The following is a 56,102-nucleotide window of genomic DNA, read 5'->3' on the forward strand; positions in this document are numbered from 1 at the left end:
GCGGGAATAGCTCAGTTGGTAGAGCACGACCTTGCCAAGGTCGGGGTCGCGAGTTCGAGTCTCGTTTCCCGCTCCAAAATTTGAAAAGTATCGCAAGATACGCCAGCACCAGAACACCCAAGCGGGAATAGCTCAGTTGGTAGAGCACGACCTTGCCAAGGTCGGGGTCGCGAGTTCGAGTCTCGTTTCCCGCTCCAAAATTTGAAAGTATCGCAAGATACGCATAGCACCAGAACACCCAAGCGGGAATAGCTCAGTTGGTAGAGCACGACCTTGCCAAGGTCGGGGTCGCGAGTTCGAGTCTCGTTTCCCGCTCCAAATTCTTCTTCATCTCCAGATTATCCACAGCGAAATGCTTCGTTGGGGACGTTTTCTATTGTCTCTGAAATACTCTTGTGAACAGAGTTATCCACAGAAACCGTGATAAAACCAGGCTGTACGAAATGTTAGCAGGGTGAATAATATCTTCGTAATTTACTGTAATTTATGAAGAAAATTTGATTTCAAAATGTTATTGAGATCACTTGACCTGTTTGCCAGAGCTGATGGCGCCTGAATTCTTATTTTTATTCACAGGCTGTGAATATATCACACATCCCGCGGCAGCCCTTTTTCAATCACCCTGACCAGACGCTGTTTCTTCGGTAACTGCACTTCAACCACGCCGGCATTTCGCTTCTCAATTTGCTGCGCAATCGCCCATTCTATGTGCTCATCAAGAAGTGGGTGCTCACCTCTACGGCTTTCGAGCGCCTGAAGATTTGCTTCATCCCACGGGGCATTCCCCAGCGCAACGGCCACATTACGCAGCCAGCGCAGGTGGCCGATACGACGTATGGCGGAACCTTCCGTCACCTTCAGGAACCAGGCTTCGCTCCAGGCGAACAGTTCGATCAACTGCGGGGCATGTAACGCCTTGCGCGGACTGAAGTCTTCTTCATCCGTCAACTGTGAATAACGGTTCCACGGACAAATCAGCTGGCAGTCATCACAGCCGTAGATGCGGTTGCCGATAAGCGGACGAAACTCCTCTGGAATGGCGCCTTCCAGCTCGATAGTGAGATAAGAGATACAGCGGCGCGCATCAACGGTATACGGTTCGACAATCGCGCCCGTTGGGCAGATGGTCATACAGGCCACACAGCGACCACAGCCTTCTTCCACCGGACCGTCTACCGGCAGGGGTAAATCAATCAGCAGTTCACCCAGGAAAAAGAATGAGCCCGCGTCGCGGCTTAAGATAAGTGAGTGCTTACCTGTCCAGCCAAGCCCGGCTTTTTCGGCGATCGGGCGCTCAAGAATAGGCGCAGAATCGACAAAGGGTCTAAAATTCAGCGAAACACAGTGCTGCTGAATGGTTTCCCCGAGCTTTTTTAGACGGTTGCGCAGAAGTTTATGGTAATCACGCCCCAGCGCGTATCGGCTGACGTAACCCAGCGAAGGATTTTTTAGCGTGCGCGCAAAGGCCGCGTTAGCAGGCAGATAGTTCATGCGTACGCTAATAACGCGCAGCGTACCCGGCAACAGCTCGTGGGGGCGGGCACGCATCATACCGTGACGCGCCATCCACTCCATCTCGCCGTGGTATTGTTTATCCAGCCATGCCTGGAGCTTAGGCTCACTGGCAGAGAGGTCGGTGTCAGTAATACCAACCTTCTGGAAGCCCAGTTCAGCACCCCACTGTTTTATTTTTTGCGCTAATTCATTGAGATCGAGGGGCTGTGACATGACGGACCATACTGTGAAGAAAAACCCCGCAAGTATACCACATTCCATCTGGCATGCGGATGACCTCCGTCGGGCCGAGAAAGAGGCCGCAGATAGCCTGGGCATTACCCTTTACGAACTGATGCAGCGCGCGGGCGAGGCGGCGTTTAACGTGGCGCGCACGGCTTATCCGGATGCCTCGCACTATCTGATCCTGTGCGGACACGGCAATAACGGTGGCGATGGCTATGTGGTGGCTCGTCTTGCGGTTGCGGCGGGGCTGCGCGTCACCCTGCTGGCGCTGGAGAGCGACAAGCCGTTACCGGAAGAAGCGGGCATGGCGAGAGAGGCCTGGCTGAATGCGGGGGGCATTATTCATGCGCCTGATATTGTCTGGCCCGAGGATGTCGACGTGATTGTTGATGGTCTGCTGGGGACGGGACTGATGCGCGCGCCTCGCGATGACGTCGCCGCGCTGATTACGCGCGCTAATGCGCACCCCGCCCCGGTGGTAGCGCTGGATATTCCCTCCGGCCTGATGGCGCAAACCGGCGCGACGCCGGGCGTGTCGATTGAGGCGGCGCATACCGTGACCTTTATCGCCCTGAAACCGGGTTTACTTACCGGGAAAGCGCGCGATGTCGTGGGCACGTTACATCACAACGCCCTGGGGCTGGAAAACTGGCTGGCCGGACAGGATTCCCACATTACCCGCTTTGATGACTCCCTGCTTGCACAGTGGCTGCCGCCGCGCCGTCCCACCTCCCATAAGGGCGACCATGGCCGACTGCTGATTATCGGCGGCGATCGCGGTACGGCAGGTGCGATTCGTATGACCGGAGAGGCCGCGTTGCGCAGCGGCGCCGGATTAATACGCGTGCTGACCCGCAGCGAAAACATTCCGCCCATTATTACCGCGCGGCCGGAGCTGATGGTCCACGAGCTTACCCCGCAGGCGATTGAAGAGGGTCTTGAGTGGGCGGACGTGGTGGTCATTGGTCCGGGCCTGGGTCAGCAGGAGTGGGGCAAACAGGCCCTGCAAAAGGCCGAGAATTTTCGTAAACCGATGCTCTGGGATGCCGACGCGCTTAACCTTCTGGCAATAAACCCGGATAAGCGTCACAATCGCATTCTGACGCCGCACCCCGGCGAAGCCGCACGGCTGCTTAACTGTAGCGTGGCAGAAATTGAAAGCGATCGCTTACTTTCAGCCCAACGTCTGGTAAAACGTTACGGAGGTGTTGCCGTTTTGAAAGGGGCGGGGACCGTTATCGCCAGCGATGATGCGATGGGCATCGTTGATGCCGGTAATGCAGGCATGGCGAGCGGCGGCATGGGCGATGTGCTCTCTGGCATCATTGGCGCATTGCTCGGACAGAAACTTCCCCTTTATGATGCAGCCTGTGCGGGCTGCGTGGCCCACGGTGCGGCGGCTGACAGGCTGGCTGCTCGTTACGGAACGCGCGGAATGCTGGCCACCGATCTTTTTTGCACGCTGCGGCGTGTTGTTAACCCGGATGTGATTGACGTAGAAAATGACTAATCGAGCGATTCCTTTACCTGATGAACAAGCCACTTTAGATCTCGGCAAGCGCGTGGCGCAGGCCTGTCAGGGGGCGACCGTCATTTATCTGTATGGTGATTTAGGCGCGGGTAAAACAACCTTCAGCCGTGGCTTTTTGCAGGCGTTAGGCCATAACGGGAACGTAAAAAGCCCGACCTACACGCTGGTAGAACCGTACACGCTTGAAAATATCATGGTGTACCACTTTGATTTATATCGTCTTGCGGATCCTGAGGAGCTGGAATTTATGGGGATCCGCGATTACTTTGCCAACGACGCCATCTGCCTGGTGGAGTGGCCGCAACAAGGTGCGGGTGTGCTGCCTGACCCGGATGTCGAAATTCACTTAGATTACCAGGCACAAGGGCGTGAGGCGCGCATCAGTGCGGTTTCCTCATCAGGCTGTTCCTTACTGGCGCGTTTAGCCGGTTGAGCGTAGGGATAACGGGATGATTAATCGCGTTAAAGGTTGGGTGCTGGCTGCCACGGTCCTGCTGTGCGCGCAGGCCGGGGCGGCCAGCCTCTCGGATATTCAGGTGTCGAATGGCGATAGCCAGGCCCGCATTACGTTCAGCTTTATGGGCGATCCTGAATATGCTTTCTCACAAATCGATAGCCGCAGCGTGGCGCTCGATATTAAACAGACCGGGGTGATCCAGGGGCTGCCGCTCCAGTTCAGCGGCAACAATCTGGTGAAAAGCATCCGTTCGGGAACGCCGAAGGATGCGCAGTCTCTGCGTCTGGTGGTCGATCTCACCGAAAAGGGCAAAACGAAGGCGGTTAAGCAGCAAAACGGCGCCAATTATACGGTGGTCTTTACCATTAATGCTGATGTTCCGCCGCCGCCACCGCCTGCACCTGTTGTAGCAAAACGCGTGGAAGCGCCGGTTTATACTCCAGGGCCGTCTGAGCCAGCCCGTAATCCGTTTAAATCACAAAATGACCGACTTACCGCCGTGACCAGCAGCAACACGGTGACGCGTCCGGCGGTCAGCGCGCGGCGTACGCCGGTCAGTGGCGACAAAGTGATTATCGCCATTGACGCCGGACACGGCGGGCAAGATCCTGGCGCGATTGGCCCGGGCGGCACGCGGGAGAAAAACGTCACTATCGCCATTGCCCGTAAGCTGCGTGCGCTTCTGAATGACGATCCGATGTTTAAAGGGGTCATGACCCGCGACGGAGATTACTTTATTTCAGTGATGGGACGCTCGGATGTGGCGCGTAAGCAAAACGCCAACTTCCTGGTGTCGATTCACGCGGATGCTGCGCCGAACCGTAACGCCACCGGCGCGTCGGTATGGGTGCTGTCGAACCGTCGCGCCAACAGTGAAATGGCGAACTGGCTTGAAGAGCACGAGAAGCAGTCTGAACTGTTAGGCGGGGCAGGCGATGTGCTGGCAAACAGCCAGGCCGATCCGTATCTCAGCCAGGCGGTGTTGGATTTACAGTTCGGTCATTCTCAGCGCGTCGGGTATGATGTCGCCACTAACGTACTGAGCCAGCTGCAAAGCATTGGATCGCTGCATAAGCGTCGCCCTGAGCATGCAAGCCTCGGTGTCCTGCGTTCGCCGGATATTCCGTCGATTCTGGTGGAGACGGGCTTTATCAGTAACCATGGTGAAGAGCGTTTACTGGGAAGCGACAGCTATCAGCAGCAAATTGCCGAAGCGATTTATAACGGCCTGCGTAAATACTTTGACGCGCATCCGCTTCAGTCTGCGCCGCAGGGCGGGGCAGCCCAGACGGCAAGCGCCGCGCTGCCGGGTGAGATGACCGCGACTAATTAAGGAGAGTTCATGCCGATTCAGGTTCTACCGCCGCAGCTCGCGAACCAAATCGCCGCCGGTGAGGTGGTGGAACGCCCTGCGTCGGTGGTGAAGGAACTGGTGGAAAACAGCCTCGATGCAGGGGCGACCCGCATCGATATCGATATCGAACGCGGGGGCGCAAAGCTTATCCGCATTCGTGATAACGGCTGTGGCATCAAAAAGGACGAGCTGGCGCTGGCGCTGGCGCGTCACGCCACCAGTAAAATTGCCTCACTTGACGATCTGGAAGCGATTATCAGCCTGGGTTTTCGCGGCGAAGCGCTGGCCAGTATCAGCTCCGTTTCCCGCTTAACGTTGACCTCCCGCACAGCCGACCAGCAGGAAGCCTGGCAGGCCTATGCCGAAGGGCGCGATATGGACGTCACGGTTAAACCTGCGGCGCACCCGGTAGGCACCACGCTTGAAGTGCTGGATCTCTTCTATAACACCCCCGCCCGGCGCAAGTTTATGCGAACCGAGAAGACCGAATTCGGACATATCGACGAGATCATCCGCCGCATTGCGCTGGCGCGCTTTGATGTCACCCTCAACCTCAGCCATAACGGTAAGGTGATGCGCCAGTACCGCGCAGTGGCGGAGGGCGGACAAAAGGAGCGTCGGTTGGGCGCCATCTGCGGCACACCGTTTCTGGAAAAGGCGCTGGCCATTGAGTGGCAGCATGGCGATCTGGCCCTGCGCGGTTGGGTTGCCGATCCGAACGCCAGCAGCGCCGCGTTCGCAGAAATCCAGTATTGCTACGTCAACGGCCGCATGATGCGCGACCGCCTGATTAACCACGCTATTCGACAGGCCTGCGAAGATAAGCTCGGCGCCGATCAACAGCCCGCCTTTGTGCTTTATCTGGAGATCGACCCGCATCAGGTTGACGTTAACGTGCACCCCGCCAAGCACGAGGTGCGTTTCCACCAGTCGCGCCTGGTGCATGATTTCATCTACCAGGGCGTTGCCGCTGTATTGCAGCAGCAGGCAGAGCCTGAGTTGCCGCTGGCAAAAGAAGAGCCCGCGCCGCGCCCACTGCCGGAAAACCGCGTGGCGGCCGGGCGTAACCATTTTGCCGAACCGGCGGTCGCGCGCGAGCCGGCTGCTCCACGTTTATCCCCGGCGGGCAACGCGCCGCGACCAACCGGCGCCAACTATCCCAACGCTCAGCCGGGCTATCACAAACAGCAGGGGGCGCTGTACCGCAAACTGCTGGATACGCCGGCGGTGGAGCATAAAGAGCACATCACGGTTTCAACCCCTTCTCTGGATGGGCATAGCCAGAGTTTTGGTCGGGTATTGACCATTATTGCCCCCGACATGGCATTGCTTGAACGCGAAGGTAAACTCCTGTTGCTGGCGCTTTCCGTGGCGGAGCGCTGGCTCAAACAGGCGCAGTTAACCCCGGGGGTGAATGCCGCCTGCGCGCAGCCGCTGTTGATCCCCGTTCGCCTGAAAATATCCCCTGAAGAAACAGGGGTTTTGCGGCGCGTGCAGACGCAACTGGCCGAAATGGGGATTGAAATCGTACTGGACGCGCAGCATGTGACAATTCGCGCAGTGCCTTTACCCTTACGCCAACAAAATTTACAAAACTTGATTCCTGAACTGATAGGCTACCTGGCGCAGCAAACGACGTTTGATGCCGCCGATACCGCGCAGTGGATCGCCCGCCATCTGGCCAGCGAGCATGCACCGTGGAGTATGGCGCAGGCGATTACCGTTCTGGCGGAGGTGGAGCGCCTCTGTCCACAGCTGGTGAAAGCGCCTCCAGGTGGTTTGTTACAACCTGTTGATTTACAAACGGCGATGACCGCCCTGAAACATGACTGATGTAAGTAAGGCGAGCCTGCCAAAGGCGATTTTTTTAATGGGGCCAACGGCCTCCGGTAAAACGGCGTTAGCCATTGAGTTACGTAAAGTTTTGCCAGTAGAGTTGATTAGCGTTGATTCAGCCCTCATCTACCGAGGGATGGACATCGGCACGGCGAAGCCCAACGCAGACGAACTGCGTGCGGCACCGCACCGTTTACTGGATATTCTCGACCCGGCACAGGCTTACTCCGCGGCAGATTTTCGCCGCGACGCCTTAGCCGAGATGGCCGAGATTACCGCCGCGGGACGCATACCGCTGTTAGTTGGCGGCACGATGCTCTACTTTAAGGCGCTGCTGGAGGGGTTATCGCCTCTGCCATCGGCCGATCCGGAAGTGAGAGCGAAGATTGAGCGGCAGGCGGCAGAGCAGGGGTGGGACGCTTTGCACAGGCAACTGGAAGAGATTGACCCGGTTGCCGCAGCGCGGATCCACCCAAACGATCCGCAAAGGCTTTCCCGGGCACTGGAAGTTTTTTTCATTTCGGGTAAAACTTTAACGGAACTGACGCAAACGTCAGGAGACGCTCTGCCGTATCAGGTGCATCAGTTCGCCATCGCCCCGGCGAGCCGTGAACTGCTCCATCAACGAATTGAGCAGCGTTTTCATCAGATGTTGGCTTCAGATTTTGAAGCAGAAGTGCGGGCGCTTTTTGCCCGTGGAGATTTGCATACGGACATGCCTTCCATTCGTTGTGTGGGATACCGCCAGATGTGGTCGTATCTTGAAGGTGAGATTTCATACGATGAAATGGTTTATCGAGGTGTTTGCGCCACGAGACAGTTAGCGAAGCGCCAGATCACCTGGTTACGCGGTTGGGAGGGTGTTCACTGGTTAGACAGTGAAAAACCACAACAGGCGTTAAACGAAGTGATTGAGGTTATTGGTGATATCGCTGACTGAATGTGTACAATTAAGCCGTATCGTGCGCAATTTTTCAGAATCGCAAGGTTCTAAGTACAAAACAAGCATATAAGGAAAAGATAGAATGGCTAAGGGGCAATCTTTACAAGATCCGTTCCTGAACGCATTGCGTCGGGAGCGTGTTCCAGTTTCTATTTATTTGGTGAATGGTATTAAGCTGCAAGGTCAGATTGAGTCTTTCGATCAGTTCGTGATCCTGTTGAAAAACACGGTCAGCCAGATGGTCTATAAGCACGCGATTTCTACTGTTGTTCCGTCCCGTCCGGTATCTCATCACAGCAATAACGCTGGCGGCGGCACTGGCAGTAACTACCATCACGGCAGCAACGCGCAGGGTTCTTCAACACCAGCGCAGGACAGCGAAGAAACCGAATAAGGTTTTGGGCTGTTATCCACACGGGGAGCCAGGGATCCTGCGTTCCCCGCTGATCTTTTTAGAGAGGTTTACGCTTGTTTGACCGTTATGACGCCGGTGAGCAGGCGGTGCTGGTACACATCTATTTTTCGCAAGACAAAGATATGGAAGACCTCCAGGAGTTTGAATCTCTGGTCTCTTCCGCCGGTGTCGAAGCAATGCAGGTGATTACCGGTAGCCGTAAAGCGCCGCACCCGAAGTACTTTGTTGGTGAAGGTAAAGCAGTTGAAATTGCGGATGCCGTAAAAGCAACCGGCGCATCCGTTGTGCTGTTTGATCATGCGCTGTCTCCGGCTCAGGAACGTAACCTGGAAGCTCTCTGCGAATGCCGTGTAATCGATCGCACGGGGTTGATCTTAGATATTTTTGCTCAGCGTGCGCGTACCCACGAGGGTAAGTTGCAGGTTGAGCTGGCGCAGTTGCGCCATCTGGCGACGCGTCTGGTGCGTGGCTGGACACACCTTGAAAGACAAAAAGGCGGGATTGGTTTGCGCGGCCCGGGTGAAACCCAGCTCGAAACCGACCGCCGTTTGCTGCGTGGGCGTATAACCCAGATCCTTTCACGTCTGGAACGTGTAGAGAAACAGCGCGAACAGGGGCGTCGGGCGCGAACGAAAGCTGATATCCCAACGGTGTCGCTGGTGGGTTATACCAACGCCGGTAAATCCACCCTGTTTAACCAGATAACCGAGGCCCAGGTGTATGCCGCAGACCAGCTGTTTGCGACCCTGGACCCAACCCTGCGCCGTATTGACGTCGCAGACGTGGGTGAAACGGTGCTGGCGGATACCGTAGGGTTTATCCGCCATCTGCCGCACGATCTGGTCGCGGCGTTTAAAGCGACGTTGCAGGAGACGCGTCAGGCGACCCTGCTGCTGCATGTGATTGATGCGGCTGACGTACGCGTGCAGGAGAACATCGACGCGGTGAACGTGGTGCTCGAAGAGATCGACGCCCACGAAATTCCCACCCTGTTGGTGATGAACAAGATCGATATGCTGGACGATTTCGAACCGCGTATCGACCGAGACGAAGAGAACAAACCGATTCGGGTCTGGCTGTCTGCTCAGGCCGGGATTGGTGTGCCACTGCTTTTCCAGGCTTTGACAGAACGTCTTTCCGGTGAGGTAGCTCAGCACACGCTGCGACTGCCGCCACAGGAAGGCAGGCTGCGCAGCCGGTTTTATCAGCTTCAGGCGATAGAAAAAGAGTGGATGGAGGATGACGGCAGCGTGGGGATGCAGGTGCGTATGCCGATCGTTGACTGGCGTCGCCTCTGTAAACAAGAACCTGCGCTGGCGGACTATATCGTCTGATCAGAAAGGGGAAGCCTGAAAAATTCGCCCTTGCATAACAAATATGGAGCATATACATGGCGTGGAATCAGCCCGGTAATAACGGACAAGACCGCGACCCGTGGGGAAGCAGCAATAATCAAGGCGGCAACTCTGGGGGAAATGGCAACAAAGGTGGTCGCGAGCAGGGGCCGCCGGATCTGGATGATATCTTCCGCAAACTGAGCAAAAAACTTGGTGGCCTTGGCGGAGGAAAAGGTTCTGGCTCGGGTGGCAATTCCACTCAGAGTCCGCGCCCGCCAATGGGTGGCCGCGTGGTGGGCATTGTCGCCGCTGCGGTGGTAATCATCTGGGCAGCCAGCGGGTTCTACACCATTAAAGAAGCAGAACGCGGCGTGGTCACCCGTTTCGGTAAGTTCAGCCATCTGGTTGAACCGGGCCTGAACTGGAAGCCGACCTTCATTGATGACGTGACCGCGGTTAACGTGGAGTCCGTCCGTGAACTGGCCGCCTCTGGCGTGATGTTGACCTCTGACGAGAACGTGGTGCGCGTTGAGATGAACGTACAGTACCGCGTGACCGATCCGGAACGTTATCTGTTTAGCGTGACCAGCGCCGATGACAGCCTGCGTCAGGCGACCGACAGCGCCCTGCGTGGCGTGATCGGTAAATACACCATGGACCGTATTCTGACCGAAGGTCGTACCGTTATTCGTAGCGATACCCAGCGTGAGCTGGAAGAGACCATCCGTCCGTACAACATGGGTATCACCCTGCTGGACGTCAACTTCCAGGCTGCACGTCCGCCGGAAGAGGTGAAAGCCGCGTTTGACGATGCGATTGCCGCGCGTGAAAACGAACAGCAGTACATCCGTGAAGCGGAAGCGTACACCAACGAAGTTCAGCCGCGTGCAAACGGTCAGGCGCAGCGTATTCTGGAAGAAGCGCGTGCGTATAAGACCCAGACCATCCTGGAAGCACAGGGTGAAGTGGCTCGCTTCGCGAAGATCCTGCCGGAATATAAAGCCGCGCCGGAAATTACCCGTGAGCGTCTCTATATCGAGACCATGGAAAAAGTGCTGAGCCATACGCGTAAAGTGCTGGTTAACGACAACAAAGGCGGAAACCTGATGGTCCTGCCGCTGGATCAGATGCTGAAAGGCGGTTCTGCACCGGCAGCAAAAGACAACAGCGGTGCGAACAACCTGCTGCGTCTGCCACCGGCCTCGTCTGGCAGCGCCAGCGCGAACACAACGCCTTCTTCGAACGATGGTGACATTATGGACCAACGCCGTGCTAACGCGCAGCGTAACGACTACCAGCGTCAGGGGGAATAAGGATGCGTAAGTCAGTTATTGCGATCATCATCATCGTACTGGTCGTGCTCTACACCTCCATCTTTGTGGTGAAAGAGGGCGAACGTGGGATCAAGTTCCAGTTCAGCAGCGTCGTGCGTGACGGCGACAAGCGTCCGGTGATTTATGAGCCGGGTCTGCACTTTAAGATCCCGTTCATTCAGTCAGTGAAAACGCTCGATGCGCGTATCCAGACCATGGATAACCAGGCCGATCGTTTCGTGACCAAAGAGAAGAAAGACCTGATCGTTGATTCCTATATCAAATGGCGCATCAGCGATTTCAGCCGCTACTTCCTGGCAACCGGGGGTGGCGACGTTTCTCAGGCAGAAGTGCTGCTGAAACGTAAGTTCTCTGACCGTCTGCGTTCCGAAATTGGTCGTCTGGATGTGAAAGACATCGTGACCGACTCCCGTGGTCGTCTGACGCTGGAAGTGCGTGATGCGCTGAACTCCGGCTCTGCGGGCACCGAAGATGAAGTTGAAACCCCGGCGGCAGACGATGCGATTGCCAAAGCGGCTGAACGTGTTCAGGCTGAAACCAACGGTAAAGTGCCGGTGATCAACCCGAACAGTATGGCGGCACTGGGCATCGAAGTGGTTGACGTGCGCATCAAGCAGATCAACCTGCCAGCGGAAGTGTCCGAGGCGATCTACAACCGTATGCGCGCCGAGCGTGAAGCGGTAGCCCGTCGTCACCGTTCACAGGGTCAGGAAGAAGCGGAAAAACTGCGCGCGGCAGCGGACTATGAAGTCACCAAGACGCTGGCGGAATCTGAGCGCCAGGGTCGTATCCTGCGCGGTGAAGGTGATGCCGAAGCGGCGAAACTGTTTGCTGATGCATTCAGCCAGGATCCAGACTTCTATGCCTTCATCCGTAGCCTTCGCGCTTACGAGAATAGCTTCAAGAGCAACCAGGATGTGATGGTGCTCAGCCCGGACAGCGATTTCTTCCGTTATATGAAGACGCCGACCAACGCAACGCGATAAACTCAGGCTCGTTTGAGTATTCAAACCACCGCTCTTCACGGAGCGGTGGTTTTCTTTTATAAGGATGAAAAATGAACTCCACGATCTGGCTCGCACTGGCCCTTGTTTTGGTGCTGGAAGGCCTCGGCCCGATGCTCTATCCGCGCGCATGGCGCCGGATGATCGCGACAATGAGCCAACTCCCGGACAATATTTTGCGTCGTTTTGGCGGTGGTCTTGTGGTTGCCGGTATCGTTATCTACTACATGTTGAGGAAAACGATTGGCTGATCAAAAACTAACCGCAATTGGCATATTTTAGGGTCAAAAAGTGCTGTATATCTGAAAAAGCGATGGTAGAATCCATTTTTAAGCAAACGGTGATTTTGAAAAAATGGGTAACAACGTCGTCGTACTGGGCACCCAATGGGGTGACGAAGGTAAAGGGAAGATTGTTGATCTTCTGACTGAACGGGCCAAATATGTTGTACGCTACCAGGGCGGTCACAACGCGGGCCATACTCTCGTAATCAACGGTGAAAAAACCGTCCTCCATCTTATTCCATCAGGCATTCTTCGCGAAAACGTCACCAGCATCATCGGTAACGGCGTTGTGCTGTCTCCCGCTGCGCTGATGAAAGAGATGAAAGGTCTGGAAGACCGTGGTATCCCTGTTCGTGAGCGTCTGCTGCTCTCCGAAGCCTGCCCGCTGATCCTGGATTATCATGTGGCGCTGGACGTGGCGCGTGAAAAAGCGCGTGGCGCGAAAGCGATCGGCACCACCGGTCGTGGTATCGGCCCCGCTTACGAAGATAAAGTGGCTCGTCGCGGTCTGCGCGTGGGTGACCTCTTCGACAAAGCGACCTTCGCTGAAAAACTGAAAGAAGTGATGGAATATCACAACTTCCAGCTGGTGAACTTCTACAAAGCCGAAGCCGTTGACTACCAGAAAGTGCTGGATGACGTCATGGCGATTGCTGATATTCTGACCGGTATGGTTGTTGATGTGTCCGATCTGCTGGACCAGGCGCGCAAGCGTGGCGATTTCGTCATGTTTGAAGGTGCGCAGGGTACGCTGCTGGACATCGACCACGGTACCTATCCGTACGTAACGTCCTCTAACACCACCGCGGGTGGCGTGGCAACCGGCTCCGGTCTGGGCCCGCGTTATGTGGATTACGTTCTGGGTATCATCAAAGCGTACTCCACTCGCGTGGGTGCGGGTCCGTTCCCGACCGAACTGTTTGATGAAACTGGCGAGTTCCTGTGCAAGCAGGGTAACGAGTTTGGCGCGACCACCGGTCGTCGTCGTCGTACCGGCTGGCTGGATGCGGTCGCAGTGCGTCGTGCAGTGCAGATCAACTCCCTGTCTGGCTTCTGCCTGACCAAGCTGGACGTACTGGACGGCCTGAAAGAAGTAAAAATCTGCGTAGGCTACCGTATGCCTGATGGCCGCGAGGTGACCACCACTCCGCTGGCTGCTGACGACTGGGAAGGCATTGAGCCAATCTACGAAACTATGCCGGGCTGGTCTGAGACCACATTTGGTGTGAAAGAGCGTAGTGGCCTGCCAAAAGCCGCGCTGGACTACATCAAGCGCATTGAAGAACTGACCGAAGTGCCGATCGATATTATTTCTACCGGCCCGGATCGTACTGAAACGATGATCCTGCGCGACCCGTTCGACGCATAATCTTCGTGACTGCTGGCCTGCGGGGAAACCCGTAGGCCGGATAAGCGCAGCGCCATCCGGCGACCGCTCCTGGATCTCCGCTTTTTCGCCCCGTCTGTCAAATAAATTAGCCGCTAACTATCTGGCTGGTTTATCATCATTAATGAATATCTCTGCGGTTTGACCGCGTTTTCCCTTTTTCCTGAGGTTGATGTGCAGTTAACAAGTTTCACCGATTACGGCTTACGCGCGCTGATTTACATGGCGTCGTTACCCGATGGGAAGATGACCAGCATCTCTGAAGTCACAGAGGTGTACGGTGTGTCCCGTAATCATATGGTCAAAATAATCAATCAACTTAGTCGTGCCGGATACGTTGCTGCCGTCCGCGGGAAGAATGGAGGGATCCGTCTCGGTAAACCGGCGCAGAGTATCCGTATTGGCGATGTGGTACGTGAACTGGAGCCGCTCTCTCTGGTGAACTGTAGCAGCGCGTTCTGCCACATTACGCCCGCTTGCCGCCTGAAACAGGCGCTTTCAAAGGCCGTGCAAAGTTTTCTCAAGGAACTGGATAACTACACGCTGGCCGATTTGGTTGAAGAGAATCAACCGCTTTATAAATTATTGCTGGTGGAATGAAGAAAATTTCCACCGGAGCTGACAACGGAGGAACCGACATGTCACAAGATCCTTTCCAGGAACGCGAAGCCGAAAAATACGCGAATCCTATCCCCAGCCGCGAGTTCATCATTGAACACTTAACAAAACGCGAAAAACCCGCCAATCGTGAAGAACTTGCCGTTGAACTGAACATTGAAGGTGAAGAGCAAATTGAAGCCCTTCGCCGCCGCCTGCGCGCCATGGAACGTGACGGGCAACTTGTCTTTACTCGTCGCCAGTGCTACGCGCTGCCAGAACGCCTCGACCTGCTGAAAGGCACCGTTATTGGTCATCGCGATGGCTTCGGCTTCCTGCGCGTGGAAGGCCGTAAAGACGACCTGTACCTCTCATCCGAACAGATGAAGATGTGTATTCACGGCGACCAGATCCTGGCGCAGCCGCTGGGTGCAGACCGTAAAGGCCGCCGCGAAGCGCGCGTGGTCCGCGTGCTGGTGCCGAAAACCAGCCAGATTGTGGGCCGTTACTTTACCGATGCGGGCGTAGGCTTTGTGGTGCCGGATGACAGCCGTCTGAGCTTCGACATTCTCATCCCGCCTGAAGAGGTGATGGGCGCACGCATGGGCTTTGTGGTGGTGGTGGAACTCACCCAGCGCCCAACCCGTCGCACCAAAGCGGTGGGTAAAATCGTCGAAGTGCTGGGCGATAACATGGGCACCGGCATGGCCGTCGATATGGCGCTGCGTACCCATGAAATTCCGTATGTCTGGCCGAAAGCGGTTGAAGATCAGATTGAAAACCTGCGTGAAGAAGTGCCGGAAGAGTCCAAAGCAGGCCGCGTGGATCTGCGCGATCTGCCGCTGGTCACCATTGATGGTGAAGACGCCCGTGACTTCGATGATGCCGTATATTGCGAGAAAAAACGCGGTGGCGGCTGGCGTCTGTGGGTGGCTATCGCGGATGTGAGCTATTACGTGCGTCCGCACACGCCGCTGGATAACGAAGCGCGCAGCCGCGGTACGTCGGTCTACTTCCCGTCGCAGGTTGTACCGATGCTGCCAGAAGTGCTCTCCAACGGCCTGTGTTCCCTCAACCCGCAGGTGGACCGCCTGTGTATGGTCTGCGAAATGACCATCTCCAGCAAGGGACGTCTGACGGGCTATAAGTTCTACGAAGCGGTGATGAGTTCTCATGCGCGCCTGACCTATACCAAGGTCTGGCATATGTTGCAGGGCGATCAGGATCTTCGCGAACAGTACGCGCCGCTGGTCAAACACATCGAAGAGCTGCACAACCTCTACAAAACGCTGGATCAGGCGCGCGAAGAGCGCGGTGGGATCTCGTTTGAGAGTGAAGAGGCGAAGTTTATCTTTAACGCTGAGCGTCGTATCGAGCGTATCGAACAGACTCAGCGTAACGATGCGCACAAGCTGATTGAAGAGTGTATGATCCTGGCGAACATCTCGGCGGCACGTTTCGTTGAGAAAGCCAAAGAGCCTGCGCTGTTCCGTATTCACGACAAGCCAACCACGGAGGCCGTAACCTCGTTCCGCTCCGTGCTGGCTGAACTCGGCCTGGAGCTGCCTGGCGGTAATAAGCCTGAGCCACGCGATTACGCCGAGCTGCTGGAATCCATCAGCGATCGTCCTGACGCGGAAATGCTGCAAACCATGCTGCTGCGCTCCATGAAGCAGGCGATTTACGATCCTGAAAACCGGGGCCACTTTGGTCTGGCGTTACAGTCGTACGCGCACTTTACCTCGCCGATCCGCCGTTATCCGGATCTGTCCCTGCACCGTGCGATCAAGTATCTACTGGCGCACGAGCAGGGTCATAAAGGCAACACGACCGAAACCGGAGGGTATCACTACTCCATGGACGAGATGTTGCAACTGGGCCAGCATTGTTCCATGACCGAGCGTCGTGCGGATGAAGCGACGCGCGACGTGGCGGACTGGCTGAAGTGTGACTTTATGCTGGATCAGGTGGGTAACGTCTTTAAAGGCGTGATTGCCAGCGTCACCGGCTTTGGCTTCTTCGTGCGTCTGGATGAGCTGTTTATCGACGGTCTGGTGCACGTTTCCAGCCTCGATAACGATTACTACCGCTTCGACCAGGTCGGACAACGTCTGATCGGCGAATCCGGCGGCCAGACCTACCGTCTGGGCGATCGGGTGGAAGTGAAGGTTGAAGCCGTGAATATGGACGACCGTAAAATCGACTTCAGCCTCATCTCCAGCGAGCGTGCTCCGCGTAACGTCGGCAAAACCGAGCGTGAGAAAGCGAAAAAAGGCGGTAACGGTAAAGCGGGCGGTAAGCGACGTCAGGCAGGTAAAAGAGTAAACTTTGAGCCAGACAGTGCTTTCCGTGGCGAGAAGAAACAGAAGCCCAAGGCGGCGAAAAAAGACGCTCGTAAAGCGAAAAAACCGTCGACCAAGACCCAAAAAATAGCGGCCGCGACCAAAGCGAAGCGCGCGGCGAAGAAACAGCAGGCGGAGTAATTTCCCCTCACCCTGACCCTCTCCCCAACGGGAGAGGGAAAATATTTATTACGAGAACCATCAATGAGTGAAATGATTTACGGCATCCACGCGGTGCAGGCCCTGCTGGAGCGCGCGCCGGAGCGTTTTCAGGAAGTTTTTATTCTGAAAGGGCGTGAAGATAAACGTCTGATGCCGCTGATCCACGCGCTGGAAGCGCAGGGCGTAGTGATCCAGCTGGCGAACCGCCAGTATCTGGATGAAAAAAGCGAAGGTGCTGTACACCAGGGTATTATCGCGCGCGTGAAGCCAGGCCGTCAGTATCAGGAGAACGATCTGCCGGATCTGATCGCCGGGCTGGAGAACCCGTTCTTCCTGATCCTCGATGGCGTAACCGACCCACATAACCTGGGCGCGTGCCTGCGTAGCGCCGATGCAGCAGGCGTGCATGCGGTGATTGTGCCAAAAGATCGCTCCGCGCAGCTTAACGCTACCGCTAAAAAAGTCGCCTGCGGCGCGGCGGAAAACGTCCCGTTAATCCGCGTGACTAACCTGGCGCGCACCATGCGTCTGTTGCAGGAAGAAAATATCTGGATCGTAGGAACAGCCGGTGAAGCGGATCACACCCTGTACCAGAGCAAAATGACCGGCCGTATGGCGCTGGTGATGGGAGCGGAAGGCGAAGGTATGCGTCGTCTGACGCGCGAGCACTGCGATGAGCTGATCAGCATCCCAATGGCGGGCAGCGTATCGTCCCTGAACGTTTCCGTTGCGACGGGTATCTGCCTGTTTGAAGCGGTGCGTCAGCGCGGGTAGCCTGTTGTGCCGGGTGGCGGCTTCGCCTTACCCGGCCTACAAAAGCATGGTACCGTAGGCCCGGTAAGCGTAGCGCCACCGGGCAACAATCTCACTCCTCTAACGACCGTAAATGGTCATCCTTTCTCAGCGTCATCAGCGCGAAAATACTCACCACCGCCGTTGCCATCACGTAGTACGCCGGAATATCCAGATTGCCCGTCTCTTTAATCAGCCCGGTAATGATCAGCCCCGCACAGCCCGAGAAGATCGCATTCGACAGAGAATAGGCCAGCCCCAGCCCGGTATAACGCACGCGCGTCGGGAACATCTCAGACAGCATTGCCGGCCCCGGCCCTGCCAGCATCCCAACCAGACCCCCCGCAATCAGCACCACAATCGCTTTGACTGCCAGCGTACTGGATTCCGCCTGCAAAATTTTCAGCAGCGGCAGGGCGAGGATCAGCAGGAGCACGGTGGCGATAATCATCACCGTGCGCCGCCCGATCCTGTCGCTCAGCATGCCCGACGGAATGATCGTGAGCGCAAACCCAATGTTAGAAATCACCGCAATCAGTAACGCCTGGTTAAAACCGGTGTGCAGCGCAGATTGCAGATAGGTCGGCATAATCACCAGATAGGTATAACCCGCCGCAGACCAGACCATCACGCGGCCAATGCCCATCAGGATGGTTTTGAACGTGGCGGCGGTGCTGGCCTGAGTAACAACCGGTTTTTCCCGTTGCTGCACAAAGCTCGGCGTCTCTTCCATGCTCACCCGCAGCCATAGCGCGACCGCACCCATCGGCAGCGCCAGGAAGAACGGAATGCGCCAGCCCCAGTCGTGCAAGGCTTCAGGGGAGAGCAGGGCAGAGAGCAACGCGACAATGCCTGCGCCCGCTAACAGCCCGAGCGCCACGGTAAAGGACTGCCATGCCCCGTAAAGACCGCGCTTGCCGCGCGGGGCGAACTCCGTCATCAATGAGACCGCACCGCCATACTCACCGCCCGCGAACAGTCCTTGCAGAATACGCAGGAGCGTAACGATCAGCGGCGCGGCAATCCCGATACTGGCGTAGACCGGCACAATACCGATGGCAGCGGTGGCGAGCGTCATCAATACCAGCACTATAATCAGCGTCGGTTTGCGGCCAATCCTGTCGCCAATGCGGCCAAAGACCACCGCACCCAGCGGACGGAAGAAGAAAGCGATGGCGAACGAGGCCCAGGTGAGGATCAGGCTGGTGAGCTCCGCTTCCCCCTCAAGCTGGAAGAAGTTTCTGGCAATCACCGTTGCCAGAAAACCGTAGACCGCAAATTCATACCACTCGATGAAATTACCGATGGAGCCTGCAATTAATGCACGCTTGTGCGCATCCTGTTGCATAACGATCCTCACATAAACGGGGTAAGAATAAATTATTCAGCATTGGTGAAGTAATGAAATAGTTTATTCTTATGTTCTGTGAGCTATTTCACGAATGATATCAACACGATCGTCATCGTGTGACCCCCCTCCCATGCAGCGTGCATGCCCTCTGTCCATACTTACCTTTATTGCCAATGAAAGGAGGGAGACAGCATGCACTGGCAGACACATACCGTTTTTAATCAACCTGCACCGCTATCGAACAGCAACCTTTTTCTCTCTGATTGCGCCCTGCGCGATGCGGTAGCGCGCGAAGGGGCTGAGTGGGATGTGGATCTTCTTGCCAGCATCGGACAGCAGTTGGGTACGGCGGAGTCGCTGGAGCTGGGCAGGCTGGCGAACGTTAATCCGCCGGAACTGCTGCGTTATGACGCCACGGGAGCGAGGCTGGATGACGTCCGCTTTCATCCGGCATGGCATCTTCTGATGCAGGGGCTTTGCGCCAACCGGGTGCACAACCTGGCGTGGGAGGAGGAGGCGCGGAAAGGATCGTTCGTCGCCCGGGCCGCGCGTTTTGTGCTTCATGCACAGGTGGAGGCGGGAACGCTATGCCCGGTGACCATGACCTTCGCCGCCACGCCGCTGTTGCTACAGTCGCTGCCCAAACCGTTTCACGACTGGTTAACGCCGCTGATGAGCGATCGCTACGATCCCCATCTCGCACCGGGGGCGCAAAAGCGCGGCCTGCTGATCGGCATGGGGATGACGGAAAAGCAGGGCGGTTCGGACGTACTCAGTAATACCACCAAAGCAGAGAAATTCAGTGATGGCAGTTACCGGCTGGTGGGGCACAAATGGTTTTTCTCCGTGCCGCAGAGCGATGCGCATCTGGTGCTGGCGCAGGCGAAGGGCGGGCTTTCCTGCTTTTTTGTCCCGCGTTTCTTACCCGACGGGCAACGCAATGCCGTGCGCCTTGAGCGTCTGAAGGACAAGCTCGGCAACCGATCAAATGCCAGCAGTGAGGCTGAGTTCCTTGATGCTTCCGGCTGGCTGCTGGGCGAAGAGGGGGAAGGCGTCCGGCAAATTCTGAAGATGGGCGGGCTGACGCGCTTTGACTGCGCGCTTGGCAGTCACGGACTGATGCGCCGTGCGCTCTCGGTGGCGCTTTATCATGCCCATCAGCGGCAGACCTTCGGCAAAAATCTGATCGACCAGCCGTTAATGCGCGACGTGCTAAGCCGTATGGCGCTGGTGCTGGAGGGACACACGGCACTGCTGTTCCGCCTCGCCCGGGCGTGGGATAACCGCACCGACCCGCAGGAGGCCGCATGGGCGCGGCTATTCACTCCGGCGGCAAAATACAGCGTCTGCAAAGCGGGCATACCGTTTGTGGCAGAGGCAATGGAGGTGCTGGGCGGCGCAGGCTATTGCGAAGAGAGTGAGCTTCCACGGTTGTACCGTGAAATGCCCGTCAACAGCATCTGGGAAGGCTCTGGCAATATTATGTGCCTGGATGTACTGCGCGTGCTGGCGAAGCAGTCGGGCATTCTCGACCTGCTCGCCGATGATTTCGCGCAGGTCAAAGGTCAGGACAGGCACTTCGATCGCAGCTGGCGACAGCTACAGCAGAAGCTGCGTAAACCGCAGGAAGCGCAGGGCAGGGAGATCGCGCGGCAGCTCTTTTTACTCGGGGCCGGAAGTCAGATGCTGCGGCACGCATCGCCGCCCGTGGCGCAGGCGTGGTGCCGCATGATGCTGGATACCCGGGGCGGCACGCTGATGAGCGAACAGGTGCAAACCGACCTGCTGCTGCGCGCCACGGGCCGGGTCGGTTAAGCCTTCAGCTGGAACAGGCTCACCAGCCGGGTGAGATGGGAACCCTTCTCGCGCAGCGTCTGTGCCGTCTGCTCGCTGCGTGAGATGCGATCGGCATTGATATGCGATGCCTCACCGATGTGCGTCATCGCCAGATTCACCTGACCAATCCCCGCGGACTGCTCGCGGGAGGCGTGGTTGATCTCGGTGACAAGCTGGCTGATGTTATCGATATGAACAATGATGGCATCCATCGCCAGACGCGTTTGCTCAGAAAGCGCATGGCCTTCGCTCACCTTGTTCAGCGTGTCGCCAATCAACTGCTCAATCTCTTTCACCGCGTTGGCGCTGCGTGCGGCCAGGGCGCGTACCTCTTGCGCCACCACTGCGAAACCTTTCCCGTGCTCGCCCGCCCGCGCCGCTTCAACCGCCGCATTGAGCGCCAGGATATTGGTCTGGAAAGCGATGGACTCAATCACGCGGGTGATGTCTTCAATGCGTTTCGATGCATCACGAATATCATCCATGGTAGAAACTGCGTGGGTCACCGTCTCTCCACCCTGATGCACCGCGCGTGAGGTTTCCCCCACCAGCTGCTGCGTTTGCTCCATGTTAGCGGCATTTTGCTGCACGGTGGCGGCTAATTGCTCCATGCTGGCGGAGGTCTCCTCAACGCTGCTGGCCTGTTTGTTGATCTGTTCAGAGATCTCGCCGGTGTCTGAAGCCAGCGCGTTAGTCCCCAGATGGATTTCGCTTGCGGCCTCGCGGACCTGCAACACAATTTTTTGCAGGCCGCCCCCGATCCCGTTGATCGCATCAATCAGCTGGCCGACTTCATCCTGGCGGGTTACCGGCAGGCTGGCGCGCAGATCGCCTGCGGCATACTGCCGGGCAAGCGCGATCACTGCGCGCAGTGGGCGGGTTAGCATCCGGCGAATGAGGATAACGAACAGGCCCGCGAAGAGCACGGATAGCACCACGCCCGCCATCAGGAAGCGATCGCGCAGCGTGGTGACGCTTGAAAGCAGTACGGCTTTATCCACTTCACCCACGATGGTCCAGTTCCAGCCCGGCAGCGGCGTGTAGGCGACTTTGAGCGTACGGCCATCCGCGCTCACGCGCTCCAGCGTGCCGGCTTTATCACTCAGAAGCTGCTGCTGTGTCGCCGTGTCCCAGTTGGGCAGTTTGCCCTCTTCGCTGGCATGGAACAGATACTGTCCGCGCGTTTTGCCGCTGCTGCGATCCAGCACAAAGAAGTGACCGCTCTCGCCCAGACGACGGTTAAGGATTTTCTCGCGCATGACGTTCCACGAATGGGTGATGTCCACGCCGACAAAGATAATCCCGATAACCTGGCCTTCCGCATTCTTAACAGGCTGGTACTGCGTGATATAGCGCTTGCCGAACAGCAGCGCGAGGCCGCGATAGACCTCCCCTTTGGTGACAGCCGCAAATGCCGGGCTGGTGGTATCAAGAACGGTTCCGATGGCGCGGTCGCCATTCTCTTTACGCAGCGACGTGGCCACGCGGATAAAATCGTTACCGCTGCGGACAAACAGCGTCGAGATGGCGCCCGTTCGGCTCAGGAAGTCATCAGAAAGCGTATTGTTTTCATGCAACTCCGTTTCGCCGCCTTTCAGCAGAGGAACGGTAAGCCCGTTTATGGTCCGGCTTTGGCTGCTGTCGCTGTTCAGCGGCTGTGGCAAAAAGGTCGTGAACAGACGGGTATAGCTTTCAACCTCTTCGCTCAGGCTGGTGTTGAACATCTCAACCATATCCACCATGCCGGTGGACTGGTTGTGCAGGTCTTCAACCGCAAGCTCTTCAAGCTGCTGGCTGGCGTTGTGGCTCAACAGAAAAGTGAACAGCAAAAAAAGCGTGGCGACACTTGCACCTGTAAGCAGCGATAGCTTCGTGCCCAGGCCTGCCCGGCGGAAAAAGGTGATCATAAATTGCTCATTATTGAAAAGTGATGGCTGTTCAACGGCAGAGCGGAGAGAACGTTTATCTGTTTAATGTAACTGAATGTTACATATTTGTTTTTATTGGGTTTCGGTAGAGATAAAAAATTTGCAAAAGTGAAAAGCCACTAAAATTAAGTGGCTTTTATCGGAAGGGATTATGCATAAAGAATGGCCTGCACGCGCCAGTGATTAACATGGTGATCTTCCTGCATCTGGACGATGCGATACCAGGATGCGCCCTGTTCATCGGCCTTCAGGGCGACGACACGTTCAACGTCTTGCGGACTCCCCGTGATATTATTGACGGAGATCTGACCAATCTCGTTCAGGCCCGTGACGCAATCCGCGCTGGCAAATTCGGCCGACTGCGCCGTGGTGCTCAGCAGGCCCGCTGAAAGCAATAGCGTCGTTAAAGCAAGGGTTCGTTTCATCGTCAGCTCCTTTTCACGTGTCTCCGGTATCCGCCGGGCAATCCTTCGCGAATAAACTCATTTCCATTGTTGCTGGCATGGAGTTTATTGTGGACAGGAAAATGTTTACGGACGCAAAGCAGTGTAAAAGTCGTTCAAATGATGATGCTTACTTACGGTACAAAATTCCCTGGGCGTACCACTGTCCCGTAATAATGGTTTCATCAATCATCGTGATGACGTAATAATCTGCTTTTGCGGCAACTGCCTGTGCTTCAATTGCGTCTTCTGCATCATCCGGGGAACCACGAACCATCGCGGATACGGTACCCAGGCGTTGTAATCCTTCCGTCTGATTACGACGAATTTCCTGAGGATGATCGGTAACCGGCGGCGCCGGTTCTGGCGTACCCTGCAATATGGAACATCCGCTGAGCAGTGAGACCAGCAATAAAGCCATAAGCCTGCGCATAAACCTGTCTCTTTTCCTGATAGCCATAGTGTAGTTGTCTGCGAATTTAGTTTTGGGGGAATGTTCCCGAAGTGTTATCTGGGACGAAGATTTCGAATGAAAATATCGTGAAACCGTAATCCAGCTCTCAACATTATGAATCATTCATCAGCACAGGATCGACAATGATTGAAATTGAAACTCGCCAGCTGAGTGGGCATGAAATCATCCATGCTTTTCCGGCTGGTAAAGATGAACAGCCGCTGCCGACGGTAGTTTTCTATCATGGCTTTCTCTCCTCGAAGCTGGTCTACAGCTATTTTGCCGTCGCGCTGGCGCAGGCCGGTTTCCGGGTGGTCATGCCTGATGCGCCGAATCATGGGGCACGCTTTACGGGCGATGAGCAGGCGCGGCTGGGGCTGTTCTGGCAAACGCTGCACGGCAATCTGACCGAGTTCGCCGGGCTGCGTGACGCGCTCTTGCAGGCCGGGCTGGTGGAGGGGAAACGGCTGGCGGTCGCAGGCGCATCAATGGGCGGAATGACGGCGCTGGGAATCATGGCCAGGCATCCGGAGGTGACGTCTGTCGCTTGCCTGATGGGATCGGGCTACTTTACGTCACTGGCAAAGACGCTGTTCCCGCCGCAGGCCCCTCAGGAGATTGAGGCCCTGTTGTCTGAATGGGACGTCAGCCATGCGCTTTCGCAGCTGGCCGATCGTCCGCTGCTTCTGTGGCATGGGGACGCCGATGACGTCGTACCGCCCGGTGAAACGTTCCGCCTGCAACAGGCTCTACAGCGTGAAGGGCTGGACAGCAATCTGACCTGCCTGTGGGGAGCAGGTGTCCGGCACCGTATTACCCCGGCCGCGCTGGAGTCAACCGTGGAATTCTTCCGTCAGCACCTTTAAACGCGCAGCACTGTGACACCCTGATCCTCCAGCTTGCTGAGGATCTCGGGGTTGGCGTTTTTGCCGGTGATCACCATGCTGATTTGCTCGGCGCGGCTGAAAAGCATGCCGGCGCGTTCACCGACCTTGCTGCTGTCGACCAGCACCACCAGTTTGCCCACTACGTTAAGCATGTTCTGCTCTGCCATTGCGGTGAGCATATCGGTTTTATACAGGCCATCCGCCGTCAGACCTTTGCCGCTGGTAAACATCCAGTGCCCGGCGTAGAGGCTGTTTTCACTGTCCTGCGGGCTCAGGGTGATGGACTGGCTCTTGTTATACTGGCCGCCCATGATCACCACGCTTTCATGTTCCTGGTCAATGAGATAGTTGGCCAGCGGCAAATAGTTGGTGATGATCTGCACCGGCTTGCCGCACATCTCACGGCCCAGCAGAAACGCCGTCGAACCGCAGTTGATCACCACGCTTTCTCCAGGATTTACCAGCTGTGATGCCGCTCTGGCAATCCGCACCTTTTCATCGTGATTCTGCGCCTGGTGGATGTTCATCGGCGTCCAGCGTGGACGCTGCTGGCTGATGGCCTCTGCACCGTTGCGGACTTTTTTCAGCTTGCCGCTCTCATCCAGCTTGTTAATGTCCCGCCGCGCGGTAGCGGGGGAGATCCCTAAACGTTCGATCACTTTCTCGACGGTGATAAACCCTGTTTGCGCCAGGAGTTCCAGTAAAATTTGATGCCGTTGCGCTTCCGTCATGAGCTATTCCGATAAGAATTGATTTGAAAAGATGATATTTGAAATAGCGTGAAATTACTAAGATAAATATGACATCGCCAGACGCAAGGTCTGGCGATTGGGCCTCAGAATCAGAGGAAGGATTTGAACGGCAGATCGGGTTCAATCGTAAAGCAATCATCGAAACCACGCGGGTAGTGGTACTCAAGATTGTCTTTATCCAGCGGCCAGGTGAACTTGCCGCCAACCTGCCAGATGAACGGCTTGAAGCCATACTTGAGGCGGTCTTTTTTCATCTCCCACAGGACGCGGATCTCTTGCGGATCGGCCTGGAAGTTTGACCAGATATCGTGGTGGAACGGGATCACCACTTTGGTGTTCAGCGCTTCGGCCATACGCAGCATGTCTGCGCTGGTCATTTTGTCGGTGATCCCGCGCGGGTTTTCACCGTAAGAGCCAAGCGCCACGTCAATCTGATGCTCGTTACCGTGCTTCGCGTAATAGTTGGAGTAGTGGGAGTCACCGCTGTGATACAGGGAACCGCCAGGCGTTTTGAACAGGTAGTTCACCGCGCGCTCATCCATCCCGTCTGGCAGTACGCCTGCGGCTTTCTGGTCGGCAGGCAGGGTGATCAGCGCGGTACGGTCAAAGGCATCCAGCGCGTGAATTTCAATGTCTTTGATTTTCACTACGTCGCCCGGCTTCATCACGATGCAGCGCTCTTTTGGCACGCCCCAGCCAATCCACAAATCCACGCAGGTCTGCGGCCCAATAAACGGTACGTCGTCCGCGCAGTTTTGCATTACCGCTGCCGCCACGTTCACGTCGATATGATCGTTGTGATCGTGGGTAGAGAGTACGGCGTCGATCTGACGAATGGCAAAAGGATCCAGCACGAAAGGCGTGGTGCGCAGGTTCGGCTGGAGCTTTTCAACGCCGGCCATACGCTGCATCTGGTGGCCTTTTTTCATCAGTGGATTGCCGTGGCTCTGTTTGCCGGTGCCGCACCAGAAATCAACACAAATGTTGGCGCCGCCTTCTGATTTCAGCCAGATCCCGGTGCAGCCCAGCCACCACATCGCAAATGTGCCAGGAGCAACCTGTTCCTGCTCGATCTCTTCGTTCAGCCAGCTACCCCACTCCGGAAAGGTACTCAGAATCCATGATTCACGGGTGATGGTTTTCACTTTACTCATCGTTTGACTCCTGGTTTTAATCAAAAGTAATCACTATATGACTTGTTGTGATTAATGCTGGCACTGTTTTAATCGATTTGCAATGGTTGATTTGCGGAAAATTCCCCTCGCCACCTCACAGAAAAAACTTCATGACGTTGTTAAGATAACCGTTATAAATGATTAATGCATTGAAATTTAAGAATTTATTTATTTGTTTGGATTGGTAGTGAAAATCATTACTAATACCATGGAAATAAATTGCGTGATCCGTCACAAATAATCAAATGCAATCTTGTGATGATTATTTGTGATTAATAGAGTGATGACACCAACCACACAGGGATTGCCCCTCGTGTTCTCATTTTCTGGAGAGAGTTATGGAGATCCTCTACAACGTCTTTACCGTGTTCTTTAATCAGGTAATGACCAACGCCCCGCTGTTGCTGGGTATCGTGACGTGCCTGGGGTACATCCTGCTGCGCAAAAGCGTCAGCGTGATTATCAAAGGCACCATCAAAACCATCATTGGTTTTATGCTGTTGCAGGCGGGGTCTGGCATTCTGACCAGCACGTTTAAGCCGGTTGTTGCCAAAATGTCAGAGGTGTACGGCATTAACGGCGCCATCTCTGACACTTACGCGTCCATGATGGCCACCATCGATCGTATGGGGGATGCGTACAGCTGGGTTGGGTATGCGGTACTGCTCGCGCTGGCGCTGAACATCATTTACGTGCTCCTGCGCCGCATCACCGGTATTCGCACCATCATGCTCACCGGGCACATCATGTTCCAGCAGGCGGGGCTGATTGCGGTTTCTCTCTATATCTTCGGCTACCCAATGTGGACCACCGTCATCTGCACGGCAATACTGGTCTCGCTTTACTGGGGCATCACCTCCAACATGATGTATAAGCCAACGCAGGACGTTACGGACGGCTGCGGCTTCTCCATCGGTCACCAGCAGCAGTTCGCCTCCTGGATTGCTTACAAAGTTGCGCCGTACCTGGGCAAAAAAGAGGAGAGTGTTGAAGACCTCAAATTGCCTGGCTGGCTGAATATCTTCCACGACAACATCGTCTCCACGGCAATTGTGATGACCATCTTCTTCGGTGCCATCCTGCTCTCCTTTGGCATTGACGTGGTGCAGGCGATGGCGGGTAAAACCCACTGGACGGTCTATATCCTGCAAACCGGTTTCTCCTTCGCGGTGGCCATTTTCATCATCACCCAGGGCGTGCGTATGTTCGTCGCCGAACTGTCGGAAGCGTTTAACGGCATCTCCCAGCGCCTGATCCCTGGCGCGGTGCTGGCGATTGACTGTGCGGCTATCTATAGCTTTGCGCCAAACGCCGTCGTCTGGGGCTTTATGTGGGGCACCATCGGCCAGCTGATTGCGGTCGGCATCCTGGTGGGCTGTGGCTCCTCAATCCTGATTATTCCTGGCTTTATCCCGATGTTCTTCTCCAACGCCACTATCGGCGTGTTTGCTAACCACTTCGGCGGATGGCGCGCAGCGCTCAAGATCTGCCTGGTGATGGGCATGGTTGAAATCTTCGGGTGCGTGTGGGCGGTCAAGCTCACCGGCATGAGCGCCTGGATGGGCATGGCGGACTGGTCAATTCTGGCGCCGCCGATGATGCAGGGCTTTGCGTCCGTCGGGCTGGTCTTTATGGCCGTCATCATCCTGATTGCCCTGGCTTATATGTTCTTCGCTGGCCGTTCGCTGCGGGCTGAAGAAGATGCAGAAAAACAAACAGCAGAAGTGTCTGCTCATTAAGGAGTTTCGATTATGACCGTACGTATCCTGGCTGTGTGTGGCAATGGGCAAGGTAGCTCCATGATCATGAAGATGAAAGTGGACCAGTTTTTAACCCAGTCAAACATTGACCACACGGTGAACAGCTGCGCAGTGGGTGAATACAAAAGTGAACTGAACGGCGCGGACATCATCATCGCCTCAACGCACATTGCCGGCGAGATTAGCGTGTCGGGCAACAAATACGTGGTAGGCGTACGCAACATGCTGTCGCCTGCGGATTTCGGGCCAAAGCTGCTGGAAGTGATCAAAGAACACTTCCCACAAGACGTGAAGTAAGGATGCCACATGAAACTACGTGATTCGCTGGCAGAGAATAACTCCATCCTTTTACAGGCCGAAGCCAGCACCTGGCAGGAAGCGGTGAAGCTGGGCGTGGACCTGCTGGTTAAGGCGGACGTTGTCGAGCCGCGTTATTACCAGGCCATTCTGGATGGCGTGGCGCAGTTTGGACCCTATTTTGTGATTGCCCCGGGGCTGGCAATGCCGCATGGCCGTCCCGAAGAGGGCGTCAAGAAAACCGGTTTTGCGCTGGTGACGTTGAAAAAACCACTGGTGTTCAACCACGAAGATAACGACCCGGTCGACATTCTGATCACCATGGCGGCTGTCGATGCCAACACCCACCAGGAGGTGGGGATCATGCAGATCGTCAATCTGTTTGATGATGAAGCTAATTTTGACCGTTTACGCGCCTGTCGTACCGCGCAGGACGTGCTGGATTTAATTGATAACGCCACTGCGGCGGCCGTTTAAGAGGAATTGAAAATGTCATTACCAATGTTGCAGGTCGCGCTGGATAACCAGACTCTGTCTCACGCTTACGAAACCACCCGTCTGATTGCGGAAGAAGTGGACATCATCGAAGTCGGCACCATTCTGTGCGTGGGCGAAGGCGTTCGTGCGGTTCGTGACCTGAAGGCGCTCTATCCGCATAAAATCGTGCTTGCGGATGCCAAAATCGCCGACGCGGGCAAAATCCTCTCTCGCATGTGCTTTGAAGCCAATGCCGACTGGGTCACCGTGATCTGCTGTGCGGATATCAACACCGCGAAAGGCGCGCTGGACGTGGCGAAAGAGTTCAACGGCGACGTGCAGATTGAACTGACTGGTTTCTGGACCTGGGAGCAGGCGCAGGAGTGGCGCGAAGCGGGTATCCAGCAGGTGGTTTATCACCGTAGCCGTGATGCGCAGGCCGCAGGCGTGGCGTGGGGCGAAGCTGATATCAGCGCGATCAAACGTCTGGCCGATATGGGCTTCAAAGTGACCGTCACCGGTGGCCTGGCGCTGGAGGATCTGCCGCTGTTCCAGGGTATCCCGATTCACGTCTTTATTGCCGGTCGTAGCATTCGTGATGCTGCGTCTCCGGTGGAAGCGGCGCGTCAGTTCAAACGCTCAATCGCTCAGCTTTGGGGTTAAGGAGCGGGTATGTTGTCAAAACAGGTCCCGCTTGGCATCTATGAAAAGGCACTCCCTGCGGGGGAGTGCTGGCTGGAGCGGTTACAGCTGGCGAAGCAGTTGGGTTTCGATTTTGTCGAAATGTCGGTGGATGAGACGGACGAGCGTCTTTCTCGCCTGGACTGGCGCCGCGACCAGCGTCTGGCGCTGGTGAGCGCCATTGCCGAAACCGGCGTACGCGTGCCATCCATGTGCCTGAGCGCTCATCGTCGTTTTCCGCTTGGCAGCGAAGATGATGCCGTACGCGCCGAAGGGCTGGAGATCATGCGTAAAGCCATTCGCTTTGCACAGGATGTCGGCATCCGCGTGATCCAACTGGCGGGTTACGATGTTTACTATCAGGAAGCCAACGATGAAACGCGCCGTCGTTTCCGGGAGGGCCTGAAAGAGAGCGTTGAGATGGCAAGCCGTGCGCAGGTGACGCTGGCGATGGAGATCATGGATTATCCGTTGATGAACTCCATCAGCAAGGCGCTGGGCTATGCGCACTATCTGAACAACCCATGGTTCCAGCTTTATCCGGATATCGGAAACCTGTCGGCATGGGATAACGACGTACAGATGGAGCTTCAGGCGGGCATCGGGCATATCGTGGCGGTGCACGTTAAAGATACCCGTCCTGGCGTGTTTAAAAACGTACCGTTCGGCACCGGGGTGGTGGATTTCGAACGGTGCTTCCAGACGCTCAAACAGACAGGTTATTGCGGGCCTTACCTGATTGAGATGTGGAGCGAAACCGCGGACGACCCGGCGGCAGAAGTGGCGAAAGCCCGGGACTGGGTGCGCGAGCGCATGGCGCGGGCAGGGCTGATGGAGGCGGAACATGCTTAAGCTGAAACAGCAGGTCTTTGAAGCCAATATGGATCTCCCGCGCTATGGACTGGTGACGTTTACCTGGGGCAACGTAAGCGCCATCGATCGCGAGCAGGGGCTGGTGGTGATTAAGCCGAGCGGCGTGGCCTATGACGCCATGAAAGCGGACGATATGGTGGTGGTTGACCTGGAAGGACACGTCGTTGAAGGCAAATGGCGCCCTTCTTCAGATACGGCAACCCACCTGGCGCTGTATCAGCGTTACCCGTCTCTGGGGGGCGTTGTGCATACCCATTCCACGCACGCCACCGCCTGGGCACAGGCCGGGCTGGCGATCCCTGCTTTGGGTACGACGCACGCAGATTACTTCTTCGGCGATATTCCCTGCACGCGAGCGTTAACGCAGGCTGAGGTCGAAGGCGAGTACGAACTTAACACCGGCAGGGTCATTATCGAAACGCTGGGTGAGACGGAACCACTGCATACGCCGGGTATTGTGGTGTACCAGCATGGTCCGTTCTCCTGGGGTAAAGATGCGCATGACGCCGTGCATAACGCGGTGGTGATGGAAGAGGTGGCCAGAATGGCGTGGATTGCGCGCGGCATTAATCCACAGCTTCAGGGCATTGATGATTACCTGATGAACAAGCATTTCATGCGTAAGCACGGCCCGAATGCTTATTACGGGCAGAAGTGAATAAGTGCTCTGGAATACCGAAACAGTTGTAACCGGTGGTATTCCGGAGCCATTCATAAAAAAAGCCCCCGGGCAGGGGGCAAATTATATATGGCTTTGATTTTCGTTGGCTTTCCTGGTGCTAGCGATAAAGCGTTACTGATAAATATCTGCACTGGCGTGCATATTACCGTTGCTGCCGGGCTCACGTGTCAGCATGACGTGATAGTATTTTGCGCCCTGCGCATCGGTTTCTTCATTAAGCGCCTGATCTGCTTCACTTTCAGTGGCGAAGTTATGATTGATGTAAATAACGCCTAAGCTCTGCACATCATCCATGTTTCTGGCCTGTTGGCTGTCTATTCTGATGGCTGCCATCGCGTTTGCACTGAGCAAAAGCGCAGCCAAAATGGCGATTGCGATTCTTTTCATGATATGCGCTCCACGACTGCGTGCTGTGATACGGGGTAATGTTCTCCTTCTCTGTTCCGTGTCTCTGATTAAAGTGTAATCGCTACCCGGATTGCGATGGGTGACCATTTCTGATGGTGTTGTTCAAAAAAACAGCGCTTCTGATGAGTGCGATTTTAAATCACCCACTTAGAACAGCTTTACCCTTTGTGCGAATTATTTGTGCAATCAGCTTGAGTTTCCTGGGGGGCGCAAGTATTATGACGCGTCAATTTTTCAGCCGACCTTTAACACGTTCCTTGCCTCCCCGGGCCTCGGCTGACCCAGACAGGAGGCTGAATAATCCGTAAGGAGCAATTCGATGCGTCATTACGAAATCGTTTTTATGGTCCACCCTGACCAGAGCGAACAGGTTCCGGGCATGATCGAGCGTTACTCTGCTGCCATCACTGGTGCAGAAGGCACGATCCACCGTCTGGAAGACTGGGGCCGCCGTCAGCTGGCTTACCCGATCAACAAACTGCACAAAGCACACTACGTTCTGATGAACGTTGAAGCTCCGCAGGAAGTGATCGATGAGCTGGAAACTACCTTCCGCTTCAACGATGCCGTTATCCGCAGCATGGTTATGCGTACCAAACACGCAGTGACCGAAGCATCTCCGATGGTTAAAGCGAAAGACGAGCGCCGTGAGCGTCGCGATGATTTCGCAAACGAAACCGCAGATGATTCTGATGCTGGGGATTCTGAAGAGTAATTTCTGATGACCAACCGTCTGGTGTTGTCCGGCACCGTGTGCAGGACCCCCCTTCGAAAGGTCAGCCCATCAGGAATTCCGCATTGCCAGTTCGTGCTTGAGCATCGTTCTGTGCAAGAGGAAGCCGGGTTTCACCGGCAGGCGTGGTGCCAAATGCCCGTGATTATTAGCGGACACGAAAACCAGGCCATTACTCACAGTTTAACGGTCGGTAGCGCAGTAATCGTTCAGGGGTTCATTTCTTGCCACAAGGCAAAGAACGGCCTGAGCAAAATGGTTCTGCATGCCGAGCAGATTGATTTGATAGATTCTGGAGACTAGCCATATGGCACGTTATTTCCGTCGTCGCAAGTTCTGCCGTTTCACCGCGGAAGGCGTTCAAGAGATCGACTATAAAGATATCGCAACGCTGAAAAACTACATCACCGAAAGCGGTAAGATTGTCCCAAGCCGTATCACCGGTACTCGTGCAAAATATCAGCGTCAGCTGGCTCGCGCTATCAAACGCGCTCGCTACCTGTCTCTGCTGCCGTACACTGATCGTCATCAGTAATCGGGCACGGTCCATTAATACGACTTTAAGAGGATAAGGTAATGCAAGTTATTCTGCTTGATAAAGTAGCAAACCTGGGCAGCCTGGGTGATCAGGTAAACGTTAAAGCGGGTTACGCTCGTAACTTCCTGGTTCCACAGGGTAAAGCTGTTCCAGCTACTAAGAAAAACGTAGAGTTTTTCGAAGCACGTCGTGCTGAACTGGAAGCCAAACTGGCTGACGTTCTGGCGGCTGCTAACGCTCGCGCTGAAGCAATCAACGCACTGGGCACCGTTACTATCGCGTCTAAAGCTGGCGACGAAGGTAAACTGTTCGGTTCCATCGGTACCCGCGATATCGCTGATGCAGTTACTGCGGCAGGCGTTAAAGTGGCTAAGAGCGAAGTTCGTATGCCGAACGGCGTTCTGCGTACCACTGGTGAGCACGAAGTTGACTTCCAGGTTCACAGCGAAGTGTTCGCTAAACTGGTTGTTAACGTAGTAGCTGAGTAATTTTTTACTCTGCTCGCGTCGAAGCGCCGGCCTTGTGCCGGCGTTTTGCTTTTTAGCGTGACCCTGCGTCATCTTTTGCTCTTGTAAGGTCGCTATTCCTGACGCATTCTCTGATAATAAATTGAAACGCAATTTTATTTATGAGATTTGTCATGGATACTGCTCTGCCCACGCCCGTCTTTGCCCGTCGCAATGTGGCCTATGCCTGCGCCACGCTCTGCTGTCTGCTTTGGGGAAGCTCGTACCCGGCCATTAAAAGTGGCTACGAACTCTTTCAGATCGCGACCGATGATATCCCCTCCAAAGTCGTCTTTGCCGGATACCGTTTTCTGTTTGCCGGCGCGTTGCTGCTGCTTTTTGCCCTGGCCCAGCGAAAGCCGATTGGCAGGCTCACGCCCACGCAGTTTGGCCAGCTCACGATCCTCGGACTGACGCAGACCTCCCTCCAGTACACCTTCTTTTATATCGGCCTGGCCTACACGACCGGGGTGAACGGCTCCATCATGAATGCCACCGGGACCTTCTTCAGCGTGCTGCTGGCGCACTTTATCTACCACAACGACAAACTCAGCTATAACAAAACGCTGGGATGTGTTCTGGGCTTTGCCGGGGTGATGCTGGTGAACTTCCACAGCGGGTTAAGTGAGTTCCAGTTTGTCTGGAAAGGTGACGGATTTGTGGTGCTGGCCGCCTTTATTCTCTCTGCGGCCACGCTTTACGGTAAACGCATTTCCCAGACCGTTGACCCGACGGTGATGACTGGCTGGCAGCTGGGGATAGGCGGGGCGGCACTGGTTGCGGGAGGCTATGCCACGGGCGGGACGCTGGAGGTGCACAGCATGAAAGCCGTCGCCGTGCTGGGGTATCTGACGCTGCTCTCATCCGTGGCGTTCGCCCTGTGGAGCGCGCTGCTGAAAGTAAACCGCGTGAGTATGATTGCCCCGTTCAACTTTGTCATACCTGTAGCAGGGACGGTGCTCTCCGCCATCTTCCTCGGCGAAAACATTCTGGACATCAAATACGCGATTGCGCTGGTGCTGGTCTGCTCGGGGATCGGGTGGGTGAATAAACGGCGTGCCTGAGAACAAAAGTGCCGGGTGGCGGCATCGCCTTACCCGGCCTGGGCCATTAACGTGCTCTGATGAAACTGCCGTCCGGCTGGCGGGTAAACAGTACCTGCTGCCCGTTTCCGGTATCGATCGTTAACCCGGTCACCACCCCGCTGGCATTCTGGCGGATCTGCACCATCTGACCATTTTGCAGGTTGCTGAGCGGTTTGCCTGCCCCCTCGACTTGCGCCATGGCATACACATCCGTTGCTGGCAGATTGTGGTCGCGGAACAGCTGGGCAAGAGTTTTCCCAGGCTCTACGCGATACGAACGCCACTGCTGCTCAATGCCGGTGGGCTGTTGCGCCTGTGGCTCTGAAGGGGCGGCGGCCTGCTCCTGATCTTCCTGAACCGGTTCAGGTTCAACCGGCGCAACCTGGCCCGGATCGTTAGACGGTGTGACCAGCTGCGTCTGCATCGGCTGTGAATCAGGCTGCGGCTGGCTTTGCGACTGGATATCCAGCTCAGCATTCCGGCTGACCGGCGCGGTATCAACGTTGTCACTGCCGGAAGGAAGCAGGAAGCCGATGACGATCAGCAACGCGCCGATAATAATGCCTCTGCGGTGCAAAGGCGGCAGCGGGTCCATGATGCGAAAGTTATCCGGCGCATGCCAGATTTTCGCCAGGGTAGGTTTCAGTTCAAATCGCCCGGGCATGGCTCTCCTCCTGCTCCGCGTCTTTTTATCCTGTCCTGAGAAGTGTAGTTTGCTAACTGCCTGATGGGCGTAACAAAGCCAGCTTTCGTGACATATATTAGGGAAAATCCTGACGGCTACTATTGTTTCCGTTTCGTCGCAGTTTGTCACCTTTACTTAAGACAAAGTTTTACCCATAAGGGCATGGCTGATATGCTGCCCGCTACTTTAAATGTGATGGAAGGAAAACCCATGACCACCCCGACTTTTGACACTATCGAAGCGCAGGCAAGCTACGGCATCGGCTTGCAGGTAGGACAGCAGCTGAGCGAATCCGGCCTGGAAGGTCTGTTACCGGAAGCGCTGGTGGCGGGTATCGCTGACGCGCTGGAAGGCAAGCAGCCCGCTGTGCCGGTTGACGTTGTGCACCGTGCGCTGCGTGAAATCCACGAACGTGCTGACGCCGTACGTCGCGCGCGTTTCGAAGAGATGGCGGCAGAAGGCGTGAAATATCTGGAAGAGAACCGTGAGCGTGAAGGCGTGAACAGCACCGAGTCCGGCTTGCAGTTCCGCGTAATCAATCAGGGTGATGGCGCAATCCCGGCGCGTACCGACCACGTTCGCGTACACTACACCGGTAAGCTGATCGACGGTACCGTGTTCGACAGCTCCGTCGCACGTGGCGAACCGGCTGAGTTCCCGGTCAACGGCGTTATCGCAGGCTGGATCGAAGCCCTGACCCTGATGCCAGTAGGTTCCAAATGGGAACTCACTATCCCGCACAACCTGGCTTACGGCGAGCGTGGCGCTGGCGCGTCCATTCCGCCATTCAGCACCCTGGTGTTTGAAGTCGAGCTGCTGGAAATCCTGTAATCGGTTTTTCTTATTTTCCTCTCTCCGATCGGGGAGAGGAAAATAGCGATAAAACCCGGAGTTACGACGAAATCAACATTTTGTATTGCAAACGAAACTGTTACGTGTATTTTTGTGAGCTGTTTCGCGCTGTATGAGTGATATGACACTCACTTTCAACATATTATTAACATAATATTCAAATCATAGTATTCATCCCGCCGATTCTTACCTACTATCGATTAGTCCTTACACAGGGTCCGTCATTTATTTGGCGTATATAAAGGCCAGAAGAGCCTTAACAACACAGACAGGCATAAACAGGAAAATATCACATGGTAGATCAGGTCAAAGTCGCCGCCGCAGAAGAGGCGACGTCTGAACAGTCGCTACGGCGAAATCTCACGAACCGTCACATTCAGCTTATTGCCATTGGTGGAGCCATCGGCACCGGGCTGTTTATGGGCTCGGGCAAAACCATCAGTCTTGCCGGCCCGTCGATCATCTTCGTTTATATGATCATCGGTTTTATGCTCTTTTTCGTGATGCGTGCAATGGGTGAATTGCTGCTCTCGAATCTCGAATACAAATCCTTCAGCGACTTCGCGTCAGACCTGCTCGGCCCGTGGGCGGGCTATTTTACCGGCTGGACCTACTGGTTCTGCTGGGTGGTTACCGGCATGGCGGATGTTGTCGCTATTACGGCCTACGCCCAATTCTGGTTCCCCGGCCTGTCGGACTGGGTGGCCTCGCTGGCGGTGATTGTTCTGCTGCTGAGCCTGAACCTCGCCACCGTTAAAATGTTCGGTGAGATGGAGTTCTGGTTCGCGATGATCAAAATCGTCGCCATCATCGCGCTGATTGTCGTCGGGCTGGTGATGGTGCTGACGCACTTCCAGTCGCCAACCGGCGTACAGGCCTCGTTTGCCCATCTGTGGAATGACGGCGGCTGGTTCCCGAAAGGGATCAGCGGCTTCTTTGCCGGCTTCCAGATTGCGGTGTTTGCGTTTGTCGGGATTGAGCTGGTCGGTACCACGGCGGCGGAAACCAAAGATCCAGAGAAATCCCTGCCGCGCGCGATCAACTCCATTCCGCTGCGTATCATCATGTTCTACGTGTTCGCGCTGATCGTCATTATGTCCGTGACGCCATGGAGCTCGGTGGTGCCAACCAAGAGCCCGTTCGTCGAGCTGTTCGTGCTGGTGGGGCTGCCTGCTGCCGCGAGCCTGATTAACTTCGTGGTGCTGACCTCTGCGGCCTCTTCCGCGAACAGCGGCGTCTTCTCCACCAGCCGTATGCTGTTCGGTCTGGCGCAGGAGGGCGTTGCTCCGGGCGCCTTTGCCAAACTGTCTAAACGCGCGGTACCGGCGAAAGGGCTGACCTTCTCCTGCATCTGTCTGCTGGGTGGTGTGGTGATGCTCTACGTCAACCCGAGCGTAATCGGCGCGTTCACCATGATCACCACGGTGTCGGCGATCCTGTTTATGTTCGTCTGGACCATCATCCTCTGCTCGTACCTGGTGTACCGCAAGCAGCGTCCACACCTGCACGAGAAGTCGATCTACAAGATGCCGCTGGGCAAGCTGATGTGCTGGGTGTGCATGGCGTTCTTTGTCTTCGTGCTGGTGCTGCTGACGCTGGAAGAAGATACCCGACAGGCGCTGATGGTCACGCCGCTGTGGTTTATCGCGCTGGGGCTGGGCTGGCTATTTATCGGTAAGAAACGTATGGCGGGCATGCGCTAAGCATGTTGCCGGGTGGCGCTGACGCTTACCCGGCCTACGTTCGCGGATGTTGTAGGCCCGGTAAGCGCTAGCGCCACCGGGCTTTTTTATTTACCCGATAATGCACGCGGGAACAGAACGTTATTCTCAAGACTAATGTGTTCCATCAGATCGTCGATCATCTCGTTAATGCCATTGTACATGGCTTTCCAGGTGGTGCACGCTTCTGGTGGCGGTGTGACGTTGTCGGTGGTGTGTTTGATCACTTCCAGCAGTTCGCCGGCGTCATCATGTTCGCTTTCCATCACGCTGATGGGCCCCATGGCCTGGCTGCCCATGCCCTGTTTGATCATCGGGAAGAGGATCTGCTCCTCTTTCATCATGTGGCTGGAAAGTTCTTCGTGCAGCATGGTCAGGTATTTCGCCAGGCCGCGCGGTACGGAAGGTTTATCGGCATGAACGCGTTCAACTTTGGTCGCCTGTAAAATCAGCTCCGGTAGCTGCTCGCGGTGACGATCGTGGTAACGCACAATGATGTGGTCGATGATTTCAGCCAGCGGCGCGGTGCGCCAGTCTTTGTCGACAGGCTGTTCAGCCAGCTGAGCCAGCTCCGCTTCGATAGCCTCCACATCCAGCTCTTTACGCGACGCTGCGCGCGCCAGCGTTTGCTTACCACCGCAGCAGTAATCCATATCGTATTTACGGAACAGCGCAGAAGCGCGAGGGATGGAGAGCGCCAGCTCGCCTAAGGGTTGGTCGCGGAAGGCCATAGCAGTTACCTCATCATCAGAAATATAAGATGCATTTTAAATGCATCTTTAGGTGGATACTATAACCCTTTAGAGGCAAGGGTGAAAATGAGAAGGGGATCACAAAAAAAAGCGTGCTTTTAACTTGCTGATTGAATGCAGAAAAGGGCTTTCGAAAGTTTTTAAAGGTGGAGAAACAGTAAACAACCTGCCGCGCGTGCCGATAGATACAGGTCAGACAATACCTGTATATAAAAAAGGCAACGCATGTTTAAACGTATAAAAGTCATTACTCTTTTGATTTCGGTGCTGCTTGTGCTCGGCATCATGCAGCTGATCTCCGCCGGCATTTTCATTAACGCACTCAATAACGATAAAGAGAACTTCACCGTTTCTCAGCTTTCCAGCCAGAACGTCGCGGAGTTTACCGACGCCTGGATCAGCCTGAACCAGGCGCGCGTCACTCTCAACCGCGGCATGTTGCGCCTGCAAAGCAGCATGGCGTCGCAGATTAACGGCGGACAGCTGAACGAGCTGGTCAATACCGCGAAAAACCTGCTGGCCGATGCCCAGACCCATTACGATAAATACTACGCGCTGCCGGAAACGCCGGGTATGGACGAGCACCTGGCCGATCGCCTGGAAGAGCAGTACCGCGTCTACTCCGCCACGCTGACGCAAATGAACGTTCTGCTGGGGCAGGGCAATCTGGAAGATATGTTCAAACAAAATGCCGAACAGAAGCAGACCGCGATGCAAAAGGTTTATCGCGAGTGGCGTGAGGCGCAGGCCGCGCTGACCGCCAAAGGTATCCAGGACAATGAAAGCGACTACAAACGCATTCTGTGGATCCTTTCTGCGGTGATGCTGCTGGTGATCGCGGTGATTATTTCCAGCTGGATTGCGATGCGCCGCGTGCTGCTGCTGCCGCTGGAAGAGGTGATCAACCATATCCGCGCCATTGCCGCAGGGGATTTAACCCAGCCGATTCAGGCTGAGGGTAAAAATGAAATGGCGATCCTGGCGCGCAACGTTCAGGAGATGCAGACTGCGCTGGCCAACACGGTGGGCGTGGTGCGTGAAGGCGCAGATACCATCTACACCGGCGCGGGTGAAATCTCGGCGGGCAGCAACGATCTCTCCTCTCGTACCGAGCAACAGGCCGCTTCTCTGGAAGAGACGGCAGCCAGCATGGAACAGTTAACCGCCACCGTGAAGCAAAACGCCGATAACGCGCGTCAGGCGTCGCGTCTGGCGCTGGACGCCTCCTCCACCGCGAAGAAGGGCGGTAACGTGGTCGAGGGCGTTGTGCGCACCATGGACGAAATCGCCACCAGTTCCAGCAAAATCGCGCAAATTACTAACGTGATCGACGGCATTGCTTTCCAGACCAATATTCTGGCGCTGAACGCGGCGGTAGAAGCGGCGCGCGCGGGCGAGCAGGGACGTGGCTTCGCGGTTGTCGCGGGCGAGGTGCGTACCCTTGCCCAGCGCAGCGCACAGGCGGCGAAAGAGATCAAAGCGCTGATCGATGATTCCGGCGAACGCGTCAACGCGGGTTCTCAGCTGGTAAATGAAGCGGGCGCGACGATGGCGGAGATCGTCGATGCGGTTACGCGCGTGACGGACATCATGGGTGAGATTGCGTCGGCCTCCGACGAACAGAGCCGCGGTATCGACCAGGTGGGTCAGGCGGTGGCGGAGATGGATCGCGTCACCCAGCAGAACGCCTCGCTGGTGGAAGAGTCTGCGGCGGCAGCGGCGGCGCTGGAGGATCAGGCTGCACGCCTGAACGACGCGGTGGCGGTGTTTAAGATCACCCGTAACCAGGCGGTGAAAGCCGCGCCGGTAAAGACCTATGCACCTAAAGCGCAGCCCGTCGCGGCGGCGTCTGAAGCGAACTGGGAAACGTTCTGATACTGTGCCGGGTGGCGCTGACGCTTACCCGGCCTACGGTTTGTAGGCCCTGCAAGCGAAGCGCCGCTGGGCGAAAAGCTCACCCCTCCGACGCCGGAACGACCATCGGTTTTTCCGGCTTCGCTCTCACCGCAATCACCACCCCAACGACCAGCAGCGCGATCCCGCAGGCCGTTAGCAGCGGCGGCACGCTCTGACGCATCAGGAAGGTATAGAGCAGCCCGGCCAGTGTCTCAAAGACAATCAGCGGCCCCAGTATCACCGTCGGCAGCTTCTGGCTGGCAATGTTCCAGCACAGCGCGCCCACCCACGAACAGAGCACGGCAATGGCGACCATTAGCCCGACGAATACCCACGGGCGCGGTCCGAAGGGCAGGGTAAATGCCGGTTGCTGGCTACCCAGCCAGACACACGCGCCCACATAGCCCAGCAACGAGACAGGGAGGGTGACCAGCGCCTGCGCCGTCGCCCACATCATCGGATGTTTATCCGGGTTTTCCCGCAGCCAGCGTGCGTTGCGCAGGGCATACCAGGCCCAACAGACAACCGAGATAAACGCCAGAAAGATCCCTGAACCGTAACGCCACAAGCTGAAGTTTTCGAGGCCGTGGCGAAGCTCGGCAATATTCACGCACACCAGCCCCACGGCGATGCAGACCAGAGCGGGCGCCATTTTTGACCACGCCAGTTTGCCGTCACGCTGGCTGTAAAGCAGGTTCGCGAAAACCGGGATGACCACCGGCAGCGTGCCGATAATCATGGTGGACACCGGCGCACCGGTGCGCTGAATGGCGCTCGCCAGACAGACGTAGTAGATCAGATTACCCATCATGGTCAGCGCCAGCGCGGTGAGCCAGTCCTGGCGGCCCAGCTGACGCAGACGCGCGCGCCCCAGCCACGCCAGCGGCACGGCAATCAGCCCCAGCGCCAGGTAACGTCCGGTCGACTGCAAAATTGCCGGGTACTCCGGCACAATCAGCGGGCCGACAAAAATCAGCCCCCACATCAAACCCGCAAGCAGGGCATACAACACGCCGCTAATCATTTTTCCATCCATCTTGATTCACTTTGCGATCAGTGTAGGAGGGCAAAACGCGCGCGTATTGTATGAGGTTGCGCATTAGCGCGGCATAACCTGTTTCTGGTAGCGCACGGGCGTGATGCCGTAGCGACGGGTGAAGGCGCGGGTTAAATGCGACTGATCGGTCAGCCCGGTCGCGGCGGCCACCTCGGCGGCGGGCATGCCGTGGGTGAGGAATGCCTTTGCACGCCACAGCCGGATGGCCATCAGCATCTGGTGGGGCGTAACGTGGAAATGGGCTTTGAACTGGCGCTGAAAATGGTACGGGCTGAGCGAGACAACGTTAGCCAGCTCGTCCAGGGTCAGCGAGCGCATATAGTTGTCGTGCAGATAATCGCGAACGCGTTCGAAGCGGTGCGCGGCCTCCTGCACCACCGGCGCATGGTGGGCCAGCGGCTGAAAAGTCTGAATCAAATCCAGTAGCAGCCCCTTCTGCGCCAGCGGATCGTTGGTGTGCCACAGGCCGTAAATTAACCGGCCAATCTGCTGCGAGCGCAAAGGGTCGTGGCGCGTGACGTCATTAAACCACCAGTGACGCAGGCCGGTAACCTCTTCCAGCAGGTCGGGTTCGATGTAGACCATCCGGTAGCGCCAGCCGCCTTCGGTGGCGGATTCCCCGGTGTGGATCTCGTCCGGGTTCATGGTCACGACGGATTTTTCCGCGGCAAGATGCTGGGTACCGCGATAGCGGAAGCGTTCGGCACCGGTTTCGATGGTGCCGATACCGAAGGCTTCATGAGTGTGAGGCTCAAAGGCGTAGTCAGAGATATGGGCGTGATAAAGCTCCAGGCCCGGCAGCTGCGCCAGATGGCGAAAGCGCGCGCTGTCTCTCTCATCAGTGAACTGTTCCGGTACGCCTTGCACGGTAAGCCTCCTTGTGGGTCATCGCTTCATTATCAGAGATGACCCGAGGGGATGCCACAAAAAATAACCAATTTTTAACAACTACAGGATGGCTTTGACACTTTCCGCCAGTGATGTGGTTGGGCGGCCGATCAGTTTGCTCAGGGTACGGCTGTCGTCGAACAGGCCGCCTTTGGACGCGCCGGTGTCGGAGTCCGCCAGCATCTCCGCCAGCCCGGCAGGCAGACCAACGCCCTTCAGCGCAGCGGCGAAATCGGCTTCGCTGAGGTTCTGATACGTTACCGGCTTACCGCTCTGCTTGCTCAGTTCCGCAGCCAGTTCGCTCAGCGTCCAGGCATTATCACCCGCCAGTTCATACACCTTGCCGGCATGACCCTCTTCAGAAATCACTTTCGCTGCCGCCGCCGCGTAATCCGCACGGGTCGCAGAGGCAATTTTGCCTTCGCCTGCGGCACCCATAAATACGCCGTGTTCCAGCGCTGGCGGCGCGCTTGCCAGGTAGTTTTCGGTGTACCAGCCGTTGCGCAGCAGGGCGTAAGGCACGCCGGAGGCCGCCAGGGCATTTTCGGTTTCGACGTGCTCAACGTGCAGACCCAGCGGAGATTTGTCAGCATGCAGCAGGCTGGTATAGGCGATGAATTTCACCCCGGCGGCTTTGGCGGCGTTTATCACGTTCTGGTGCTGTACGGCACGCCGGCCCACTTCGCTGGAGGAGATGAGCAGCAGTTTATCCACGCCGTTCAGCGCGGTGGTAAATCCGGCTTCATCGGTGTAATCCGCCTGACGCACAACGACCCCTTGCTGACGCAACGCTTCGGCTTTCGCCGGGTTACGCACAATAGCCACGATCTGGCTGGCCGGAACGGTTTTCAGCAGTTCTTCAATAACGTGTTGGCCAAGCTGGCCAGTTGCGCCGGTAATCGCGATCATGATGAATCTCCTTCGTGTTTGTCTGGTGTTGTGGCACACTATCACCATAACTAACTTTTAGTAAGTACGTACAAAAAGGTAAGTATGAAAACAACAATACCAACGCTCAGCGAGCAAATGCGCGATGGCAACCTCTTTGCGGAACAGTGCCCGTCACGGGAGGTGCTCAAACACGTAACCAGCCGCTGGGGCGTGCTGATCCTGGTGGCGTTACGTCAGGGGACGCATCGCTTCAGCGATCTGCGCCGCAAGATGGGCGGCGTCAGCGAGAAGATGCTGGCTCAGTCTTTACAGGCGCTGGAGCATGACGGGTTTGTCGATCGCGTGTCGTATCCGGTCGTGCCGCCGCATGTGGAGTATAGCCTGACGCCGATGGGGCAGGAGGTAAGCGAGAAGGTGGCCGCGCTGGCCGACTGGATTGAGGTCAATACGCCGCAGGTGATGGCAAACCGGGAAGAGCGTGCGGCATAAAATGCCGGGTGGCGCTTGCGCTTACCCGGCCTACGGGATCGAGGATTGCGCGTAGGCCGGGTAAGGCGAAGCCGCCACCCGGCACAATCATCGCTACCTGCTCAAATCCACCTGATAAATCGCGAATCCAATATCATCCGTCGCGACCTTTTGCATCGGATACTGCGCCTTATCCTTGATAAACGCGGCTGCTTTATCGGACGGAGATGTCTCAAAGCGAATATCCAGCTTAGTGTCGCTGTGGATCGGCGCAAGTCGCCAGTTGTTATCCACCGCCGGATGAATTTCACCCGTCTTTTTCGACTCCGCGCTGATCCACGCCGCCAGCACCGAACGGTTCTCATCCGGCGAGGCAAAGGCGATGTGGCTGTCACCCGTACCGGCAAACTTGCCGCCATAGGCGCGGTAGTTGTTGGTCACCACCAGGAAAGTGGCATTCGGATCAATCGCTTTGCCGTTGAAGGTCAGGTTTTTGATACGTTCTGCCTGCGGATTAATGGCCTGACATTCGCCGTCATATTTCGCGGGCTGGGTAACGTCAATCTGATATTCCACGCCGTCGATCACGTCGAAGTTGTAGGTGCGGAAACCGTCCCAGTTAATCAGCGACTGCGGTTTGCTGCTGTGCGGATCGATCTGGTTGAACTGCCCGGCAGAGCACTCCAGCCACTCCTTCACCTCTTTCCCGGTAGCTTTCACCACTACGAGGGTGTTGGGATAGAGGTAGAGATCGGCGGCATTACGGAAGGTCAGCTGGCCTTTCTCCACCTCAACGTAGCTGGCCGGATCGTTCTTCCGCCCGCCCACTTTGAATGGCGCCGCGGCAGACAGTACCGGCAGATTTGCCAGATCCGGATCGCCCTGAATATAGTGCTCCGCATAGGCTTTCTGCGCCATGTTGACTACCTGCACGGTCGGGTCATCCTGTACCAGCGCGAGGAAGCTGTACATGTTATCAGCCGATTTACCGATCGGCTTGCTGACAAATTCACGCGTCGCGTCGTGGTCATGCTTCAGGATGTCGACCAGCTTTTTATCTTCCCCTGCCAGAGATTTTTTGGCCGCTGCGTCGTAGATCGGACGCGCTTCCGCTTTCGACTGCGTGACTTTCCAGCTTCCGCTGTCGTTATTCAGCACCAGATCCACCACGCCAAGGTGGTCGCCCCACATGCCCGGCATCACCGATGGCACACCGTTGAGCGTCCCTTTTTCGATGTCCGCGCCTTTGATATCAGCGAAATCTTTGCCCGGGAAGACGGCGTGGGCGTGACCAAACAGGATCGCATCCACGCCCGGCACCTGGCTGAGATAGTACACGGAGTTCTCAGCCATCACCTGATACGGGTCGGCCGAGAGGCCAGAGTGCGCCACGACGACGACCACATCCGCCCCTTTCACCCGCATCTCCGGCACGTATTTGCGCGCGGTTTCGGTAATGTCGTTGACGGTCACTTTCCCGTCGAGGTTGGCTTTATCCCACGTCATGATCTGCGGCGGCACAAAACCGATATAGCCGATTTTCAGCGTCTGTTTTTTAGCGTCCTGGTCGACAACCTCGGTCTCTTTAATCAGATAAGGGGTGAAGAGCGGCTTCTTCGTCTTAACGTCGATGATATTGGCGTTAACGTACGGGAATTTTGCGCCTGCCAGCGCGTCGTGCAGGTATTTCAGGCCGTAGTTAAATTCGTGGTTGCCCAGGTTGCCGACGGCATAGTCCAGCGTATTCATTGCCTTATAAACAGGATGGATCTCGCCTTTTTTCAGCCCCTTCGCCGCCATGTAGTCTCCGAGCGGGCTGCCCTGAATTAAGTCCCCGTTATCGACCAGCACGCTGTTTTTCACTTCACCGCGGGCGGCGTTGATCAAACTTGCCGTGCGTACCAGTCCGAATTTTTCCGTAGGGGTATCTTTGTAGTAATCGAAGTCCATCATATTGCTGTGCAAATCGGTGGTTTCCAGAATACGGAGATCCACCGTCGCTGCCTGAACGCTTGCCGCAATCAGCGTTGCCAGGAGCGTTGCGCTAAACTTAATCATCTGAGGAGTCCTTTTTTCGATCCAAGCCACAAAAGAATATGTATGTAGTATTTGTTGCTTACAGAAGTGTGAATGCTGCCAGAAAAAAGGGCGCTGAAACCAGAATTGCTTCACAGATAGCGGAATTGTTCACATTACGATATAACTAAAACAATAAGTTATGCCCACTGCGTTAACGAAGAGGTGGAGAATGTTAGATAAAATTTGTCAGCTCGCACGGGATGCGGGTGATGCCATTATGCAGGTGTACGACGGTGCGAAACCGATGGATGTTGTCAGCAAAGCGGATGACTCCCCGGTGACGGCGGCGGATATCGCGGCGCATGCGGTGATCCTGAAAGGTTTGCAGGCCCTGACGCCGGATATTCCGGTCCTTTCTGAAGAAGCGCCCCAGAGCTGGGATGAACGTCAGCACTGGCAGCGTTACTGGCTTGTCGACCCGCTGGACGGCACGAAAGAGTTTATCAAGCGTAACGGTGAATTCACCGTCAACATCGCCCTGATTGAAAAAGGAAAAGCGGTGCTTGGCGTGGTTTACGCCCCGGTGATGAAAGTAATGTACAGCGCGGCGGAAGGTAAAGCCTGGAAGGAAGAGTGCGGCGTGCGTAAGCAGATCCAGGTGCGTGATGCTCGTCCTCCGCTGGTGGTGATCAGCCGCTCGCACAGTGACAGCGAGCTGGAGGAGTATCTGCAACAGCTGGGTGAACACCAGACGACGTCGATTGGCTCGTCGCTGAAGTTCTGTCTGGTGGCGGAAGGGCAGGCGCAGCTGTACCCCCGTTTCGGGCCGACGAACGTCTGGGATACGGCGGCAGGGCATGCGGTGGCGGCGGCCGCTGGCGCGCATGTGCATGACTGGCAGGGTAAGCCACTGGACTACACCCCGCGCGAGTCATTCCTGAATCCGGGCTTCCGGGTATCACTTTACTGAGTCAGTAGCTTATGCAGCAGGGCAACCACCTGCTGCACCTCATCCTGCGTCAGCGCGCCGTCTTTAACCCACTGTACGCGACCGTTTTTGTCCAGCACGACAATCGCTGAACTCTCTTCTTCCAGCTGCCACGCCTTACGCGTCACGCCGTTGCTGTCGACAATAAACTGCGACCAGGGATAGAGCTTCTTATTGCTCTCGAGGCTTGAGCGCACAAACATCCCGGAGCCGGGAATCGCGTCGTCGGTGTTCACGATGGTGGTGGTCTGGTAGCGATCGTGCGGGAGTTTTGCGGCTTTGATCGCTTCCACGAGGGTGGCATTTTTCTCTTTAGCGGATGTACGTCCGGCAATATGTTGTACAACTCTCACTTTGCCCGCAAGCTGCGCGCTATTCCAGGCTTTATAGCTAAACTTATCATTGTCGAGAATCAATTCTCCCCGGTCAGCAATCCCGACCGGCGGGACACGTTGTCCTTTTTCAATGTTGTGTGCGGAAGCCATCAGCGGCAGCAACAGGCAAGCTGCTGCCAGGAGGTTACGTAGGGTCATGGTGTTTCCTTATTGTTAGCAGGTGATCCGACCACTTGGTCATGCGCTTTTAATCATAAGTGCGATCAATAGGCTTTTCCCGCAATCCCGATGCCAGATTGCGGGCGAACGCACATATCCATGCAAAAACGACGGCATATACTGCGCTGTATCACGCTTTGCAAAGATTATTCTGAATAATTGTAATCAAACGGTAAATAAACTTATGCACACTGGGTAAGTACGAGGTTCTGGTCTATAGTCATTGGGCATCAAAATTTGCGCTCAGGACAGTCGGGCCGATTGTGGCACCGCAAGAGCGTATGATTCGCAGGAGATACAAGAATGAAAATTTTCCAACGCTACAACCCGCTTCAGGTGGCGAAGTACGTGAAGATCCTGTTCCGTGGACGGTTGTACATCAAGGATGTTGGCGCTTTTGAGTTCGATAAGGGCAAAATCCTTATCCCAAAAGTGAAGGACAAACAGCACTTGTCTGTGATGTCCGAAGTCAACCGTCAGGTTATGCGTCTGCAAACTGAGATGGCTTAACCAACGTGCTATGCAGTAGTAGTTAAAAAGACGGCTCCCGATGGGAGCCGTTGATGTTTGTGGGACATACAAAGGATTACGCCGACACCTTCTCTTCGGCATCCGGCAGTTTCGGCACCAGCACGGTCGGTTTGCTATCAATACGCGTTACCAGCAGCTGGTCGATGCGGTAGTTATCAATATCCACCACTTCAAACTTGAAGCCGGAGAACTTCACCGAGTCGGTACGTTTCGGGATTTTACGCAGCATAAACATCATAAAGCCGCCGATGGTCTCGTAGTTGCCGGACTGCGGGAACTCGTCAATGTCGAGTACGCGCATGACGTCTTCAATCGGCGTACCGCCATCGATGAGCCATGAATTTTCGTCACGCTGAACAATCTGCTCTTCCAGCCCCTGGCCGACCAGGTCGCCCATCAGGGTCGTCATAACGTCGTTGAGGGTGATAATGCCCACCACCAGCGCGTATTCGTTCATGATCACCGCGAAGTCTTCCCCGGCGGTTTTGAAACTTTCCAGCGCTTCGGAGAGCGTCAGGGTGTCCGGCACTATCAGGGTGTTGCGGATCTGCACGCCGCTGTTCAGCGCCAGGCTCTGGTTTGCCAGCACGCGGTTCAGCAGGTCTTTGGAGTCCACATAGCCGATGATATGGTCGATATCTTCGTTACAGACCAGGAACTTGGAGTGCGGGTGCTGCGCCACTTTGGTCTTCAGGCTCTGCTCGTCTTCATGCAGATCGAACCAGATGATGTTTTCACGGCCGGTCATGGAGGACGGCACGGTACGGGATTCCAGTTCGAAAACGTTCTCAATCAGCTCGTGCTCCTGCTTACGCAGCACGCCTGCCAGCGCCCCGGCTTCCACCACCGCATAAATATCGTCGGAGGTGATGTCGTCTTTACGCACCATCGGCAGCTTGAAGATGCGGAAAATGACGTTCGCCAGGCCGTTAAAGAACCACACCAGCGGACGGAAGACATACAGGCAGAAGCGCATCGGGTTGATGATACGCAAAGCCACAGCTTCTGGCGCAATCATACCGATGCGTTTCGGGGTCAGGTCCGCGAATAAAATGAACAAGCCGGTGACCAGGGAGAAGGAGAGGATGAAGCTCAACTGCTCGGCCAGCTCTACGGACATGTACTTAACAAAGAGGCTATAAAACGCCGGAGAAAACGCTGCATCGCCCACGATACCGCCAAGGATGGCGACCGCGTTCAGGCCAATCTGCACCACGGTAAAGAACATGCCGGGGTTTTCCTGCATTTTCAGAATGCGTGATGCGTTGATGTTGCCCTCGTCGGCAAGCAGCTTCAGTTTGATTTTACGGGAGGCAGCCAGCGAGATCTCCGATATCGAGAAAAATGCACTGACGGCAATAAGACAAAGTATTACTAAAATACTGTTTAACATAGTTTATCCGGCTTCTCGCCAGATCCTCAGAAGGGGAGTTGATACCATTCGTGTGAAGACACATTGAACTCAGCTCGTAGCGTTGAGCCGATTATTTCAGCGGTAGTATAGCGTAAAGACGTGTAAACCTGCCAGAGGTCACGTTTTCGGCAAAAAAAGCCGGGCCGGCATGGGGCCGATCCGGCGAGAGGGGCTATTTCACGGTGGATAAGTTTTCGCCCACAGCCAGGCGTGTGGCATCGCCGCCCCAGACCTGATCGTACTCATAGCCTGTCAGCTGTTTGATGACCATGCGGGTGCTGGCGTCGCAGTCGCGATAGTCGCCACCGAGCTTCCGACGCGCGATCTCCTTGAGCAGCACCTTATGCGTCTCGCGGGTCAGCTTAAATTTGTAGGTCGCGAAGAAGCTCACTGCCAGCAGCGCGGCGGTGGCAAAAATCATCAGGCCAATTATTGCTCCCAGCGCGCTTTCAGGCTGTGCGCCACTGCCTTTCACAAAACCGGACTCCTGCAACACCAGGCCGATAATCATAATCGCAATGGCGACGGTGCTTTTGCGGGTCAACACCATTACGCCAGCGAAAATGCCTTCCCGGCGCTGCTGCGTGACGATCTCGTCGATATCCGGAATAAAGCTATAAATATTCCACGGAATGTAATAGAGGCCGGAACGGGCTGCACCCAGCAGGATGAAGACGGCGGAGAACAGCAGCGTTGGCACCTCTGTTTTGGTGAGATAAACCGTAAACAGGAATGCCAGCACCAGGAAAATGCAGCTATACGAAAGGCGCAGTGCGGCGGAAGGGGTCATGTTCAGCCTGTTGAGTAACAGCATAAATCCGTACGTGCCGGGCACGGAGGCAAAAGCCGCAATACTTAGCCAGCCGGACACTGCTGCCGCATCCTGACTCAGGCAATACACCACGTAATAGGTAAAGACTGAACCAAATACGTCCATCGCGGTGAAGGAGAAAATATAAATAAGAATATGCAGGCGGAAAGCGCGAATACGAAAAGAAGAGAAGAGATCCAGCACCAGATATTTGAGGTGATTAATTACTCCGCTGCTGCGCTGGGTATCAACTTTGAAGTCATACTCCTGATGCACATCTTTTGCTTCCCAGGTGCTGTACCAGGTAATAAATACCGCGATGCAAAAGACGCAGGAAAATATCAGTCCGGTTAGCGTGTAGGTAAAGGAATTATCTTTGCCGGTAAATTGCATAATCACGCCCGGAACCGACACCGCAAGAAAACCGCCCAATTGCGAGCAGATCATCCGTACGCCCGACAGGCGGCTGCGCTCTTCATAGCGGTTGGTCATCTCCGCGGCGAGGGTTTCCCACGGCACCAGCACCATCGCTGAAAGCAGTTCGATGGAAAGATAGGTGCCCAGGTAATACCAGTAACCCATGTCCGTCAGCCACAGCAGAGCATAGAGGAACATTAAGGGAGAGCTGAGTAATAAGAAGAAACGGCGACGGCCAAATTTACGCCCAAGCCAGGTGTCGCCGAAATTGTCGGTGATGTAACCCATTATCGGGCTTAATACCGCGTCAATGACGCGGGCAATAGCAAATATAGAGCCGGCTTCCACGACGGATAATCCGCAATAGGTGGTGTAAAAAAATAACAGCCAGGTGCCGATAATGGCGAAAGCGCCTCCGCCAAAGAGGTCGGTTATGCCGTAGCCAAGCGCCACGCCATAACCCACTCTGCGTTCAGTTGGTTTAACCATAATAATATCCAGTGTAGGGTAGATGTAGAGGTTGTATTTTTATTGCACTGCTGGACTACACGTGACGTTCTAATTATTAATATCTATCCATTGTCTTAACTGAGATGACCGATAAAAAGCCTCCACAATCTTGAGTGATTTTCCGGCGGTACAAATATCGGTAAAATCCGTACTCTCCGGGTGATGAATAGCGTGATAAAAACGGCGGATCGCCTGCTGGTGTCCTAATCCCCAGTAACTTTTTGCGGTGCCATCAGGAGAGGCATCGCTTTCCAGGCGAAATCGTTCGCCGGGCGTTATGCGCCAGAGCGTGTTGTCGTTGAGCAGCAGTGAGCCGCGCTCGCAGTGGATCTCCAGACAGAGGGGGGAATCCGTGGTGTGGCAGTTGCTGGCATAAAACAGACCGCGCGCACCGTTGGTAAAGTGAAGCGTGGCCATCGCGCTGTCTTCCCCTTGCGTGACGTCAGCCAGTTCCCCGCTGTCGACTACCCCCTTCAGCCGCGTGACGCCACCCGCGAACCACTGCATCAGATCGAGGGTATGGATCGCCTGGTTGATTAGCAGGCTTCCACCTTCCGTTGCCAGCTGCCCGCGCCACGGGCTTTCCGTGTAATACGCCCCCGAGCGGGACCAGGTCAGCACAGCTTTGATACTTAACATCTTTCCCAGTACGCCTTCCGCCAGCTCCTTGCAAATGCGCAGGCTGGTCGGATTGAGCCGGTTCTGGTAGCAGACGCCGAGCCTGCCGGGTGCCTGCGCGGCGGCAGAGGCAATGTCGGCAAGCTCGCTGCTGTTCATGCCCACCGGTTTTTCGCAAAAGACATGTTTCCCGGCGGCCAGCGCCGCCAGAATCATGTTTTTGTGCTCGAAGTGGGGCGTGCAGATATGCACCACGTCGATGCTGTCATCCAGCAGCATTTCCCGGTAATCCTGATAAAAGCGGCACTGATAGTTCATCGCCAGCTTCAGTCCTTTGACGCTGTCGATATCGACCAGCGCGCGCAGCGCGACATTGGGGATTTGCCTCAGGGCATTCACATGGCAACTGTGAATAGCCCCGGCACCGATAATCGCCGTGTTCAGGATGTTCATGTCGTCCCCTTAGTCAGCTGCGTTTGCGAGCATTTGTGCTTTCACGCACAGTTCGGCAGCTTTGAAAGCATGCGCCTGAGTCATGGCATTTTCGGTGCGGTGCAGGCAGTCGAGGATCAGTTCGCCAAAGTACGGGAACCCAACCTGCCCGGCCACAGGATAGCGGAACTCGCCCTCGTTATTGACGAGGTAAACGACATCCTGCTCACCCCGGGTGAGATCGACATATTTACGGATCTCGATATACCCGTCGGTACCGAGCAGCGTCAGGCGACCATCGCCCCAGGTGGAGAGCCCGTCAGGAGTGAACCAGTCACAACGGAAATAGCCGCTGGCGCCGTTTTCTCCTTTGAGCATGGCGTCGCCAAAATCTTCGAATGCGGGATACTGCGGGTGGTTAACGTTGCGCACCTGGCTGGCGACCACGGTGGCGTCGCGGTTGCCGGTATAAAACAGGAACTGCTCGATCTGGTGGCTGCCGATGTCGCACAGGATGCCGCCGAAATAGCGACGATCGTAGAACCAGTCCGGGCGGCCAGTCCCTTCCCGGTGCGGCCCCATGCCCAGGGTTTGCACCACGCGACCAATAGCGCCCTGCTGTACCAACTGCCCGGCAAAGACCGCGCTTTCCACGTGCAGACGCTCGCTGTAGTAGACCGCGTATTTTTTCCCGGTTTTCTCCACCATCGCTTTGGCGTCTGCCAGCTGTTCAAGGGTGGTGAGCGGCGCTTTGTCCGTGAAGTAGTCTTTGCCAGCCGTCATCGCCTTCAGCCCCAGCGCACAGCGTTCGGAGGGGATGGCCGCCCCGGCCACCAGGCGCACGTCGCCATCGGCGAGAATAACGTCCAGGGAATCAGCCACCTTCACCTGCGGGTACTGCTGAACAAACGTGTCCACTTTCGCCGGATCGGGATCGTAAACCCACTTCAGCGTGGCACCTGCTTCAATCAGGCCATTACACATTCCGTAGATATGGCCGTGGTCGAGCGCGGCGGCGGCAAATACAAATTCACCCGCCTGCACCACCGGCTGCGGTTTGCCCACCGGCGCGTAGTTCATTCCGTCATTCTTGTTCATGGTTACAGTCCTCGATCCAGATCTTTACCCAGAGGGATAGCGCCCACTTCGCTGAAGTTGGCGACGCTTGCGGATTTTTCATAAAAACGGGGGGCGAGAGCGTTCGTCCCGCCGGTACGGTAAAACGGATCATCGCGGCCAACAGGCAGGGAAACGACACTGCGGGTAATGGCTGATTTATACATCGCAGTAATCAGCTCCAGCGAGCGCTTACCCTGCACGCCGTCCACCAGCGGGGCCGTACCGCGCTCAATGCTCTGAAGCAGGTCGTTAATCTGCCCGGTGTGCAGAGTCCATTCGAGCCTGGGCGTCGCCTGGAAAACGGCGTCAAGCCGGGCTTCTCGCTCAATATCGTTGGTCTCCTGCGGGAAGCCGTTGTCAGCACTCACGCTGGCATAAGCCTGCCATGGGGCGGAGATGCGCGCTTTATCACCCTGGATAATGATCTTCTGATCTTCCCCGTGGTGTACTACCGAGGCGGTAAGCTGGGTGAGTGCGCCGCTGGGGTATTTGAATATCGCGGCGCTAAGGTCTTCCACTTCGGCGTTGTCATGGGCCACGTTGGTCATCATCGCCACCACCTCAGACGGGAAGCCGAGCATCCACTGAATGGCGTCAATATGGTGCACCGCGTGGTTCAGCGTGCAGCCGCCCCCTTCCTTTTCCCACGTGCCGCGCCACCACAGGTCGTAGTAGCAATGTCCGCGCCACCAGAAGGAATCCACCTGCGCATGGCATATTTTTCCGGCGAGGCCGGAATCCAGCGCCGCTTTTAAGCGCCAGAAGGCATCGGTAAAGCGGTTCTGGGCAATGATGGAGAGCGTTTTTCCGCTGGCCTGCTGGGCGGCGATCATCGCATCACACTCCTCCAGCGAGGCGGCCATCGGTTTTTCACACAGCACATGGCAGCCGGCATGAAGCGCATCAATGCTGATCTCCGCATGGACATAGGGCGGGGTGCAGACGTCAACGATATCGATGGGAAGCGCATCCTCCAGCAGCTGCCGGTGGCTGGCGTACACGCGGGCGTCCGTCAGGCCGTAACGCGCTTTTTTCTCTTCCGCTTTCTCCGGATAGATATCAACCAGCGCAACGATCCGGCAGCGCTGTCCAAACTGCAAATAACCCTGAATATGGTTATGGGAGATATTTCCTGTTCCCACAATGGCGACATTTAACATCGATTTTCTCCGGTGTTACTAGGTAGCCGCGGCATCCAGCGTGATGCTGGTGGCCTCTTTATCTACAGAGGTGCTGATGCGCTGCTGAAGCAGGCGCAGGTATTGCTTTTCGTTTAGCGGTAGCTCAACCCAGTCGTCCGTCCAGGTGGAGAGGTGCATGGCGTTAGAGAGGGTTAAACCGCGAATGCCGTCCAGACCCGGTGCAATCAACGGCTCGCCGCGCAGCACGGCGGCGCAGAAGTTGGCGGTGATGACGTGGTGCTCGCTGTATTCCGGGGCAACAGGGACAGAAACCTCCCAGCATTCCGGCTCACCGAAGCCATTCTGCCAGCGAGCGTTAAACTCGGTTTCCGATTCGCGCAGCCGCCAGTAGCGCAGTTTGCCCTCGTCGACGACCACTTTGCCGCGATCGCCGACAATCTCCAGGCGGTTGGTACCCGGTGTTTCCGCGACGGTGGTGATGAACACGCCGGTCGCGCCACTGGCATATTCGGCGTAGGCTGTCACCTCGTCTTCCACTTCGATATCGCGATGCTTACCGAACTGGCAAAACGCGCGCAGACGAACCGGCATGCCCACCAGCCACTGCCAGAGATCGAGCTGGTGCGGGTCCTGGTTGAGCAGCACGCCGCCGCCTTCCCCTTTCCAGGTGGCGCGCCAGCCGCCGGAGTTGTAGTAACTCTGCGAGCGATACCAGTTGGTGATGATCCAGTTGGAGCGGCGGATCTCGCCCAGCTCGCCGCTGTCGATCAGATCTTTCACTTTCTGATACAGCGGGTTGGGCCGCTGGTTATACATGATGCCGAACACCACGTCGCACTCCCGGGCGCAGGCGTTCATCTCCTGGACCTGCGCGGTGTAGACGCCTGCTGGCTTCTCACACAGGGTATGAATGCCGTGGCGCATCGCCAGCATCGACAGGTGCGGGTGATCGTAATGCGGCGTGGCGACAATGACCGCATCGATAAGCCCGCTCTGGAGCATCTCCTGCGCATCACTGAACAGCGGAATGCCACCAACCAGCTGCCGAATGGCCGGATGCTTTTCCGGCGCGTTATCGCACACCGCCGTAAGGCAGGCGTCGCTGACGGTTCCGGCCAGTAAATAGCGTGCGTGGACCGTACCGATATTACCTATACCAATAATGCCAAAACGTACCTTCTCCATTTCTCACCTTAATTTCAGTCAAAAAGCGTGATGACCGAAAAATAGGAAAGGCGAGACGTAGCGACAATGTGTTTTTGTGAGAATACTCGCAAGGTGAATAAGTAAACTCCAACCATTTTGAAATTTGGTTTTAAAATCAAAGCGCTGTTTCTGCAAATATTTGCAAAAACTGATTGAGAGCGAGGTCACACTATGCCGGGCAAGTTAAAAATGGAGGAGATCGCATCCCTGACGGGATATTCCGTGAGCACGGTTTCCAGGGTGTTGAGCGGCAAGTCTTATACCAGCGATAAGGCCCGGGAAGCCATTGTCCGCACCGCGCGGGAGCTTGGCGTGCTGGAGTCGATGGCGAGCGGACGGCTTTTAATTAACGGAATCGCTGTATTTGCGCCTGAAAGAACGTTTCAGGGTCGTGGGGATATTTTTTATCTGGAAGTGACCAAAGGCATTGCGGAAGCCAGCGCGCCACATAATGTCTGGATCAGTTATTGCGGATTAGAGGAACAGAATGCGGACGTGAAATTATTTATGGAAAAGGCAAGCCATAAAAATATTAACGCAATAATTATCATTGGTACGGATGATTCCACCATATTTAAGCTGGCCAGCACGCTGAATAAACCCTGTGTATTAATTAATTCTGTCGACCGGGACCGGGTGCTGGATTCGGTTTCGCCCGATCATCGCGCAATCGGCTTTACCACGATGCAATATCTTTTCGAGCAGGGGCATCGCCGGGTGCTGACCATCACCTGTTTACGCCGGGACACG

At 55.9% G+C, this 56,102-nt stretch carries 55 protein-coding genes and 3 tRNA genes (1 of these 58 only partly in view); 37 read left to right on the top strand and 21 right to left on the bottom strand.

Features of this window, described 5'->3' with window-relative positions; translation table 11 throughout:
- From LOC22_RS12875 to LOC22_RS12885, 3 genes are all read left to right on the top strand, one after another.
- Positions 1-76: transfer RNA gene (locus LOC22_RS12875), tRNA-Gly, on the top strand.
- Positions 77-121: 45 nt separating this feature from the next.
- Positions 122-197: transfer RNA gene (locus LOC22_RS12880), tRNA-Gly, on the top strand.
- A 45-nt stretch (positions 198-242) separates the two neighbouring features.
- Positions 243-318, top strand: a tRNA-Gly gene (locus LOC22_RS12885).
- 270 nt (positions 319-588) lie between these two features.
- Here the strand turns inward: LOC22_RS12885 and queG are convergent.
- Positions 589-1,728 (bottom strand): tRNA epoxyqueuosine(34) reductase QueG, encoded by a 1,140-nt coding sequence (gene queG, locus LOC22_RS12890; protein WP_015572463.1) that lies wholly within the window; start codon positions 1,726-1,728, stop codon positions 589-591.
- On the opposite strand from queG, the gene nnr reads away from it, so the two are divergent.
- From nnr to rlmB, 14 genes are all read left to right on the top strand, one after another.
- Entirely contained in the window at positions 1,727-3,250 is a 1,524-nt protein-coding gene (nnr, locus tag LOC22_RS12895) for a bifunctional ADP-dependent NAD(P)H-hydrate dehydratase/NAD(P)H-hydrate epimerase (RefSeq protein ID WP_230238948.1), read from the top strand. The two genes, queG and nnr, sit on opposite strands and share 2 nt — an antisense overlap.
- Complete coding sequence (tsaE, locus tag LOC22_RS12900; protein ID WP_003855970.1) at positions 3,243-3,704, top strand: tRNA (adenosine(37)-N6)-threonylcarbamoyltransferase complex ATPase subunit type 1 TsaE; 462 nt, start codon at positions 3,243-3,245, stop codon at positions 3,702-3,704. The genes nnr and tsaE overlap by 8 nt, the downstream gene beginning before the upstream one ends.
- Before the next feature lie 16 nt (positions 3,705-3,720).
- Complete coding sequence (gene amiB / locus LOC22_RS12905; RefSeq protein ID WP_062932483.1) at positions 3,721-5,061, top strand: N-acetylmuramoyl-L-alanine amidase AmiB; 1,341 nt, start codon at positions 3,721-3,723, stop codon at positions 5,059-5,061.
- A gap of 9 nt (positions 5,062-5,070) precedes the next feature.
- Positions 5,071-6,915: a DNA mismatch repair endonuclease MutL gene (gene mutL, locus LOC22_RS12910; protein WP_022650252.1), complete on the top strand. Its 1,845-nt coding sequence runs from the start codon at positions 5,071-5,073 to the stop codon at positions 6,913-6,915.
- Positions 6,908-7,858 (top strand): tRNA (adenosine(37)-N6)-dimethylallyltransferase MiaA, encoded by a 951-nt coding sequence (gene miaA, locus LOC22_RS12915; protein WP_017383956.1) that lies wholly within the window; start codon positions 6,908-6,910, stop codon positions 7,856-7,858. Before mutL ends, miaA begins: the two co-directional genes overlap by 8 nt.
- Before the next feature lie 85 nt (positions 7,859-7,943).
- A complete protein-coding gene (hfq, locus tag LOC22_RS12920) occupies positions 7,944-8,255 on the top strand; it encodes an RNA chaperone Hfq (protein WP_003855990.1) in 312 nt (103 codons plus the stop codon).
- Between the two features lie 74 nt (positions 8,256-8,329).
- A complete protein-coding gene (gene hflX, locus LOC22_RS12925; protein ID WP_003855991.1) occupies positions 8,330-9,610 on the top strand; it encodes a ribosome rescue GTPase HflX in 1,281 nt (426 codons plus the stop codon).
- 56 nt (positions 9,611-9,666) lie between these two features.
- Positions 9,667-10,926 (top strand): FtsH protease activity modulator HflK, encoded by a 1,260-nt coding sequence (gene hflK, locus LOC22_RS12930; protein ID WP_003855992.1) that lies wholly within the window; start codon positions 9,667-9,669, stop codon positions 10,924-10,926.
- Positions 10,927-10,928: 2 nt separating this feature from the next.
- Positions 10,929-11,933 (top strand): protease modulator HflC, encoded by a 1,005-nt coding sequence (gene hflC, locus LOC22_RS12935; RefSeq protein WP_003855994.1) that lies wholly within the window; start codon positions 10,929-10,931, stop codon positions 11,931-11,933.
- Between the two features lie 71 nt (positions 11,934-12,004).
- Positions 12,005-12,202 carry a DUF2065 domain-containing protein gene (locus LOC22_RS12940; protein WP_003855996.1) on the top strand — a complete coding sequence of 66 codons (198 nt, stop codon included), beginning with the start codon at positions 12,005-12,007 and terminating at the stop codon, positions 12,200-12,202.
- Positions 12,203-12,305: 103 nt separating this feature from the next.
- Positions 12,306-13,604: an adenylosuccinate synthase gene (locus LOC22_RS12945; RefSeq protein ID WP_003855997.1), complete on the top strand. Its 1,299-nt coding sequence runs from the start codon at positions 12,306-12,308 to the stop codon at positions 13,602-13,604.
- A 192-nt stretch (positions 13,605-13,796) separates the two neighbouring features.
- The gene (nsrR, locus tag LOC22_RS12950; RefSeq protein ID WP_003855998.1) at positions 13,797-14,222 is read left to right on the top strand and encodes a nitric oxide-sensing transcriptional repressor NsrR; all 426 of its coding nucleotides are present in this window, start codon (positions 13,797-13,799) and stop codon (positions 14,220-14,222) included.
- Positions 14,223-14,260: 38 nt separating this feature from the next.
- Positions 14,261-16,702 (top strand): ribonuclease R, encoded by a 2,442-nt coding sequence (gene rnr / locus LOC22_RS12955; RefSeq protein WP_023295804.1) that lies wholly within the window; start codon positions 14,261-14,263, stop codon positions 16,700-16,702.
- Between the two features lie 63 nt (positions 16,703-16,765).
- Complete coding sequence (gene rlmB / locus LOC22_RS12960; RefSeq protein WP_015572470.1) at positions 16,766-17,497, top strand: 23S rRNA (guanosine(2251)-2'-O)-methyltransferase RlmB; 732 nt, start codon at positions 16,766-16,768, stop codon at positions 17,495-17,497.
- 91 nt (positions 17,498-17,588) lie between these two features.
- Here the strand turns inward: rlmB and LOC22_RS12965 are convergent, their stop codons facing one another.
- Positions 17,589-18,863: an MFS transporter gene (locus LOC22_RS12965; protein ID WP_015572471.1), complete on the bottom strand. Its 1,275-nt coding sequence runs from the start codon at positions 18,861-18,863 to the stop codon at positions 17,589-17,591.
- Positions 18,864-19,058: 195 nt separating this feature from the next.
- On the opposite strand from LOC22_RS12965, the gene LOC22_RS12970 reads away from it, so the two are divergent.
- Positions 19,059-20,681: an isovaleryl-CoA dehydrogenase gene (locus tag LOC22_RS12970; RefSeq protein WP_230238949.1), complete on the top strand. Its 1,623-nt coding sequence runs from the start codon at positions 19,059-19,061 to the stop codon at positions 20,679-20,681.
- Here the strand turns inward: LOC22_RS12970 and LOC22_RS12975 are convergent.
- The 3 genes from LOC22_RS12975 to bsmA form a co-directional block, all read right to left on the bottom strand.
- Positions 20,678-22,609 carry a methyl-accepting chemotaxis protein gene (locus LOC22_RS12975; protein WP_230238950.1) on the bottom strand — a complete coding sequence of 644 codons (1,932 nt, stop codon included), beginning with the start codon at positions 22,607-22,609 and terminating at the stop codon, positions 20,678-20,680. The genes LOC22_RS12970 and LOC22_RS12975 overlap by 4 nt on opposite strands.
- Positions 22,610-22,779: 170 nt before the next feature.
- Positions 22,780-23,055: a DUF1471 family protease activator YjfN gene (gene yjfN, locus LOC22_RS12980; RefSeq protein ID WP_003856009.1), complete on the bottom strand. Its 276-nt coding sequence runs from the start codon at positions 23,053-23,055 to the stop codon at positions 22,780-22,782.
- 148 nt (positions 23,056-23,203) lie between these two features.
- On the bottom strand, positions 23,204-23,533 hold the full coding sequence (bsmA, locus tag LOC22_RS12985) for a biofilm peroxide resistance protein BsmA (RefSeq protein ID WP_163293573.1): 330 nt from the start codon (positions 23,531-23,533) through the stop codon (positions 23,204-23,206).
- Between the two features lie 137 nt (positions 23,534-23,670).
- Here bsmA and yjfP point away from each other — a divergent pair, with 137 nt between their 5' ends.
- Positions 23,671-24,393 (top strand): esterase, encoded by a 723-nt coding sequence (gene yjfP, locus LOC22_RS12990; RefSeq protein WP_015572474.1) that lies wholly within the window; start codon positions 23,671-23,673, stop codon positions 24,391-24,393.
- Here the strand turns inward: yjfP and ulaR are convergent.
- Together ulaR and ulaG are read right to left on the bottom strand one after the other, a co-directional pair.
- The gene (gene ulaR / locus LOC22_RS12995) at positions 24,390-25,145 is read right to left on the bottom strand and encodes an HTH-type transcriptional regulator UlaR (RefSeq protein ID WP_003856014.1); all 756 of its coding nucleotides are present in this window, start codon (positions 25,143-25,145) and stop codon (positions 24,390-24,392) included. The genes yjfP and ulaR overlap by 4 nt on opposite strands.
- Positions 25,146-25,255: 110 nt before the next feature.
- The gene (gene ulaG / locus LOC22_RS13000; RefSeq protein WP_006810379.1) at positions 25,256-26,320 is read right to left on the bottom strand and encodes an L-ascorbate 6-phosphate lactonase; all 1,065 of its coding nucleotides are present in this window, start codon (positions 26,318-26,320) and stop codon (positions 25,256-25,258) included.
- 359 nt (positions 26,321-26,679) lie between these two features.
- Between ulaG and ulaA the strand changes: the two genes are divergently transcribed.
- Genes ulaA through LOC22_RS13030 form a run of 6 tightly spaced genes read left to right on the top strand, consistent with a single transcriptional unit; the run spans position 26,680 to position 31,087 of the window.
- Positions 26,680-28,080, top strand: a complete 1,401-nt coding sequence (ulaA, locus tag LOC22_RS13005) for a PTS ascorbate transporter subunit IIC (protein ID WP_015572475.1) — start codon at positions 26,680-26,682, stop codon at positions 28,078-28,080.
- 12 nt (positions 28,081-28,092) lie between these two features.
- Positions 28,093-28,398, top strand: coding sequence for a PTS ascorbate transporter subunit IIB (gene ulaB / locus LOC22_RS13010; protein ID WP_003856022.1), 306 nt, complete (start codon positions 28,093-28,095; stop codon positions 28,396-28,398).
- Between the two features lie 9 nt (positions 28,399-28,407).
- On the top strand, positions 28,408-28,875 hold the full coding sequence (gene ulaC, locus LOC22_RS13015; RefSeq protein WP_023302961.1) for a PTS ascorbate transporter subunit IIA: 468 nt from the start codon (positions 28,408-28,410) through the stop codon (positions 28,873-28,875).
- Positions 28,876-28,887: 12 nt separating this feature from the next.
- Entirely contained in the window at positions 28,888-29,538 is a 651-nt protein-coding gene (gene ulaD, locus LOC22_RS13020; RefSeq protein ID WP_017694667.1) for a 3-keto-L-gulonate-6-phosphate decarboxylase UlaD, read from the top strand.
- A gap of 9 nt (positions 29,539-29,547) precedes the next feature.
- The gene (locus LOC22_RS13025) at positions 29,548-30,408 is read left to right on the top strand and encodes an L-ribulose-5-phosphate 3-epimerase (RefSeq protein ID WP_015572478.1); all 861 of its coding nucleotides are present in this window, start codon (positions 29,548-29,550) and stop codon (positions 30,406-30,408) included.
- Positions 30,401-31,087, top strand: a complete 687-nt coding sequence (locus LOC22_RS13030; RefSeq protein ID WP_017383945.1) for an L-ribulose-5-phosphate 4-epimerase — start codon at positions 30,401-30,403, stop codon at positions 31,085-31,087. Before LOC22_RS13025 ends, LOC22_RS13030 begins: the two co-directional genes overlap by 8 nt.
- A gap of 135 nt (positions 31,088-31,222) precedes the next feature.
- Here LOC22_RS13030 and yjfY read toward each other — a convergent pair whose 3' ends face one another.
- On the bottom strand, positions 31,223-31,498 hold the full coding sequence (gene yjfY / locus LOC22_RS13035; protein WP_017383944.1) for a DUF1471 family protein YjfY: 276 nt from the start codon (positions 31,496-31,498) through the stop codon (positions 31,223-31,225).
- A 340-nt stretch (positions 31,499-31,838) separates the two neighbouring features.
- On the opposite strand from yjfY, the gene rpsF reads away from it, so the two are divergent.
- The 5 genes from rpsF (at position 31,839) to LOC22_RS13060 (ending at position 34,360) form a co-directional block, all read left to right on the top strand.
- Entirely contained in the window at positions 31,839-32,234 is a 396-nt protein-coding gene (gene rpsF, locus LOC22_RS13040) for a 30S ribosomal protein S6 (RefSeq protein WP_003856034.1), read from the top strand.
- A 6-nt stretch (positions 32,235-32,240) separates the two neighbouring features.
- Positions 32,241-32,555, top strand: a complete 315-nt coding sequence (gene priB / locus LOC22_RS13045; RefSeq protein WP_003856035.1) for a primosomal replication protein N — start codon at positions 32,241-32,243, stop codon at positions 32,553-32,555.
- Positions 32,556-32,559: 4 nt separating this feature from the next.
- On the top strand, positions 32,560-32,787 hold the full coding sequence (rpsR, locus tag LOC22_RS13050) for a 30S ribosomal protein S18 (RefSeq protein WP_000135199.1): 228 nt from the start codon (positions 32,560-32,562) through the stop codon (positions 32,785-32,787).
- A 41-nt stretch (positions 32,788-32,828) separates the two neighbouring features.
- Positions 32,829-33,278 carry a 50S ribosomal protein L9 gene (gene rplI / locus LOC22_RS13055; protein ID WP_006810372.1) on the top strand — a complete coding sequence of 150 codons (450 nt, stop codon included), beginning with the start codon at positions 32,829-32,831 and terminating at the stop codon, positions 33,276-33,278.
- A gap of 152 nt (positions 33,279-33,430) precedes the next feature.
- Positions 33,431-34,360 carry a DMT family transporter gene (locus LOC22_RS13060; RefSeq protein WP_045350204.1) on the top strand — a complete coding sequence of 310 codons (930 nt, stop codon included), beginning with the start codon at positions 33,431-33,433 and terminating at the stop codon, positions 34,358-34,360.
- Between the two features lie 46 nt (positions 34,361-34,406).
- Here the strand turns inward: LOC22_RS13060 and LOC22_RS13065 are convergent, their stop codons facing one another.
- Entirely contained in the window at positions 34,407-35,045 is a 639-nt protein-coding gene (locus LOC22_RS13065; protein WP_015572481.1) for an OapA family protein, read from the bottom strand.
- Between the two features lie 231 nt (positions 35,046-35,276).
- On the opposite strand from LOC22_RS13065, the gene fklB reads away from it, so the two are divergent.
- Positions 35,277-35,897 carry an FKBP-type peptidyl-prolyl cis-trans isomerase gene (gene fklB / locus LOC22_RS13070; RefSeq protein WP_008502892.1) on the top strand — a complete coding sequence of 207 codons (621 nt, stop codon included), beginning with the start codon at positions 35,277-35,279 and terminating at the stop codon, positions 35,895-35,897.
- A 314-nt stretch (positions 35,898-36,211) separates the two neighbouring features.
- Positions 36,212-37,621 (top strand): D-serine/D-alanine/glycine transporter, encoded by a 1,410-nt coding sequence (gene cycA / locus LOC22_RS13075; protein ID WP_047364843.1) that lies wholly within the window; start codon positions 36,212-36,214, stop codon positions 37,619-37,621.
- Between the two features lie 86 nt (positions 37,622-37,707).
- Here the strand turns inward: cycA and ytfE are convergent, their stop codons facing one another.
- Positions 37,708-38,370 (bottom strand): iron-sulfur cluster repair protein YtfE, encoded by a 663-nt coding sequence (ytfE, locus tag LOC22_RS13080; protein ID WP_017383941.1) that lies wholly within the window; start codon positions 38,368-38,370, stop codon positions 37,708-37,710.
- Between the two features lie 246 nt (positions 38,371-38,616).
- Between ytfE and LOC22_RS13085 the strand changes: the two genes are divergently transcribed.
- A complete protein-coding gene (locus LOC22_RS13085; RefSeq protein WP_060460247.1) occupies positions 38,617-40,266 on the top strand; it encodes a methyl-accepting chemotaxis protein in 1,650 nt (549 codons plus the stop codon).
- Positions 40,267-40,345: 79 nt separating this feature from the next.
- Here the strand turns inward: LOC22_RS13085 and LOC22_RS13090 are convergent, their stop codons facing one another.
- The 3 genes from LOC22_RS13090 to LOC22_RS13100 all read right to left on the bottom strand — a co-directional run bounded on the left by LOC22_RS13090 (position 40,346) and on the right by LOC22_RS13100 (position 43,141).
- Positions 40,346-41,311 (bottom strand): DMT family transporter, encoded by a 966-nt coding sequence (locus tag LOC22_RS13090; RefSeq protein WP_017383939.1) that lies wholly within the window; start codon positions 41,309-41,311, stop codon positions 40,346-40,348.
- A gap of 75 nt (positions 41,312-41,386) precedes the next feature.
- Positions 41,387-42,211 carry an AraC family transcriptional regulator gene (locus tag LOC22_RS13095; RefSeq protein ID WP_017694662.1) on the bottom strand — a complete coding sequence of 275 codons (825 nt, stop codon included), beginning with the start codon at positions 42,209-42,211 and terminating at the stop codon, positions 41,387-41,389.
- A gap of 81 nt (positions 42,212-42,292) precedes the next feature.
- Complete coding sequence (locus LOC22_RS13100; protein ID WP_047364837.1) at positions 42,293-43,141, bottom strand: SDR family oxidoreductase; 849 nt, start codon at positions 43,139-43,141, stop codon at positions 42,293-42,295.
- Positions 43,142-43,225: 84 nt separating this feature from the next.
- Here LOC22_RS13100 and LOC22_RS13105 point away from each other — a divergent pair, with 84 nt between their 5' ends.
- Positions 43,226-43,612 carry a winged helix-turn-helix transcriptional regulator gene (locus LOC22_RS13105; RefSeq protein WP_017694660.1) on the top strand — a complete coding sequence of 129 codons (387 nt, stop codon included), beginning with the start codon at positions 43,226-43,228 and terminating at the stop codon, positions 43,610-43,612.
- 93 nt (positions 43,613-43,705) lie between these two features.
- On the opposite strand, the gene LOC22_RS13110 is transcribed toward LOC22_RS13105, so the two are convergent.
- The gene (locus LOC22_RS13110; RefSeq protein WP_230238951.1) at positions 43,706-45,649 is read right to left on the bottom strand and encodes a bifunctional 2',3'-cyclic-nucleotide 2'-phosphodiesterase/3'-nucleotidase; all 1,944 of its coding nucleotides are present in this window, start codon (positions 45,647-45,649) and stop codon (positions 43,706-43,708) included.
- 190 nt (positions 45,650-45,839) lie between these two features.
- On the opposite strand from LOC22_RS13110, the gene cysQ reads away from it, so the two are divergent.
- Positions 45,840-46,580, top strand: a complete 741-nt coding sequence (gene cysQ / locus LOC22_RS13115) for a 3'(2'),5'-bisphosphate nucleotidase CysQ (protein ID WP_015572488.1) — start codon at positions 45,840-45,842, stop codon at positions 46,578-46,580.
- Here cysQ and LOC22_RS13120 read toward each other — a convergent pair.
- Positions 46,574-47,131: a YtfJ family protein gene (locus tag LOC22_RS13120; protein ID WP_017383934.1), complete on the bottom strand. Its 558-nt coding sequence runs from the start codon at positions 47,129-47,131 to the stop codon at positions 46,574-46,576. The genes cysQ and LOC22_RS13120 overlap by 7 nt on opposite strands.
- A 324-nt stretch (positions 47,132-47,455) precedes the next feature.
- On the opposite strand from LOC22_RS13120, the gene LOC22_RS13125 reads away from it, so the two are divergent.
- Positions 47,456-47,662, top strand: a complete 207-nt coding sequence (locus tag LOC22_RS13125) for a DUF1107 domain-containing protein (protein WP_003856054.1) — start codon at positions 47,456-47,458, stop codon at positions 47,660-47,662.
- Between the two features lie 76 nt (positions 47,663-47,738).
- On the opposite strand, the gene LOC22_RS13130 is transcribed toward LOC22_RS13125, so the two are convergent.
- The 6 genes from LOC22_RS13130 to LOC22_RS13155 form a co-directional block, all read right to left on the bottom strand.
- Positions 47,739-49,076, bottom strand: a complete 1,338-nt coding sequence (locus tag LOC22_RS13130; RefSeq protein ID WP_006810357.1) for a hemolysin family protein — start codon at positions 49,074-49,076, stop codon at positions 47,739-47,741.
- 193 nt (positions 49,077-49,269) lie between these two features.
- Positions 49,270-50,814, bottom strand: a complete 1,545-nt coding sequence (locus tag LOC22_RS13135; RefSeq protein WP_017694657.1) for an MFS transporter — start codon at positions 50,812-50,814, stop codon at positions 49,270-49,272.
- A 69-nt stretch (positions 50,815-50,883) separates the two neighbouring features.
- Positions 50,884-51,906, bottom strand: coding sequence for a Gfo/Idh/MocA family protein (locus tag LOC22_RS13140; RefSeq protein WP_230238952.1), 1,023 nt, complete (start codon positions 51,904-51,906; stop codon positions 50,884-50,886).
- Positions 51,907-51,915: 9 nt separating this feature from the next.
- Positions 51,916-52,983 carry a Gfo/Idh/MocA family protein gene (locus LOC22_RS13145; protein WP_017383930.1) on the bottom strand — a complete coding sequence of 356 codons (1,068 nt, stop codon included), beginning with the start codon at positions 52,981-52,983 and terminating at the stop codon, positions 51,916-51,918.
- 2 nt (positions 52,984-52,985) lie between these two features.
- Entirely contained in the window at positions 52,986-54,164 is a 1,179-nt protein-coding gene (locus LOC22_RS13150) for a Gfo/Idh/MocA family protein (RefSeq protein WP_230238953.1), read from the bottom strand.
- An 18-nt stretch (positions 54,165-54,182) separates the two neighbouring features.
- Positions 54,183-55,331 (bottom strand): Gfo/Idh/MocA family protein, encoded by a 1,149-nt coding sequence (locus LOC22_RS13155; RefSeq protein WP_230238954.1) that lies wholly within the window; start codon positions 55,329-55,331, stop codon positions 54,183-54,185.
- Positions 55,332-55,523: 192 nt separating this feature from the next.
- On the opposite strand from LOC22_RS13155, the gene LOC22_RS13160 reads away from it, so the two are divergent.
- A protein-coding gene (locus LOC22_RS13160) for a LacI family DNA-binding transcriptional regulator (RefSeq protein WP_015572495.1) crosses the window boundary here: on the top strand, positions 55,524-56,102 show its 5' portion. 480 nt of this gene lie beyond the right edge of the window; the window shows 579 of its 1,059 coding nt (coding positions 1-579); the start codon lies at positions 55,524-55,526; its stop codon lies off the right edge, out of view.

Source organism: Enterobacter sp. AN-K1 (genome assembly GCF_020971765.1).
GTDB classification, from domain to species: Bacteria; Pseudomonadota; Gammaproteobacteria; order Enterobacterales; family Enterobacteriaceae; genus Enterobacter; species Enterobacter hormaechei_C.

What these genes read in the sequence shown, in the direction of transcription:
- LOC22_RS13030 (WP_017383945.1), top strand. Translation starts at nt 30,401, where the DNA reads ATGCTTAAGCTGAAACAGCAGGTCTTTGAAGCCAATATGGATCTCCCG.
- LOC22_RS13100 (WP_047364837.1), bottom strand. Translation starts at nt 43,141, where the DNA reads ATGATCGCGATTACCGGCGCAACTGGCCAGCTTGGCCAACACGTTATT.
- ulaR (WP_003856014.1), bottom strand. Translation starts at nt 25,145, where the DNA reads ATGACGGAAGCGCAACGGCATCAAATTTTACTGGAACTCCTGGCGCAA.
- LOC22_RS13110 (WP_230238951.1), bottom strand. Translation starts at nt 45,649, where the DNA reads ATGATTAAGTTTAGCGCAACGCTCCTGGCAACGCTGATTGCGGCAAGC.
- cysQ (WP_015572488.1), top strand. Translation starts at nt 45,840, where the DNA reads ATGTTAGATAAAATTTGTCAGCTCGCACGGGATGCGGGTGATGCCATT.
- mutL (WP_022650252.1), top strand. Translation starts at nt 5,071, where the DNA reads ATGCCGATTCAGGTTCTACCGCCGCAGCTCGCGAACCAAATCGCCGCC.
- bsmA (WP_163293573.1), bottom strand. Translation starts at nt 23,533, where the DNA reads ATGGCTATCAGGAAAAGAGACAGGTTTATGCGCAGGCTTATGGCTTTA.
- yjfP (WP_015572474.1), top strand. Translation starts at nt 23,671, where the DNA reads ATGATTGAAATTGAAACTCGCCAGCTGAGTGGGCATGAAATCATCCAT.
- LOC22_RS13090 (WP_017383939.1), bottom strand. Translation starts at nt 41,311, where the DNA reads ATGATTAGCGGCGTGTTGTATGCCCTGCTTGCGGGTTTGATGTGGGGG.
- LOC22_RS13065 (WP_015572481.1), bottom strand. Translation starts at nt 35,045, where the DNA reads ATGCCCGGGCGATTTGAACTGAAACCTACCCTGGCGAAAATCTGGCAT.
- LOC22_RS12940 (WP_003855996.1), top strand. Translation starts at nt 12,005, where the DNA reads ATGAACTCCACGATCTGGCTCGCACTGGCCCTTGTTTTGGTGCTGGAA.
- yjfY (WP_017383944.1), bottom strand. Translation starts at nt 31,498, where the DNA reads ATGAAAAGAATCGCAATCGCCATTTTGGCTGCGCTTTTGCTCAGTGCA.
- LOC22_RS13130 (WP_006810357.1), bottom strand. Translation starts at nt 49,076, where the DNA reads ATGTTAAACAGTATTTTAGTAATACTTTGTCTTATTGCCGTCAGTGCA.
- cycA (WP_047364843.1), top strand. Translation starts at nt 36,212, where the DNA reads ATGGTAGATCAGGTCAAAGTCGCCGCCGCAGAAGAGGCGACGTCTGAA.
- hflC (WP_003855994.1), top strand. Translation starts at nt 10,929, where the DNA reads ATGCGTAAGTCAGTTATTGCGATCATCATCATCGTACTGGTCGTGCTC.
- LOC22_RS12975 (WP_230238950.1), bottom strand. Translation starts at nt 22,609, where the DNA reads ATGATCACCTTTTTCCGCCGGGCAGGCCTGGGCACGAAGCTATCGCTG.
- hflK (WP_003855992.1), top strand. Translation starts at nt 9,667, where the DNA reads ATGGCGTGGAATCAGCCCGGTAATAACGGACAAGACCGCGACCCGTGG.
- LOC22_RS13140 (WP_230238952.1), bottom strand. Translation starts at nt 51,906, where the DNA reads ATGAACATCCTGAACACGGCGATTATCGGTGCCGGGGCTATTCACAGT.
- tsaE (WP_003855970.1), top strand. Translation starts at nt 3,243, where the DNA reads ATGACTAATCGAGCGATTCCTTTACCTGATGAACAAGCCACTTTAGAT.
- LOC22_RS13025 (WP_015572478.1), top strand. Translation starts at nt 29,548, where the DNA reads ATGTTGTCAAAACAGGTCCCGCTTGGCATCTATGAAAAGGCACTCCCT.
- yjfN (WP_003856009.1), bottom strand. Translation starts at nt 23,055, where the DNA reads ATGAAACGAACCCTTGCTTTAACGACGCTATTGCTTTCAGCGGGCCTG.
- amiB (WP_062932483.1), top strand. Translation starts at nt 3,721, where the DNA reads ATGATTAATCGCGTTAAAGGTTGGGTGCTGGCTGCCACGGTCCTGCTG.
- hfq (WP_003855990.1), top strand. Translation starts at nt 7,944, where the DNA reads ATGGCTAAGGGGCAATCTTTACAAGATCCGTTCCTGAACGCATTGCGT.
- priB (WP_003856035.1), top strand. Translation starts at nt 32,241, where the DNA reads ATGACCAACCGTCTGGTGTTGTCCGGCACCGTGTGCAGGACCCCCCTT.
- ulaB (WP_003856022.1), top strand. Translation starts at nt 28,093, where the DNA reads ATGACCGTACGTATCCTGGCTGTGTGTGGCAATGGGCAAGGTAGCTCC.
- rnr (WP_023295804.1), top strand. Translation starts at nt 14,261, where the DNA reads ATGTCACAAGATCCTTTCCAGGAACGCGAAGCCGAAAAATACGCGAAT.
- fklB (WP_008502892.1), top strand. Translation starts at nt 35,277, where the DNA reads ATGACCACCCCGACTTTTGACACTATCGAAGCGCAGGCAAGCTACGGC.
- LOC22_RS12965 (WP_015572471.1), bottom strand. Translation starts at nt 18,863, where the DNA reads ATGCAACAGGATGCGCACAAGCGTGCATTAATTGCAGGCTCCATCGGT.
- LOC22_RS13150 (WP_230238953.1), bottom strand. Translation starts at nt 54,164, where the DNA reads ATGTTAAATGTCGCCATTGTGGGAACAGGAAATATCTCCCATAACCAT.
- nnr (WP_230238948.1), top strand. Translation starts at nt 1,727, where the DNA reads ATGACGGACCATACTGTGAAGAAAAACCCCGCAAGTATACCACATTCC.
- ulaD (WP_017694667.1), top strand. Translation starts at nt 28,888, where the DNA reads ATGTCATTACCAATGTTGCAGGTCGCGCTGGATAACCAGACTCTGTCT.
- rlmB (WP_015572470.1), top strand. Translation starts at nt 16,766, where the DNA reads ATGAGTGAAATGATTTACGGCATCCACGCGGTGCAGGCCCTGCTGGAG.
- ulaG (WP_006810379.1), bottom strand. Translation starts at nt 26,320, where the DNA reads ATGAGTAAAGTGAAAACCATCACCCGTGAATCATGGATTCTGAGTACC.
- ulaC (WP_023302961.1), top strand. Translation starts at nt 28,408, where the DNA reads ATGAAACTACGTGATTCGCTGGCAGAGAATAACTCCATCCTTTTACAG.
- miaA (WP_017383956.1), top strand. Translation starts at nt 6,908, where the DNA reads ATGACTGATGTAAGTAAGGCGAGCCTGCCAAAGGCGATTTTTTTAATG.
- ytfE (WP_017383941.1), bottom strand. Translation starts at nt 38,370, where the DNA reads ATGGCCTTCCGCGACCAACCCTTAGGCGAGCTGGCGCTCTCCATCCCT.
- LOC22_RS12945 (WP_003855997.1), top strand. Translation starts at nt 12,306, where the DNA reads ATGGGTAACAACGTCGTCGTACTGGGCACCCAATGGGGTGACGAAGGT.
- ulaA (WP_015572475.1), top strand. Translation starts at nt 26,680, where the DNA reads ATGGAGATCCTCTACAACGTCTTTACCGTGTTCTTTAATCAGGTAATG.
- LOC22_RS13145 (WP_017383930.1), bottom strand. Translation starts at nt 52,983, where the DNA reads ATGAACAAGAATGACGGAATGAACTACGCGCCGGTGGGCAAACCGCAG.
- LOC22_RS12970 (WP_230238949.1), top strand. Translation starts at nt 19,059, where the DNA reads ATGCACTGGCAGACACATACCGTTTTTAATCAACCTGCACCGCTATCG.
- LOC22_RS13125 (WP_003856054.1), top strand. Translation starts at nt 47,456, where the DNA reads ATGAAAATTTTCCAACGCTACAACCCGCTTCAGGTGGCGAAGTACGTG.
- queG (WP_015572463.1), bottom strand. Translation starts at nt 1,728, where the DNA reads ATGTCACAGCCCCTCGATCTCAATGAATTAGCGCAAAAAATAAAACAG.
- LOC22_RS13135 (WP_017694657.1), bottom strand. Translation starts at nt 50,814, where the DNA reads ATGGTTAAACCAACTGAACGCAGAGTGGGTTATGGCGTGGCGCTTGGC.
- rpsF (WP_003856034.1), top strand. Translation starts at nt 31,839, where the DNA reads ATGCGTCATTACGAAATCGTTTTTATGGTCCACCCTGACCAGAGCGAA.
- rplI (WP_006810372.1), top strand. Translation starts at nt 32,829, where the DNA reads ATGCAAGTTATTCTGCTTGATAAAGTAGCAAACCTGGGCAGCCTGGGT.
- LOC22_RS13155 (WP_230238954.1), bottom strand. Translation starts at nt 55,331, where the DNA reads ATGGAGAAGGTACGTTTTGGCATTATTGGTATAGGTAATATCGGTACG.
- LOC22_RS13085 (WP_060460247.1), top strand. Translation starts at nt 38,617, where the DNA reads ATGTTTAAACGTATAAAAGTCATTACTCTTTTGATTTCGGTGCTGCTT.
- rpsR (WP_000135199.1), top strand. Translation starts at nt 32,560, where the DNA reads ATGGCACGTTATTTCCGTCGTCGCAAGTTCTGCCGTTTCACCGCGGAA.
- LOC22_RS13120 (WP_017383934.1), bottom strand. Translation starts at nt 47,131, where the DNA reads ATGACCCTACGTAACCTCCTGGCAGCAGCTTGCCTGTTGCTGCCGCTG.
- LOC22_RS13060 (WP_045350204.1), top strand. Translation starts at nt 33,431, where the DNA reads ATGGATACTGCTCTGCCCACGCCCGTCTTTGCCCGTCGCAATGTGGCC.
- LOC22_RS13105 (WP_017694660.1), top strand. Translation starts at nt 43,226, where the DNA reads ATGAAAACAACAATACCAACGCTCAGCGAGCAAATGCGCGATGGCAAC.